Annotated in this window: 55 protein-coding genes, 1 pseudogene and 2 riboswitches (2 of these 58 cut by a window edge); of the genes and pseudogenes, 24 read left to right on the top strand and 32 right to left on the bottom strand. The window is 66.3% G+C overall.

Going from position 1 to position 56686, the window contains the following annotated elements; translation table 11 throughout:
• On the top strand, positions 1-618 hold the 3' portion of the coding sequence (locus tag K3A84_RS17985) for a DUF2493 domain-containing protein (protein ID WP_225010871.1). Its footprint begins 411 nt before the window's first position; only the last 618 of its 1029 coding nucleotides appear in the window; its start codon lies beyond the left edge, outside the window; its stop codon occupies positions 616-618.
• 135 nt (positions 619-753) lie between these two features.
• Here the strand turns inward: K3A84_RS17985 and K3A84_RS17990 are convergent, their stop codons facing one another.
• On the bottom strand, positions 754-1947 hold the full coding sequence (locus tag K3A84_RS17990; protein ID WP_225010872.1) for a DUF1173 domain-containing protein: 1194 nt from the start codon (positions 1945-1947) through the stop codon (positions 754-756).
• A gap of 321 nt (positions 1948-2268) precedes the next feature.
• Between K3A84_RS17990 and K3A84_RS17995 the strand changes: the two genes are divergently transcribed.
• The 5 genes from K3A84_RS17995 to K3A84_RS18015 all read left to right on the top strand — a co-directional run bounded on the left by K3A84_RS17995 (position 2269) and on the right by K3A84_RS18015 (position 5893).
• Entirely contained in the window at positions 2269-2421 is a 153-nt protein-coding gene (locus tag K3A84_RS17995) for a hypothetical protein (protein ID WP_225010873.1), read from the top strand.
• 253 nt (positions 2422-2674) lie between these two features.
• Entirely contained in the window at positions 2675-3934 is a 1260-nt protein-coding gene (locus tag K3A84_RS18000) for a tyrosine-type recombinase/integrase (RefSeq protein WP_225010874.1), read from the top strand.
• Positions 3931-5121, top strand: coding sequence for a site-specific integrase (locus K3A84_RS18005; protein WP_225010875.1), 1191 nt, complete (start codon positions 3931-3933; stop codon positions 5119-5121). The genes K3A84_RS18000 and K3A84_RS18005 overlap by 4 nt, the downstream gene beginning before the upstream one ends.
• A gap of 69 nt (positions 5122-5190) precedes the next feature.
• Complete coding sequence (locus K3A84_RS18010; protein WP_225010876.1) at positions 5191-5583, top strand: type II toxin-antitoxin system RelE/ParE family toxin; 393 nt, start codon at positions 5191-5193, stop codon at positions 5581-5583.
• Positions 5576-5893 carry a helix-turn-helix domain-containing protein gene (locus tag K3A84_RS18015; RefSeq protein ID WP_169495208.1) on the top strand — a complete coding sequence of 106 codons (318 nt, stop codon included), beginning with the start codon at positions 5576-5578 and terminating at the stop codon, positions 5891-5893. The genes K3A84_RS18010 and K3A84_RS18015 overlap by 8 nt, the downstream gene beginning before the upstream one ends.
• A 261-nt stretch (positions 5894-6154) precedes the next feature.
• On the opposite strand, the gene K3A84_RS18020 is transcribed toward K3A84_RS18015, so the two are convergent.
• From K3A84_RS18020 to K3A84_RS18045, 6 genes are all read right to left on the bottom strand, one after another.
• Positions 6155-6529, bottom strand: coding sequence for a copper-binding protein (locus tag K3A84_RS18020; RefSeq protein WP_225010877.1), 375 nt, complete (start codon positions 6527-6529; stop codon positions 6155-6157).
• Positions 6526-9660, bottom strand: a complete 3135-nt coding sequence (locus K3A84_RS18025) for an efflux RND transporter permease subunit (RefSeq protein WP_225010878.1) — start codon at positions 9658-9660, stop codon at positions 6526-6528. Before K3A84_RS18025 ends, K3A84_RS18020 begins: the two co-directional genes overlap by 4 nt.
• A gap of 73 nt (positions 9661-9733) precedes the next feature.
• Positions 9734-10891, bottom strand: a complete 1158-nt coding sequence (locus tag K3A84_RS18030) for an efflux RND transporter periplasmic adaptor subunit (RefSeq protein ID WP_225010879.1) — start codon at positions 10889-10891, stop codon at positions 9734-9736.
• Positions 10888-12129, bottom strand: a complete 1242-nt coding sequence (locus K3A84_RS18035) for a TolC family protein (protein WP_404823182.1) — start codon at positions 12127-12129, stop codon at positions 10888-10890. Before K3A84_RS18035 ends, K3A84_RS18030 begins: the two co-directional genes overlap by 4 nt.
• Positions 12130-12267: 138 nt before the next feature.
• Complete coding sequence (locus K3A84_RS18040; protein WP_225010880.1) at positions 12268-12534, bottom strand: hypothetical protein; 267 nt, start codon at positions 12532-12534, stop codon at positions 12268-12270.
• A gap of 70 nt (positions 12535-12604) precedes the next feature.
• A complete protein-coding gene (locus K3A84_RS18045) occupies positions 12605-12976 on the bottom strand; it encodes a hypothetical protein (protein ID WP_225010881.1) in 372 nt (123 codons plus the stop codon).
• 762 nt (positions 12977-13738) lie between these two features.
• On the opposite strand from K3A84_RS18045, the gene ligD reads away from it, so the two are divergent.
• Positions 13739-13906 carry a non-homologous end-joining DNA ligase LigD gene (gene ligD / locus K3A84_RS18050; RefSeq protein WP_225010882.1) on the top strand — a complete coding sequence of 56 codons (168 nt, stop codon included), beginning with the start codon at positions 13739-13741 and terminating at the stop codon, positions 13904-13906.
• 6 nt (positions 13907-13912) lie between these two features.
• Complete coding sequence (locus K3A84_RS18055) at positions 13913-14107, top strand: hypothetical protein (RefSeq protein ID WP_225010883.1); 195 nt, start codon at positions 13913-13915, stop codon at positions 14105-14107.
• A 31-nt stretch (positions 14108-14138) separates the two neighbouring features.
• Here K3A84_RS18055 and K3A84_RS18060 read toward each other — a convergent pair whose 3' ends face one another.
• From K3A84_RS18060 to cbiE, 17 genes are all read right to left on the bottom strand, one after another.
• Positions 14139-14921 (bottom strand): DUF2182 domain-containing protein, encoded by a 783-nt coding sequence (locus K3A84_RS18060; RefSeq protein WP_225010884.1) that lies wholly within the window; start codon positions 14919-14921, stop codon positions 14139-14141.
• A 2-nt stretch (positions 14922-14923) separates the two neighbouring features.
• Entirely contained in the window at positions 14924-15556 is a 633-nt protein-coding gene (locus K3A84_RS18065; protein ID WP_225010885.1) for a DUF1326 domain-containing protein, read from the bottom strand.
• A 170-nt stretch (positions 15557-15726) separates the two neighbouring features.
• Positions 15727-16233, bottom strand: coding sequence for a bifunctional adenosylcobinamide kinase/adenosylcobinamide-phosphate guanylyltransferase (gene cobU / locus K3A84_RS18070; protein WP_225010886.1), 507 nt, complete (start codon positions 16231-16233; stop codon positions 15727-15729).
• Positions 16226-17689 carry a cobyric acid synthase gene (locus tag K3A84_RS18075; RefSeq protein WP_225010887.1) on the bottom strand — a complete coding sequence of 488 codons (1464 nt, stop codon included), beginning with the start codon at positions 17687-17689 and terminating at the stop codon, positions 16226-16228. The genes cobU and K3A84_RS18075 overlap by 8 nt, the downstream gene beginning before the upstream one ends.
• The gene (cbiB, locus tag K3A84_RS18080; RefSeq protein WP_225010888.1) at positions 17689-18630 is read right to left on the bottom strand and encodes an adenosylcobinamide-phosphate synthase CbiB; all 942 of its coding nucleotides are present in this window, start codon (positions 18628-18630) and stop codon (positions 17689-17691) included. Before cbiB ends, K3A84_RS18075 begins: the two co-directional genes overlap by 1 nt.
• Complete coding sequence (locus tag K3A84_RS18085) at positions 18623-19606, bottom strand: threonine-phosphate decarboxylase (protein ID WP_225010889.1); 984 nt, start codon at positions 19604-19606, stop codon at positions 18623-18625. Before K3A84_RS18085 ends, cbiB begins: the two co-directional genes overlap by 8 nt.
• Positions 19603-20319: an adenosylcobinamide-GDP ribazoletransferase gene (gene cobS / locus K3A84_RS18090; RefSeq protein WP_225010890.1), complete on the bottom strand. Its 717-nt coding sequence runs from the start codon at positions 20317-20319 to the stop codon at positions 19603-19605. Before cobS ends, K3A84_RS18085 begins: the two co-directional genes overlap by 4 nt.
• Positions 20316-20882: a histidine phosphatase family protein gene (locus K3A84_RS18095; RefSeq protein ID WP_225010891.1), complete on the bottom strand. Its 567-nt coding sequence runs from the start codon at positions 20880-20882 to the stop codon at positions 20316-20318. Before K3A84_RS18095 ends, cobS begins: the two co-directional genes overlap by 4 nt.
• Positions 20879-21895 (bottom strand): nicotinate-nucleotide--dimethylbenzimidazole phosphoribosyltransferase, encoded by a 1017-nt coding sequence (gene cobT, locus K3A84_RS18100; RefSeq protein ID WP_225010892.1) that lies wholly within the window; start codon positions 21893-21895, stop codon positions 20879-20881. Before cobT ends, K3A84_RS18095 begins: the two co-directional genes overlap by 4 nt.
• Entirely contained in the window at positions 21892-22299 is a 408-nt protein-coding gene (locus K3A84_RS18105; RefSeq protein WP_225010893.1) for a DUF1636 domain-containing protein, read from the bottom strand. The genes cobT and K3A84_RS18105 overlap by 4 nt, the downstream gene beginning before the upstream one ends.
• A 25-nt stretch (positions 22300-22324) precedes the next feature.
• Positions 22325-22966 (bottom strand): 5,6-dimethylbenzimidazole synthase, encoded by a 642-nt coding sequence (gene bluB, locus K3A84_RS18110; protein WP_404823183.1) that lies wholly within the window; start codon positions 22964-22966, stop codon positions 22325-22327.
• 2 nt (positions 22967-22968) lie between these two features.
• Positions 22969-23598 (bottom strand): cob(I)yrinic acid a,c-diamide adenosyltransferase, encoded by a 630-nt coding sequence (gene cobO, locus K3A84_RS18115; RefSeq protein WP_225010895.1) that lies wholly within the window; start codon positions 23596-23598, stop codon positions 22969-22971.
• Positions 23585-24352 carry a precorrin-6A synthase (deacetylating) gene (gene cobF / locus K3A84_RS18120; protein WP_169495190.1) on the bottom strand — a complete coding sequence of 256 codons (768 nt, stop codon included), beginning with the start codon at positions 24350-24352 and terminating at the stop codon, positions 23585-23587. Before cobF ends, cobO begins: the two co-directional genes overlap by 14 nt.
• Positions 24349-25677, bottom strand: coding sequence for a cobyrinate a,c-diamide synthase (locus K3A84_RS18125; protein WP_225010896.1), 1329 nt, complete (start codon positions 25675-25677; stop codon positions 24349-24351). Before K3A84_RS18125 ends, cobF begins: the two co-directional genes overlap by 4 nt.
• The gene (gene cobM, locus K3A84_RS18130; protein ID WP_225010897.1) at positions 25674-26459 is read right to left on the bottom strand and encodes a precorrin-4 C(11)-methyltransferase; all 786 of its coding nucleotides are present in this window, start codon (positions 26457-26459) and stop codon (positions 25674-25676) included. Before cobM ends, K3A84_RS18125 begins: the two co-directional genes overlap by 4 nt.
• A complete protein-coding gene (locus K3A84_RS18135) occupies positions 26456-26821 on the bottom strand; it encodes a cobalamin biosynthesis protein (RefSeq protein WP_225010955.1) in 366 nt (121 codons plus the stop codon). Before K3A84_RS18135 ends, cobM begins: the two co-directional genes overlap by 4 nt.
• Positions 26818-28026 carry a precorrin-6y C5,15-methyltransferase (decarboxylating) subunit CbiE gene (gene cbiE / locus K3A84_RS18140; protein WP_225010898.1) on the bottom strand — a complete coding sequence of 403 codons (1209 nt, stop codon included), beginning with the start codon at positions 28024-28026 and terminating at the stop codon, positions 26818-26820. Before cbiE ends, K3A84_RS18135 begins: the two co-directional genes overlap by 4 nt.
• Here cbiE and K3A84_RS18145 point away from each other — a divergent pair.
• Positions 28025-28786, top strand: coding sequence for a cobalt-precorrin-6A reductase (locus K3A84_RS18145; RefSeq protein ID WP_225010899.1), 762 nt, complete (start codon positions 28025-28027; stop codon positions 28784-28786). The genes cbiE and K3A84_RS18145 overlap by 2 nt on opposite strands.
• Here K3A84_RS18145 and cobJ read toward each other — a convergent pair.
• The 8 genes from cobJ to K3A84_RS18185 all read right to left on the bottom strand — a co-directional run bounded on the left by cobJ (position 28750) and on the right by K3A84_RS18185 (position 39898).
• On the bottom strand, positions 28750-29526 hold the full coding sequence (gene cobJ / locus K3A84_RS18150; protein ID WP_225010900.1) for a precorrin-3B C(17)-methyltransferase: 777 nt from the start codon (positions 29524-29526) through the stop codon (positions 28750-28752). The genes K3A84_RS18145 and cobJ overlap by 37 nt on opposite strands.
• A complete protein-coding gene (cobI, locus tag K3A84_RS18155) occupies positions 29523-30248 on the bottom strand; it encodes a precorrin-2 C(20)-methyltransferase (RefSeq protein WP_206069742.1) in 726 nt (241 codons plus the stop codon). Before cobI ends, cobJ begins: the two co-directional genes overlap by 4 nt.
• Before the next feature lie 8 nt (positions 30249-30256).
• Complete coding sequence (locus K3A84_RS18160) at positions 30257-30886, bottom strand: precorrin-8X methylmutase (RefSeq protein ID WP_225010901.1); 630 nt, start codon at positions 30884-30886, stop codon at positions 30257-30259.
• Positions 30886-32016, bottom strand: a complete 1131-nt coding sequence (locus K3A84_RS18165; RefSeq protein ID WP_225010902.1) for a cobalamin biosynthesis protein CobG — start codon at positions 32014-32016, stop codon at positions 30886-30888. The genes K3A84_RS18160 and K3A84_RS18165 overlap by 1 nt, the downstream gene beginning before the upstream one ends.
• Positions 32013-35294 (bottom strand): cobaltochelatase subunit CobN, encoded by a 3282-nt coding sequence (gene cobN / locus K3A84_RS18170; protein ID WP_225010903.1) that lies wholly within the window; start codon positions 35292-35294, stop codon positions 32013-32015. The genes K3A84_RS18165 and cobN overlap by 4 nt, the downstream gene beginning before the upstream one ends.
• Before the next feature lie 10 nt (positions 35295-35304).
• On the bottom strand, positions 35305-36342 hold the full coding sequence (gene cobW, locus K3A84_RS18175; protein WP_169495180.1) for a cobalamin biosynthesis protein CobW: 1038 nt from the start codon (positions 36340-36342) through the stop codon (positions 35305-35307).
• Between the two features lie 184 nt (positions 36343-36526).
• A riboswitch (cobalamin riboswitch) is annotated at positions 36527-36752 on the bottom strand.
• Between the two features lie 69 nt (positions 36753-36821).
• Positions 36822-37886, bottom strand: coding sequence for a HoxN/HupN/NixA family nickel/cobalt transporter (locus K3A84_RS18180; protein WP_225010904.1), 1065 nt, complete (start codon positions 37884-37886; stop codon positions 36822-36824).
• Positions 37886-39898 carry a TonB-dependent receptor gene (locus K3A84_RS18185; RefSeq protein WP_404823181.1) on the bottom strand — a complete coding sequence of 671 codons (2013 nt, stop codon included), beginning with the start codon at positions 39896-39898 and terminating at the stop codon, positions 37886-37888. Before K3A84_RS18185 ends, K3A84_RS18180 begins: the two co-directional genes overlap by 1 nt.
• Before the next feature lie 136 nt (positions 39899-40034).
• Positions 40035-40276: riboswitch (cobalamin riboswitch) on the bottom strand.
• Positions 40277-40869: 593 nt separating this feature from the next.
• Between K3A84_RS18185 and K3A84_RS18190 the strand changes: the two genes are divergently transcribed.
• The 15 genes and pseudogenes from K3A84_RS18190 to K3A84_RS20685 all read left to right on the top strand — a co-directional run.
• On the top strand, positions 40870-42258 hold the full coding sequence (locus tag K3A84_RS18190) for a porin (protein ID WP_225010905.1): 1389 nt from the start codon (positions 40870-40872) through the stop codon (positions 42256-42258).
• An 83-nt stretch (positions 42259-42341) separates the two neighbouring features.
• On the top strand, positions 42342-43193 hold the full coding sequence (locus K3A84_RS18195; protein ID WP_225010906.1) for a DUF6662 family protein: 852 nt from the start codon (positions 42342-42344) through the stop codon (positions 43191-43193).
• Between the two features lie 11 nt (positions 43194-43204).
• The gene (locus K3A84_RS18200; RefSeq protein ID WP_225010907.1) at positions 43205-43756 is read left to right on the top strand and encodes an FMN-binding protein; all 552 of its coding nucleotides are present in this window, start codon (positions 43205-43207) and stop codon (positions 43754-43756) included.
• Between the two features lie 14 nt (positions 43757-43770).
• On the top strand, positions 43771-44601 hold the full coding sequence (locus K3A84_RS18205; protein ID WP_225010908.1) for an FAD:protein FMN transferase: 831 nt from the start codon (positions 43771-43773) through the stop codon (positions 44599-44601).
• Positions 44601-45050 (top strand): hypothetical protein, encoded by a 450-nt coding sequence (locus K3A84_RS18210; protein WP_225010909.1) that lies wholly within the window; start codon positions 44601-44603, stop codon positions 45048-45050. The genes K3A84_RS18205 and K3A84_RS18210 overlap by 1 nt, the downstream gene beginning before the upstream one ends.
• Positions 45051-45141: 91 nt before the next feature.
• Positions 45142-46053: a HEPN domain-containing protein gene (locus tag K3A84_RS18215; protein ID WP_225010910.1), complete on the top strand. Its 912-nt coding sequence runs from the start codon at positions 45142-45144 to the stop codon at positions 46051-46053.
• 288 nt (positions 46054-46341) lie between these two features.
• A complete protein-coding gene (locus K3A84_RS18220; protein ID WP_225010911.1) occupies positions 46342-46755 on the top strand; it encodes a single-stranded DNA-binding protein in 414 nt (137 codons plus the stop codon).
• A gap of 564 nt (positions 46756-47319) precedes the next feature.
• Entirely contained in the window at positions 47320-47610 is a 291-nt protein-coding gene (locus K3A84_RS18225) for a ribbon-helix-helix protein, CopG family (protein ID WP_169494907.1), read from the top strand.
• The gene (locus K3A84_RS18230) at positions 47603-49990 is read left to right on the top strand and encodes a type IV secretion system DNA-binding domain-containing protein (protein WP_225010912.1); all 2388 of its coding nucleotides are present in this window, start codon (positions 47603-47605) and stop codon (positions 49988-49990) included. The genes K3A84_RS18225 and K3A84_RS18230 overlap by 8 nt, the downstream gene beginning before the upstream one ends.
• 4 nt (positions 49991-49994) lie before the next feature.
• Positions 49995-52973 carry a MobF family relaxase gene (gene mobF, locus K3A84_RS18235; protein ID WP_225010913.1) on the top strand — a complete coding sequence of 993 codons (2979 nt, stop codon included), beginning with the start codon at positions 49995-49997 and terminating at the stop codon, positions 52971-52973.
• A 337-nt stretch (positions 52974-53310) separates the two neighbouring features.
• A complete protein-coding gene (locus K3A84_RS18240) occupies positions 53311-53904 on the top strand; it encodes a hypothetical protein (protein WP_225010914.1) in 594 nt (197 codons plus the stop codon).
• A gap of 72 nt (positions 53905-53976) precedes the next feature.
• Positions 53977-54588, top strand: a complete 612-nt coding sequence (locus K3A84_RS18245; RefSeq protein WP_225010915.1) for a MucR family transcriptional regulator — start codon at positions 53977-53979, stop codon at positions 54586-54588.
• Positions 54589-54776: 188 nt separating this feature from the next.
• Positions 54777-55121 (top strand): antitoxin Xre/MbcA/ParS toxin-binding domain-containing protein, encoded by a 345-nt coding sequence (locus K3A84_RS18250; protein ID WP_225010916.1) that lies wholly within the window; start codon positions 54777-54779, stop codon positions 55119-55121.
• Positions 55122-55139: 18 nt separating this feature from the next.
• Positions 55140-55682, top strand: coding sequence for an RES family NAD+ phosphorylase (locus K3A84_RS18255; protein WP_225010917.1), 543 nt, complete (start codon positions 55140-55142; stop codon positions 55680-55682).
• Positions 55683-55884: 202 nt separating this feature from the next.
• Positions 55885-56686, top strand: a pseudogene (locus tag K3A84_RS20685) (IS30 family transposase) (it continues 172 nt past the right edge of the window).

A 56686-nucleotide genomic window follows, 5' to 3' on the forward strand; every position in this document is an offset into this window, starting at 1 on the left:
GAGAGCTGCCGCGAGGCAATGGAGTGCATGCGCGACCACGCCGGGCAAGTGTTCCACGTCGAAACCGGACGGCCTTTCTCGACCACGCGGGGATCGCGGGTCAGCTCGGCCACGACCGCGAGCCAGATCGAGGCCCGCGATTTCCTGGCAGCGCGCGCAGCCAAGCGTCGCGAGGCGCATGCGCCGACCGGTCCCGTCGTGATCTTCTCAGGTGGCGACACCTGGCATGACCACGAACTGCTCTACAAGGCGCTCGACGATACTTTCGCGCGCATTCCGAGCATGATCCTTGCGACCACCGCCCAACACCGGGGATGCGACCAGATCGCCCACGCCTGGGCGGCTTCGCGCGGCGTTGCGACCGTGCGCTTCACGCTCAATCGCGCGATGGGCAAGCGCGCAGGGTTCGCCCGCAACGAGCAGATGATGAACCTCAAGCCTGTCCACGCGGTCATCTGCGAGGGATCGGGGCTTCAGGCCAACCTTCTGACCAAGGTGCGCGAGGCGGGCGTTCCCTACCATGCCTTCGCCGCGAGCCACCAGCAGCCAGCCTTTCCCGAAGGTGCGCCTGCCGTGAACGGGCAGCGGCGGTTTGCGCGACGCGGTGCCGCCTTCTGAGCTTGCCCCAAGGAGGGCGCTGCACCCCGCGGCGTCCTCCAGTTTTCTCATTTCTTGTTCTGGCGGCAAGGCACGCGGGCGTAGTGGGGCCCTGGCCCCACATGCCGCGCGCCTGGTCGGGACAAGCAAGAGCGATCAGGACCGGGGCGCAGGCGGCGGCAGGGCGTCACCTGGTTGCCAGACCACATGGCGCACCCCCGGCGTCATCATCAGCGCGGCGAGCGCGTCGTCGTAGGCGGGATCGGGCACGTTGCGCACGAGGTGGACCGCAGTCGCATCGAGCCCGGTATCCTTGAGCGCGATGCTGGCGATCGGTTGGTCAGGCCCAAGGTTGACCCTCAGCCCCTTCACGAACCGACGCCCCTCCCCAACGGCCCTGCTCACCAGCGCGCGTTCGTCGAGGCTTTCGTAGGGCATCCACTCGCGCGTCAGCGGCATGACCGCGATTTCGAAAAGCTGGGGCAGGCCCGAGGCGCCGATCGAGAAGGTGGCGCTCATCACCAGGTGTCCGCCGCCACCATCCGAGAGCCACAGCTCTTCCTCGACCGCGAACCGCTTGTGGAAGCGGCGCGCCATGTCCTCGTCCATCAGGAACGGCCAGTCGGGCAGGTGGCGCACCACGATCTTCTCGCCGAAACGCGCTGGCTCGATCGCCTTGATCTCGCCGATCACGACCATGATGGCTTCGCTCGAGGCATGCGCCATCGCGAGGTCCGACCGGCGACGCCCGGCGATGTTCTCCTTCTGCTCGAGTTGGAAGGTCTCGGGCACGAACAGCACGGGCGCCAGGCTTTCACCGCGCGCCCTGCAGGCAAGCCCGGCATGGAGCAGCGCGCGCCGGACCACGAACCAGTTGCGCTTGCCCCCCATGCGCGGATGCCAGTGCGTCAGTTCGGCCTTGTCCCACAGGAAATGCAGCAGCCCTTGCATCGTCAGGCGCAGGCCATTGGTCCTGACCGCAGGCTTGTCGTTGGTGAAAGCCGAAGGCGCCGCGCGCGCCGGCCCGCGCGACAGTGGAAACGCGAACTTGAGTTCGGTCTCGCCGCTGTCCTCGTGCTCTACCACGGCTGAGCCTCTGACCTGGCCGAGCCCTGTCAGGAAATCGGGCGCCTCGTAGTGGTTGCAGGCCGAGGCGTGGCGCGGCCCCGTGCCGGGCCAGCGCGCCAGCACGTATCCACCCTGTCGGTGCGCGATGTAGAGCGGCAGCTTGTGATCGCGCCGGCACAGGCAGATCGCGCGTTCGCGCTGGCCGTGCGCCTGCGCGAGCAAGCCGGCAAGACTCGGATCGTCCTCGGCGATCTCGCGCTCCAGCAGATGATAGTGCTGCATGTCTGGCCCTCCGGCGCTTGCGAACAACGACAGCGTCGGAACCGGGCATCGTGCAACGCGCAGGCAGCGACACCATCCCGCTGCCATCATAAGGGGGCAGGGGCGGCCCCTGCAAGGACACACAAACACAACAGGTCGCCATAGCCGTCCCATGATGGTGGCGGTGCGCGGCCTCCCTCAAGGATGAGCGGTACCCCCAATTTTTCCTGACGGAAAAATCGGCACCCCCGCTCCCCGCTGCGCGGCGGCTTCGCCGTCCTTGACCGAGACCACGCACCACCACCGTCCGCCTGCCCGTCGATACCGACGAAGGAGGCCACGATGACCAATCCCACTAACCAACACGACGATCTCGACGGCATCATCGCCAGCCTCGAACAGGCATGGCTGGCACAGGCACAGAGCACGGCCGAAGCATCGCTTGCCACCGACGGGCAGGCCGGGACGGCGGAAGGCGAATGGTGGGGCGACTAGCCCCACCCCATCCTTTTTCTCATGCTCCCGGAGACAAGCAGGGTGTCAGACCGCACGCCAGCAACCATCGCCCTCTCGCCTGCTCCATACATGATCTGGCCTCCAACATTCACCGGGATCATGCCCTGGCCCCCACCGGTAGACCCGAGCACCCATGCCCTGCGATCAAGCCCCTCCACATCCCCCGACGTCGCTCAAATCTGGCGATTGAGGGGCACACCGTACACGGAAAACCGTGGAGTAACAGTGCTATATGTTTGATAATTCAGAAACCGTCGAGCCGTCAAGCAGCTTTAATCTAGCCCTTCCAGATGGCCATTTGGTCACCGCGAATCAGGCCGTGGAACGGGTATCAGCAGTGCCTGAAAACCGCTGCAGACTGACCGGCCATATCGCCCGGAGAAAGGCTCCAGCCCGCCACACCACGTTCTGGGATACTGACGTTCCAGGCTTCGGTCTCCGGTGTCGTGCAAGCGGCACCAAAACCTGGATCGTCAAGTACCGGGAGCGCCGGATGATGCGTGTTCGGACGCTAGGTAGCCCGCAGACGGTGAAGGTCGAGGCCGCGAGGCGGGAAGCGCGCCGGGTTCTTGCCGAAGCCTTGCTGGCGGGGCTGCCAACGCGTCCGGTTGCGACCGCTGCCGACGCGATGACTTTCGCCGCCTTCGCCCCGGAGTTCCTCGCATGCTCGGCTCGTCACTGGAAGCCGGCCACCTTGGTCCGCAACCGGCGTGCGATCGAGCGTGATCTGATCCCATTCTTTGGCGAGATGCGGCTGTCCGAGATCGAGCGAACCGATATCGCCCGGTGGCGCGACAGCATGGCTTCGCGCTCGGGGAACTTCAATCGCGCGGTCCCGGTCCTTTCGGCGCTGATGAATGAAGCCGAAGTTTTTGGCCACCGCCGCCGAGGCTCCAATCCCTGTCGCGGCATCGCCCGCTACAAGCGCAAGCAACCCCAACGTTACCTCAGCCCGGCCGAGTACCGCGCCTTGGGCGCGGCGATCAAGAACGCGGAAGGGGAGATGCCGCGAGCGGTGCCGATTATCCGGTTGCTCATCTATACGGGCGCGCGGCTGAGCGAAATCGCAACGCTGAACTGGGAATGGGTGAAGCCGCCGCGACTGTTTCTGCCTGACAGCAAGACCGGCCCCAAGGTTATCTACCTCAATGCTCCGGCACGCGCGGTTCTCGCCAAACTCGATACGGGGCAGGGCAAGGGACTGGTGTTTCCCGCGCCGCGTGATCCCGCCAAGTCCTTTGACCCGACATCCCACTGGCACCAGTTGCGCGCCCGCGCTGGTCTTGCCGATGTGCGTCTGCACGACTTGCGTCACAGCTTTGCGTCGATGGCAATCCGCGACGGGATCTCGCTGACGTTGATCGGGCGCCTGCTCGGTCATGCGTTGCCGGAGACGACCGAGCGGTATGCCCATCTCGCTGACGATACTGTGCTGGAGGCGGCGCAGCGCGTTTCGGGCGCGATTGCTGCGAAGTTGGGGCTGGTCGCATGAACGCCCGCAGTCTTGCCGGCCTCGTGGCCGAGGAACTCGCTACCATCGGCATCGAGCCGAGTGCCGATCCTTCCGAAACCGACCGCGTACGCCGGACAGAATGGTCGGCGCGCTGGCCCGGCTTTGGGGTGCGTCATTATCGCAGTGGCAGGCGCGTGTACGTCGTTCAGACCCGGATGACGGGCAAGGTGCGCACGGTCACTATTGGGGATGCGCGTGTCGTTACGCGCGCTCAGGCTGCCGATGTTGCCCGGCGGGTGTTGCTACGTGCTGAGGTTGGCGAGAATCCAGCGGAGGCGCGTGCCAAGGTTAGAGCAAGCCCGACGTACGATGCCTTTCTGGACGAGTACTGGTCGAAGGCGGAGCCGACCTGGAAGGCAAGCACGCGCGCGCGCAATCGCTATTACCGGTGCCACCTGGACCGGGCCTTCCGTCGGCGTTTTCTCGATGAGATAATGCCAGCTGACATCAAACGATGGTTCGCTCAGATGACCGCCAACGTCGGACCGGCCGCGGCCAACCGGACCTTCGAACTGCTGCGATCGATGTTTAACAAGGCGGAGGCATGGGGCGTTCTCGCCGAATGCTCTAACCCCTGCACGGGTGTGAAAGCGAACAAGCTGAAGCGACACCAGTGTGTCCTGTCCGAACAGGAATTGAACCGCTTCGGCGAGGCACTTGCCGAAATAGAGGACTCCGACCCGATGGCAGTCGCTGCCATTCGCGTACTGGCGCTGACCGGCTGCCGGAAAAGCGAAATCTGTGACCTTGCATGGAGCGAGGTGAGGGGGCGGCGCTTGCTGTTGCATGATGCGAAGACCGGACCTCGGACGGCCTGGCTCGGTGAGGCTGCGCAGGCGGTTCTGGCGAGGCTGCCACGCCATACCGATCTGGACCATGTGTTCTGGCGCGGCGATGCTCGCCTCACGATTTCCCGGTTGGACCAGTGCTATTATCGCGCTCGGGCCAGGGCGGGGCTTGCCCATGTCCGCTTGCATGACCTGCGACATAGTTTCGCGAGCCATGCGGCCTCCATGTCGGAGACTTTGCCCATGATCTCCAGGCTGCTGGGGCACACGAGCGTCAAGATGACGGCGCGATACGCCCATCTCGATGATGCCTGCGTTGTTGATGCGGCAGAGAGGCTGGGCGAACTGCTGCGCAAGGCGACCGAGGAGGGCTTGTGATCATCGATTTGAGATCATTGTGCCCTTCGTTGAAGGGTCACACTAAGTGTGATATATGGTGGTTTGACAATGACCGGTGAGCAGAAAGCCCGGATCTACAAGAATCGCTGGTTTGCCAAGTATGCGAGCCGGGAAGGGATTAGCGACGCGGCGCTCATTGTGGCCGTCGATCAGGTTAACCGGGGCCTGGTCGATGCCGACTTGGGCGGCGGCCTTATAAAGCAGCGCGTCGCGCGCGAAGGCGGAGGCAAGTCTGGCGGTTATCGCACGCTGGTCTTCTTTCGCCATGAGGAGAGGGCCGTGTTCGCTTTTGGTTTCGCCAAAAGCAGCAAGGCCAATCTCAATGCGGTCGAACTGCGGACCTACAAGCAGGCCGCCAGGATCGTGCTCGGGCTGACACAGGCGCAGGTCGATACCGAGGTGCGAGAAGGTAGATTGTTCGAGGTGAATGACGATGCCTAAATCCTATAAGAGCGAGGCGCTGGCCGCCGTTCACGAAATGATGGAAGGCCTCCATGAGGCCGGAGCTATCGATAAACAGACTCTTCGTGAATTCGACGAGGCCTGCATTGCCCCTGTAATACCGTTCCAGCCCGAAGAAATCAGGGCAATCCGGGAGGCGCAGCACGTCTCGCAGCCTGTTTTCGCACGTTACCTCAATGTGTCGAAGAATCTCGTTTCTGACTGGGAGCGGGGCAAGAAGAAGCCTGGTGGACCTGCTCTGCGGCTACTTTCCATTGTTCAGCGCAAAGGGCTTGAAGCTGTGGCCTGACAGCAAAGGCGGTGGCGACTAATTTAGGCATGGACGTTGGCGTAGTGTTTAGGATCTGCGGCAGTCGAACCGAGAAAATCTCGGCGCCGACAGGCGCACTTCCGCTTCGTCGGCGATAATATAATGGATGCCCTTACGGTTTCTGAGAGGTTCAGGTTGATTGGACTGCACGTTGTTGTGCTGGGGCGAGGGTGTGGTCGGACCGATAACTCGCTACCAATCTCGACCACGCCTTTTTCTTCAACCTTCGCTCAATAAAGATCAGGAGCCAAATTTCTGGATCATCGTGATGGCACCAAGTTTGCCATCCCAATCGATCTCGAATCTCACTTTGTCGCCGATCTTCAATCCCGAAATTTGCTCCGGCTTTGCCGAGAAGCTCATGGTCATCGCGGGCCATTTGAGTGCGGCGATTTCGTGGTGATCGAGCGTTACCGTGCCTTTGGCGGCGTCAATTGCCGCGACGGTGCCGGTACTCGCCCCATGCATCATCGGCCCGGCCATTGGCATGCCCGTCATGCTGCCGGTGTTGGTGGGGGCGGTTTCCGCAGGCTTCGTAGCTTCGGCTTCCTTCTTGCAGGCAGAAAGCAATGCCATCAGTGCCAGGCTGGTCGCAATCATCAGGGACTTCTTCACTGTACTTCTCCTTCAGGTTGAACTTGGGAATGGGATCTGCGGCGCATCAGCAAATAGGCAGCAGGGATGATCAGCATTGAAAGCAGCGGTGCGGTCAGCATACCGCCGATCATCGGCGCCGCGATCCGGCTCATCACTTCCGAGCCGGTGCCGCCGCCCACCAGCACCGGGAACAGGCCAGCAAGGATCACCGCCACCGTCATTGCCTTGGGCCGAACGCGCAGCAGTGCGCCTTCCCGAACAGCGGCGGCGACATCGCCGTCTTCTCGCCCTTCCAAGGCCTGTTTGAGGTAGATCAGCATGACCACGCCGAACTCTGCCGCGACGCCGGCCAACGCGATGAACCCGACCGCGCTTGCCACCGACTGGTTGTAACCAAGCAGGTAGAGCAGCCATAGCCCGCCGGTGAGCGCGAACGGCAGCGTGCCCATGATCAGCAGCGCCTCGTCCCAGCGCCGGAAGGTCAGGTAAAGCAGTGCGAAGATGATCGCGAGCGTCACCGGGATGACCAGCTTCATCCTCTCCTTGGCACGGACGAAGAACTCGTACTGACCAGTGTAGGAGACGCTGACGCCCGGCGGAAGTTGGACCTTGCTGGCAATAGTCTGCTGGATGTCGTCAACCAGCGTCTGCATATCGCGGTCGCGGCCATCGACATAGATCCAGGTCACCGGGCGACCGTTTTCACTCCTGAGCATCGGTGGACCGTCGCTGATCCGGACAGAAGCGACGGTGCCGAGCGTGATCTGCTGGCCAGACGGTGTCAGCACCGGCAGAGCTGCAAGCTTGTCCGGACTGTCGCGCAACTCGCGCGGGTAGCGCAAGTTGATCGGGTAGCGCGCGAGGCCCTCGACCGTCTGGCCGATATTCTCGCCGCCGATCGCGCCGGCAACCACCGCCTGGACGTCGGCCACATTCAATCCGTAGCGGTCGGCTGAGGCGCGGTCGATATCGACATCGACGTAGCGCCCGCCGGTCAGCCGTTCGGCCAGCGCCGAGGTGACGCCGGGCACGGTCCGTACGACCTGCTCGATCTGCGTGGCGGTACGGTCGATCTCCGCAAGGTTCGAGCCCGCGACCTTGATCCCAACCGGACTCTTGACCCCCGTTGCCAGCATGTCGATGCGGTTGCGGATTGGCGGGATCCAAAAATTGGCGAGACCAGGCACCTTCACCCGCGCGTCCAATTCATCGACCAGCTTTTCAGGCGTCATCCCGGGGCGCCACTGGTCGCGAGGTTTGAAATGAATGGTCGTCTCGAACATTTCCAATGGCGCGGGATCGGTCGCGCTATCGGCGCGGCCCGCCTTGCCGAACACGCTTGCGACCTCGGGCACAGACTTGATCAACCGATCGGTCTGCTGAAGCAGGCGCCCCGCTTCTGCCGCCGACAAGCCGGGCAGCGCCGAGGGCATGTAGAGCAGGTCGCCCTCGTTCATTTGCGGCAGGAACTCGCCGCCGACCTTTGCCATCGGCCAGAGTGTAGTGGCGAATAGCAGCACGGCGATCAGCAACGTCCGCTTGGGCCGCTCCAGCACCCAGTCAATTGCCGGGCGATAGGCCCGTACCAACCAGCGGTTGAGCGGGTTGGCCTCCTCGCTAGGGATTTTTCCCTTGATCAGCAGCCCCATCAACACCGGGATCAGCGTGATCGAAAGGAATGCGGCCGCCGCCATCGCGTAGGTCTTGGTGAAGGCGAGCGGTGCAAACAGCCGGCCCTCCTGTCCCTGCAGCGTGAAGATCGGAAGGAACGAAAAGGTAATGATCAGCAGGCTCAGGAACAGCGCCGGGCCGACTTCAGCGGCCGCATTTGTCACGATCCGCCAGCGAGTCGAGCGATCGGGCTCGGTGTCAGGATTGTCGTTATGCCAACGTTCGAGATACTTGTGGGCGTTCTCGATCATCACCACCGCTGCATCGACCATCGCGCCGATAGCGATGGCAATGCCGCCCAAGGAGAGGATATTGGCGTTGAGGCCCTGCAGGCGCATGACGATGAAGGCGATCAGGATGCCGAGCGGCAAGGTCAGGATCGCGACCATCGCCGAGCGCGCGTGCCAAAGGAACAGCGCACAAACGGCTGCTACGATGACGAACTCCTCGATCAGCTTGTGGTTCAGATTCTGGACCGCGTGATCGATCAAACCCGAACGGTCGTAGGTTGGGACAATCTCAACACCGGGCGGCAGGCTCTTCTTGAGTACCTCGAGCTTGGCCCTGACACCCTCGATCACCGCGCGAGCGTTTTGGCCCTGGCGCATGATGATGACGCCGCCTGCGACTTCACCTTCGCCGTTCAATTCTGCGATGCCGCGTCGCATCTCAGGACCGACCTGTACCGTGGCGACATCGCCAAGCGTCACCGGAATGCCGCTTGCCGCGGTGCGCAGCGGCACAGCACGGAAGTCGTCGAGGGTTTTCAGGTAACCGCTGGCGCGCACGGTATATTCGGCGCCCGCCATCTCCACGCTGGCGCCGCCGGTCTCCTGGTTGGCACGCTTCAGAGCTGCCCCAACTTGATCAGTAGTGACGCCGTAGGCGGCGAGCTTCTGCGGATCGACGATAACCTGATACTGCTTGACCATGCCGCCGATGCTGGCGACCTCGGCAACGCCGGGCACCGTCTTCAATTCAAAGCGCAGGAACCAGTCCTGGAGAGATCGGAGCTGCGCCAGATCGTGCCCACCGGCCTGGTCGACCAGCGCATATTCGTAAATCCACCCCACCCCGGTCGCGTCGGGACCGAGCGAGGCTTTCGCGCCTTCGGGCAGACGGCTCTGCACCTGGCTCAGATATTCGAGCACGCGGCTGCGCGCCCAGTAGAGGTCCGTGCTGTCGTCGAACAGCACATAGACGAAGCTGTCACCGACAAAGGAATATCCGCGCACCACCCGCGCACCGGGAACCGAGAGCATGGTTGAAGTGATGGGATAGGTGACCTGGTTCTCGACGATCTGCGGCGCCTGGCCCGGCCAGCTCGTGCGGATGATCACCTGCACGTCTGACAGATCTGGCAGCGCATCGATCGGTGTAGTCCTGACCGCCACCACCCCGATCGCGGTCAACACCAGCGCCGCCGCAATCACCTGGTTGCGCGCTCTGACTGAGGCACGGATGATGGAGGCGATCACTTGCTGCCCTCCAAAGGCCGCGCCGGAATGCCCGTCAGGCTCGCTTCGGAATCGAGCAGGAACTGGCCGGAAGCTACGACCTTTTCACCGGGAGCCAATCCCGCGATGATCTCGGTCTTCCGCCGCCCTCTGTCCCCACACGAACCTCAGCCGGTCGATAGCGACCATCGGCGAGCGCCAGCATCACCAGGATGCGCGCACCGGTACGGATCACCGCCTCGCTCGGCACCAGCAGCGCCTGGCGTTGATCGCCGCCGAGCGAAACGCTGGCAAACATGCCGGGCTTGAGGCGTCCGCCACGGTTGGCGAGTTCAATGCGGATAGTCAGGGTGCGGCTGTCCGCCTGCGCGGTGGGTAGGATCGCGACCACGCGGCCCGTGAAAGTCTCACCCGGAAATGCGGATAGCGTCGCCTTCGCGCTCTGGCCGATCTTGATCATGCCTGCCTGCACTTCCGGCACGGCGGCATTGAGCCAGACCGTGCCGATGCCGGTCACCTGCGCAAGCGTCTGGCCCTGCGCCAACGTCACCCCTTGCTGGGCATCGAGCGACTGGATCACCCCCGCGATCGGCGAGGTGATCGTGATCGTGCCACTGGTTAGGCCCGACCGCTCGACGTGCGCAATCAGGCCGTCCGACATGCCGAGCAGTCGCAAGCGTTGCCTTGCGGCCGCGGTAAGGTCGGGCCTGCCGAGCCGTTTGACCGCGAGAAACTCACCCTGCGCGCCGCCCCATTCGGGCAGCTGGATGTCGGCAATCGGTGCGCCCGCGCCGATCACATCGCCCGGCGCGCGGCTATAGACGTGGGTGACGAACCCGCCAGAACGCGCCTGGATGATTGCGACATTGCGCTGGTTGAAGTCGATGGTCCCGGCGACCGATAGCGCCGATGGCAGACTGCCAACCTCGGCCGCGACGACCCGCAGCCCCAGGTTCTGTCGCGCAGCGGGATCGATGCTGATCCCAGGCGTTGCGCCCGTGGCAGAGGTTTCATCCGCGTATTTGGGCTGGGTCTTCATCCCCATCGACGAGAGCGAATTGGGATTGTCGTAGTGCTCGGCCGGCACCATCGGATCGTACCAGTAGAGGATCTTGCGCGCCGCTGGCGTCGATCCAGCTTCCCTCGTGGCTTCCCCGCGCTGGCCAATCCAATAACCGCCTCCACCCGCGACCAGTGCGATTGCCAATGCTCCGGCGCCCCAGCGCACGGCGTGTCTCGCGTCCATGCTCATGGCCGCATCTCCCCATATGTGAAATTGATCCGGATGGCGTCGCGTGCGACGTCGTCCTCGCGCGACAGCGCATCGACCTCGGCTTCGGCCAGCGCCAGCGTCGAGAGCAGCGCACTGCCGAGGTCGAGCTTGCCCGCAGCGTAGCTCGCCATGTCGAGTTCGGCACGGCGTTTGGCGAGCGGCACCAGGGTATTACGCGCATTCATCAGCCGCTGGTGGTGCATGACATGATCGGCAAGATCACCATCGAGCGCGGCGACGATCTGTTGTTCTCCCCCCGTGCGCATCAGCCGCGCCCGTTCGGCTTCGCTCGCTCGCGCGGCGATCCTGGGGTCCTGCCGTCGTTTGGAGAAGAACGGCAAATCGATGCTGATGCCGACTGATACCATGTCGCCATAGGCGGGATCGCGGCGGCCGTAGGAGGTGCTGACCCGCCAATCGGGCCGCTTGTCGGCGCGGGCGAGTTCGGTTTCCGCATCCGCCGCGCCGACACCCGCATCCAGTGCCTGCAAGGTCGGAAGTGAAGCAAGCCCGGCAATCAATCGGGCGCGATCGACTTCAAGGATAGGCGGGTCGCCCGAGACGTCGGCCAAGGGATCGCCGGTAAAGCGCGCCAGTCTCGCCTGCGCCTTGGCGACATCGGCCGTGAGCTCGCTACGCCTGTCCGCAACGGCGCCACGCAGCTGGTCGGGTTCAAGCGCCGCACTGGGCCGCGCCGCGCCGGAGGCGAGCCTTGCCGAAACGGTAGCTTGGAGTTCGCCGAGGCTTTGATCCAGAACCTGCAACCGGGCGAGACGCCGCTTGGCATAATAGAGATCGACCCAGGCAAGCGCGGTCTCAAGCCGGAGGTTCTGTGCTTCAACGGCAAGGTCGGCCTCGGCCACGCCAATGCCAGCCTGTGCGCGGGACCGTTGGGCACGGCGCTTGGCGGGATTGGGGAACGGCTGTTCGATCCCGATCCGTGCCATCGTCATGCTCTCGCGGGTGAAGCTGAAGGCGGGCGGTCCCGAGACGGGGAAATTGTCGATGCCGACCGATAGGGTTGGATCGGGAAGCCGACCGGCGGCGACTGCAGCCGAGCGCGTGGCATCGACGCCGGCCATGCCTGCCTTGAGCGAGGGCGCTTTATTCGTAGCGTGCCGGAGCGCGGCATCGAACGTCAGCGGCTCGGCCAGCGCTGCGCACGGGATCGCCGCGAGCAGCGGCGTGAGAACCATCAAGCGCACAATCAATCGCATGGAAATCTCCTGATCGGGAGAGCCATGGCCAATGCCGAAACGGTAAGCTGGGCGAACGGGCGCCGGCGAAGGGGGCATACTCCGCTGGCGCCACGCGCCCGGCCGTGTTTGTTATCGGCTGTCGGCCAGGCAATCGCCTTAACCGACCGACTGCGCTCCAGCCTTGCCGGGCATGTCCATCATGCAGGCGGCATGGTCGGCCGTCATCATGGCGCAGTCGCAATTGGCCTCGGTGGTTTCAGCGTCCTTGACCCAGACGCGGGTGCGCGAAGGCACGGTCGACTTCGGGCCGAAAGAGGGTCCATTCCGCCATTCCCAATGGCCGCCGACATTGTCATGGGCCGAGGCGATGGATGCGGTAGCGAGCCCCGCCGCGATAGCAGCGAGCGTGAGAATCGTCTTCATGTGAAAGATCCTTGGTTGAACTGTGAGGAGGCATGCGCGAACGAAATGCTCGCAGGTGCGCCGCTAGTGTTCAGCCAAGGTGCGCGGGTGGTTCGGGCTCCGGCCCTGTATTGCGTCCAACCAGCGCGGTCACCGATGTGAGCGGCGGTGCCAGGTCGCGGAATTCCAAAGGTTTACCAAGCGTGACCGATGGAATCAGTGCCATCGGAATAGCGCACCCCATCTTGGCGATGCAGTCCGGCGTCATTCCCTTACACGGCTTTTCAGGCTGCGGGGCCTGCTTGGCGAGACCCATCATTTCAGCACAGTCCGCGCTCATATTAGACGCGACCACCGTTTGCTCGGCTTTCGCCACCGGGATCACGTGCGCAAACGCAGCTTCCTGACTCAAGAGGCCCAGCAGTGCTCCCATCATAAGCAGCAAGGAATACCAACGCTTCACATGCCCCCTTTCGGCTTGCGCTTGGCGACTGTCAATTCCTCTGGTGTGTGCACTGGCTGCGCCCAATTCAACGTGATGGTCCCGTATTTCCACGCTACCACTACGCCGACGTGCAACTTTTGATTGCCTGTCGAAGTGGAGTTCCGAATGGCTTCCGCCTCTGACTGACCGATTAGGTCCGGGGGCGGCGAACCGCTCCCTTGATATTCTCAAGGCGGCGTTCAACAAGGCCGAAGCATGGGGGTACCGGGCAGAGAATTCAAATCCCTACCGATCCATTTGGCATAACCGTCGCGTGCATCGCAAGCGCTTCCTTTCCGGCGAAGAACTTGCGCGTCTGGGCGTACTCGTGCCAGAGAGGAGACAGAGTGATGATCCAATGAAGCGTACGTATGCGTCGGCGATCACCCTGCTGCCTCTGACAGGTTGCCGAACGGGAGAGATTCCGGGGCTCCAATGGGCGGACCTGCGCGGGCTTCGTCTGCACCTGCGAGACAGCAAGACGGCGCCCCGGACTGTGTGGCTGGGGCAGGAGGCGCGCGATGTGATCGATGGATTGCCTCGCAAGGGAGCGAACCCATACATGTTCTGGAACTGGCGCTTTCGCCGACCCATAGGAACGCTTCGCATCGCGTTTCGCCCTTTGCCGGTCTCGCGCGCCCGTGCCGATCACGGAAATGGACGGCCAGGTTGAGGATTACGCACACATATTGGATGCCGAGGGCCTGCTCGCCTGCGTTCGAATCGGCACCATCGAATTCCATGCCTCGGGTAGTCGGGTGCGACGATGTCGAAGCGCCCGATCGGATAATCGTCGATCTGGAGCCCCACGAACAGCTGAACTGGGCCGATGTATGCGCCGCCGCGCGGCACTTGCTCGACCGGCTGGCCGACCTCGGTCATTTCAGCTTCGCGATGCTGTCGGGCTAGAAGGGAATGCATGTGGTGGTGCCGCTGACGCCGGGGCATTCCTGGCAGGCGCACAAGGATTTCGCGCATTGCTTCGCCGAGGCGCTGGCGATCGAGGAACACCCGTTTCCCATACGGGACATCGATCCGCTGCAACGCTGCGCCAGCGACAAGGCGCTGGCAGGGTGGGGCTTTGCCAGCCAGCGGCTGCCGGACCTTTGAACCGCAGCGATGCTCGCGACGCTGTGCCTTCTCAGGGCCACAGCATCAGTCCGCCGCCGAGAAGGCAGGCCAGTCCGACGATGACCGAAATCACCCGGTCGAGCGGAAGCAGCTTCTCGGATGCGACGATGATCGTCAGCAGCGCGACCCACACCACGTTCATGACGCCCGCGACGAACAGCAGCGCCATGAGCAGCCAGCAGCAGCCGACGCATATCGCTCCGTGAAGCGCCCCCATGCGCAACGCGCCGAAGGTGCCGTCGCGATAGTGGCGGCTCAGGAATCCGGCGGGATTTTGACAGTGGCGCAGGCAAGCCGATTTGAGCGGGCTGAGCTGATACGCCCCTGCCGCGATCAGGATCATTCCGGAAAGCCGGGTACTCTGCGAAGCCATCGTCAGCGGGGCAATCAGGGCCCAGCGCGTAAGCCAGAACTGCATCAGGGTGGCGATGGCCGAAAACAGGCCCCATGCCAGCAGATAGCCGCACAGGAATCCTGCGACGGCAGGCGTGCGTCCTTGCGGGACGTTGCGCGCGACCCGTTCGTACAGGAGGATCGTCGGGGCAGCAGATGGCAGCATCATCGCCACCATCATCGTCCACCACATCGAAAAGACGATCGCCAGCCGATCGATCGACCACGAGGCGGATGGTTCCATCACCATGCCGCCCATCGTGGCCTCGTCAGGGGGCGCGCCGGGCCCCATGGCGGCACCGCCCAGAATCCATGCCCAGGCCGCCGCGATCAATATGCCCAGCGCGACAATGGTGATGATCCGGGGGCGTGCCAGTATCGCGTTGACCCCGGTGGACATCGTCAACTCCTCACGACGCCATGGCTGTCGAGGTGCAAGTGGGCGAATTGCCCGTAGCTGGCCGCGTGTTCCAGCTGCATCGGGCTGAACGACCGACTGGAACCCGACCCGATCTCGGCCACTTCGTATTCGAAGCCATCCGGCAGGCGAATCTGCGCCCGGACTTCCGCACCGTTGACCGGACTGCGGATGGGCTCCCCATCCATCTCGAGGTGGCCGGGTACGCGCAGCCGCCCGCGGCGGCCTTCCACGTCGACATCGAAGGCAATCGGCACGAAGCCGGGTTCGTGCATGGTCTCGATGGTGGACGCGAAGACGGCAAAGACCGTGGCGAAGGGATCGGTGTCGCCGCCGGTCATGATCGTGAGCAAGGCATCGCGCTGTGCCGGCCCTGCACGTTCATCGACAAAGGCGGCACATTCGCCCTTGCCCTCGTGGATCGGTCCGGGCCAGCGGAACACCGCTGCGATGTTCAGCCCCGAAAGGTCCGTCTCTCCATGGTGGCCTTCGTCAATCGCCATGCCGAACACGGCCTGGCAGCCGCCTTTGTCAGGCAAGCCGCCGAACTGGCAGTTGCAGCCGTATTCGCAGTTGCAGTTGGCGAATTCCCTGCCGCGCAGTTTCCAGTAGGTCATGGTACCGCCTCCGCCGTAGTGCGGGTCTACCCTCCCTCCTGCCAGTTACGGCAGGTTGCCAAGTTATAGCAGCAAACCCCGGTCATGTCAGCGTTCAAGCGGGGCCAACGGGGATGGTTGATGGGCGTTGTCGTGCCTTGCTGTAACGCTGAGTTCCGGGGTCGGTTGCTCTACTTGAACCTCAGGTTCAGGCCCGCTGCGACGAACTGCACCTCGTCCGCACAGGCGGCGACCCTTTGGTTTACCTGGCCCGCTTCGTCACGAAACCGGCGTGCGAGCGCATTTTCGGGTACGATGCCCAGGCCGACTTCGTTGCTGACCAGAATGATGTGCCCCCGGGCATTGGCGATCGCGGCCGTCAGGTGGGCGGTGGCTGCGGGGATGTCGCGATCCGACAACAGCAGGTTCGAGACCCACAGGGTGAGGCAATCGACGAGCAGCGCCGTGCCGGGCGCGTCGTGGGCCTCGATCGTTTCGGGCAGTGCGATGGGGCTCTCGATTGTCGACCATGCGCCGCCGCGATCGTGCTGGTGGAGGCGGATGCGCTCGCGCATTTCATCATCCCAGGCTTCTGCCGTGGCAATGTAGGCGAGCGAAAGCCCGGTCGCTTCGGCGCGGGCCTGAGCATAGCGGCTCTTGCCCGAACGCGCGCCACCAAGAACGAACAGGCTAGGCAAGCGGGGCCTCCTGCGCGAGCTTGAGCAGCGTGTCGACGTCGAGGTGGGTTTCGAGATCGTTGGCGATGGCATCGAGCGCGGCATCGACGCTGGCGGTATGGTCCGTGCGGTCCGAGTGGACGCCGAGCATGGCAAGCAGTGCCGCGCGCAGCCCGGTGCTGGCCAGCGCGCCGTGGACATAACTGCCCATCACCCGACCATCCGCGCTGACCGCGCCGTCGGCGCGTGCGCCGTCGAGCAGCGCGAAGGGGCGTTGGCCATCTGGCCCGCTGGTCTCGCCCATGTGCATCTCGAAGCCGTCGAAGGCCTGTTCCAGCGCGGTGCCGTGGACGCGGCGCAGGGCCTTGTCGGGTGTCAGCACGGTCTCCACGTCGAGCAGTCCGAGGCCGTCGATCTCGCGCTGCGGTCCTTCTATGCCGTGCGGGTCGTGGATGCGGCGGCCCAGCATCTGGAAGCCGCCGCAAATGCCCAAGATGCGCCCGCCGCGGCGGTGATGGGCAAGGATGTCGATGTCCCAGCCCTGTTCGCGCAGGGCGGCCATGTCGGCGATGGTGGCCTTCGAGCCGGGCAGCACGATCAGCGCGCAATCGGCGGGGATCGGCTGGCCGGGCGGCACCATGACCAGACTGACGCCGCTTTCGGCCTTGAGCGGATCGAGATCGTCGAAGTTGGCGATACGCGGCAGGATCGGACAGGCGACCCTGATCGTACCCGCCCCGTCGCGGGCATGGCGTTCCAGCAGCACGGCGTCTTCGCTCGGCAGGCGCGCGCTGGCGGCCAGCCAGGGGACCACGCCATGGCCGCGCCAGCCCGACAGCGCCTCGATCTGGCGGTAGCCGTCTTCGAACAGCGCGGGATCGCCGCGGAACTTGTTGATGATGAAGCCGTGGATCATGGCGGCGTCGGCCGGGTCGATCACCGCGCGGGTGCCGACGATCGCCGCGATCACGCCGCCCCGGTCGATATCTCCCACCAGCACCACCGGCACGTTGGCGGCGCGGGCGAAGCCCATGTTGGCGATATCGCCCGCGCGCAGGTTGATCTCTGCGGGTGAGCCTGCGCCTTCGACCACGACAACATCGCATTGCGCGCGCAGCCGCTGCCAGCTTTCCAGCAAATCGGGCAGCAAGGTGCCGCGCGCGGCGCGGAAATTGCCCCCGCCCAGCGTGCCGCGCACCCGCCCGTGCACCACCAGTTGCGAGGTGTGGTCGGCCTGCGGCTTGAGCAGGACCGGGTTCATGTCGGTGTGCGGCTCCACCCGGCAGGCCATGGCCTGCAAGGCCTGCGCCCGGCCGATCTCTCCACCATCGACGGTGACGGCGGCATTGTTCGACATGTTCTGCGGCTTGAACGGGCACACCCGCAGGCCGCGATTGGCAAAGGCGCGGCACAGCCCCGCGACCAGCACCGACTTGCCAACGTCCGATCCCGTGCCTTGCAGCATCAGCGCACCCATCACCATCCTCCCAGGGTCAGAGCGGCGGCCATCGCGCTCAGTAGCAGGCACGACCGGACATGAACCGCCAGCGCGCGTCGCACGTCGGCGGCCGTGGCATCGGCGCGGCCCTCGCCGATCCACGCCTTGGCATGGATCAGCCCGTCGTACGAGACCGGTCCGGCCAGGCGCAGGTGCAGCACCCCGGCCATGGCGGCTTCGGTCCAGCCGGCATTGGGAGAGGCATGGCGGGCATGATCGCGCCACATCGTCGCCCAGCCGCCACGGCCCACCAGGCAGATCACCACCGCGCCGATCCGTGCGGGCAACAGGTTCAGCGCATCGTCGGTCCGCGCCGCGGCCCAGCCGAAGGCGCGCCAGCGTTCCTCGCGGTGGCCGATCAGGCTGTCGGCGGTATTGATCGCCTTGTAGATCCAGATGCCGGGCAGGCCGCCCACGATCAGCCAGAACAGCGGTGCGGCAATGCCATCGCAGAAGCTCTCGGCCAGGCTTTCGATCGCGGCACGGGCGAGCGCAGGGGCATCGAGGTCGCGCGTGTCGCGCCCGCAGATCATCGAGACCGCATGTCGGGCCGCCGCCATGTCGCCCACGTCGAGCGCGGCGGCGACGGGCCGGACATGGTCGTAGAGGCTGCGCTGCGCCAGCGCGGGCCAGGCCAGCATGGCCACCGCGATCCACGACCAGGGGCCAAGCGCATCGGTGCAGAGCGCTTGCAGCACCAACGCGATGCCGCCCGGCACTGCGATCAGGACGAGCACCGTCAGCACGCCCAGCAGGCGTCGGACCGGCTCGCCCAGCGCGGGGCGGTTCCAGCGCCGTTCGCATCCATCGATGATCCGCGCGAACGCGCCCACCGGATGGCCCAGCCTGCGATAGAGCGCTTCGGGCCAGCCCAGCGCGCCATCGAGCGCGAGCGCGAGAAGGGCGACGGGCTCAGCCATGATCGGGCAGGGCGGCGATGAAGCGGGCAAGGGCATCGCGGCTACCCGGAAGGCCCAGGCGCAACCAGCGCGGGTGCCCTTCGAACGGGCGAGTCAGGATGGCGTGGCGGGCAAGGTGCTCGAACAGCGCGCCACCATCGTCGCATTCGATCAGGCGGAACAGCGGGCAGGCACCTTTCACCGCGTAGCCACGCGCCACGAGGCCCGCGTCAAGTTCGGCCGCTTCGTCAACGAGGCGAACGCGCATCGCCTCGATCCAGGTGCGGTCGCGATAGGCGTCGGTGCCGATGGCGATGGCGGCGGCCGAAACCGGCCAGGCGCCCAGTCTGGCACGCAGCCGGGCAATCAATTCGCGCGGGGCCAGGACGAAGCCGAGGCGCAGGCCGGCCAGCCCGAAGAACTTGCCGAACGAGCGGAAGATGACGAGGCGGCGGCCGTCGTCCACCATGTCGGCCAGCGAGTGTCCGGGGTGGCCATCGGCGAAGGCTTCGTCGAGCATAAGCCAGCCGGATTCGCCCCGTCGAGCAAGGACATCCAGCAACGCGGCGCGGTTCAGCAGGAGGCCATCGGGGTTGTTCGGGTTGGCGAGGATCAGGGTCGATCCATCGGCCTGTTCCAGCGCGTCCATCCCGATGGGCGAACTGCCGGCCATCATCTCTGTATGGGTGCGATAGGTGGCGGTGAGGTGGTGCCCGGTGCCGTTCAGCAGCGCGCCGGCAAGGCGCAGGCCCACTTCGGTGCCGGGGACCGCGCAGACATGATCGGCATGGCAACCGAAGTGCGCCGCGGCCGCCTGTTCCATCGCCCGCAGGGCCTGCTCGTCGGGCAGGCCGCGCCAGTCGACGGGCGTGCTGTCGGCCTGAGGCCAGGGGTGGGGGTTTATTCCGGTGGACAGGTCCAGCCAGTCGTCCTGCCCGTAGTGCGCGCGTGCGGCCGAAAGGCCGCCGCCGTGCCAGGTCCAGCGAGTGGGCGTCATGACCACGCCTCCAGGCAGAGGGCCAGCAGCAGGGCGGTTTCCACCAGTTCGATCCCTGCGCCGTGGCCATCGCCCGATATCCCGCCGATGTGCCGTGCGATCCAGCGGCCCCACAGCGCGGTGGCGGGGATCGCTGTCAGCAGCACCGGAAAGAACCACGCCGTGGCCAGCAGCGCCAAGGCCCACAGGTCGAGGTCGATCGGCCGGATGGCACCGCGAAAGCGGGCGCCGAGCCCATCGTGCAGGGGGGCGATCCAGCGCGTCCAGAACAAGGGCGCGATGCGTGCGGCGAAGGGCACCAACGCCAGCGCGGCGATCTGGTGGCGGTCGATCAACGCGTGCAGCAGCACCAGCTTGGCCAGCATCTGCAGGACGATGGCGGTCACGCCGAAACTGCCGACATGGGGATCGGACAGCACCGCCAGCAGCCGCGCTCGATCCTTGTGCGCCGCGCCGCTGGCGTCCGCGATATCGCCCAGTCCATCAAGGTGAAGCGCGCCCGTCACCAGCAGCCATGCGGCCAGCGCCGTCAGCGCGCCGGTCCAGCTGTCGATGTGCGCACCGACCCAGCCTGCGCCCGCGACCAGGGCGCCCACGATCAGGCCCACGGCCGGGAACCACCGCATCGACGCGGCAAAGGCTTCGTCCGAGGCGGCGAACGATGGCGCGGGCAGACGGGTCAGAAACTGCACCGCGATGCACAGGCCCTTCATGGCCAAAGCCCCACGATCTGTGCGGTGCGCGGCGCGCCGGGCCAGATCCGCAGGCTGACCACGCAGGCATAGGGCAGGTCGAAGGCCCACAACTGCTGCTGGCCAAAGCCGAACAGGCAGGCCAGCGCAGCGCGGATCGCGCCGCCATGGGTAACGACCAGCGTATCGCGGTCGATGCCACCGAGCGCCGCGTCGATCCTCGCCGTCAGCGCGCTCCAGCGCTCGCCGCCGGGGGGGGGATTGGCGTCGGGATCGGCCCAGAACTGGGCGAGCGCCGCGCTGTCCACCTCGGCGCTGGCCAGCCCATCCCATGCGCCGAAATCCAGCTCGCGCCAGCGTGGGTCGGGCGTGACGGCCAGATTGCGCGGGGCCGCGATGGCCTCTGCCGCATGCGCGCAGCGGACGAGATCGGAGGAGACCACGGCGGCAAAGGGCAGGTCCGCGACCTGTTGCACGCAGGCGGCAAGGCCTTCCGGTGTGGTCGGCGCGTCGGTGTGGCCCAGCAGCCGTCCCGGCGCGTGCGGTGCGCCGTGGCGCATCAAATGGACGTGGAATGCGTTCACAGGCTGCCTGCCACCCCAGCTTCGGCAAAGGTCGCCATCTGCGCATGGGCGGCCAGCGCGGCGCGGATCACCGGCACGGCCAGCGCCGCGCCGCTGCCTTCGCCCAGCCGCAGGCCGAGATTCAGCAGCGGCGCAAGGCCAAGGCGGTTGAGCAGGCGCACATGGCCCGGCTCTGCCGAACAGTGGCCTGCGATGCAGTGGTCGGCGATGGCCGGGACCGCCGCGGCGAGTGGTGCAATGGCGGCGCAGGTGATGAAACCGTCGAGCACCACCGGAATGCGCAACTGACGTGCCTTCACCACGGCCCCCGCGATTGCCGCGATCTCGCGCCCGCCCAGTCGCCGCAGCGTTTCGAACGGCGTGTGCGGTGCGTCGGCATGGTGGCCAAGCGCGCGTTCGATCACCGCGATCTTGCGCGCGATGCCAGCGCTGTCGACGCCGGTGCCGGGGCCAGTCCATTCGGCCACGCTGCCGCCAAGGCTGCGCGCGCAGAGCGCAGCGGCGGCCGTGGTATTGCCGATGCCCATTTCGCCGACGATCAGGATCTGGAGATCGGGCGTTACCACCTCGGCCCCCGACGAGAGCGCGGCGAGGCATTCGTCCGCATCCATGGCGGTTGCGATCGTGAAATCGGCGGTCGGGCGATCAAGCTCCAGCGCAACGATCTTCAGGTCCAGCCCGGCGGCCCGGGCCAGCGCGTTGATCGCGGCACCCCCAGCGCTGAAATTGGCGACCATCGATGCCGTCACGCTGGCGGGAAAGGCGCTGACGCCGTGGATGGTGAAACCGTGGTTGCCCGCAAAGATCGCGGCGCGACCGCGTGTCAGCGTCGGGCAGGCGGTGCCCTGCCAGCCGGCCATGAACACAGCGATATCCTCCAGCCGCCCCAGCGAGCCGGGCGGCTTGGTCAGTTCGCCTTGCCGTGCGCGCGCGGCGGCGATGGCGGACGTATCGGCGGCAGGCAGCGCGCCAAGCGCCGCCTCGAACGCCGCGATGGAGGAAAAGTCGGTCATTCCGCCACGAACCCCGGTGGGGGCGTGCGGCAGATGAAGTGCCCCTTCACGCCCTGCGGCCACTGCTTGAACGGCACGCGACCATGTTCGCTCGCCGCGTGGTGGACCGCATAGTCGAGGATGGCCGTGGCGGCGTCCTCATCGGGCGTGAAGCGACCCAGGACATAGCCGACCTTGCCCGGCGCACGCACGTGGACCGAGCAGAACTCGGCGCAGGAGAACAGGCAGGGCATTTCCTGCACCGCGATCCCGGCATAGCGCGCGTCGCCCTGTTGCACCGCGCGCAGGGCGGCGACCAGCTGCGCGCCGCCGCGTTGGCCGTCGACGTCGGTCTGCGATTCCTTCGAATGGCGGCAGGTGTTGCAGGCCACGATGGCCGGGCCATCCTCGGCTGGGATCAGCATCGCATTGCGCTCCTTTGGGGAAAGTTCATCGTTCGAACACGCGGTCGGCCAGCGGCTCGCGCGATTGCCAGCCGCGCTGTTCGAGTTCGGGCATATCGGAAGGTTCTGCAGGATAGCCGATGCACAGCAGCGCGATCAGCGACCACTGGGGCGGCACATCGAGCATGGCCGTCACCGTCTGCGGATCGAGAATCGAAACCCAGCCAAGGCCGATGCCGCGAAGGCGCGCGGCCAGCCACAGCGTCTGGATCGCAGCGACGCAGGAATAGCGCAGCATTTCCGGCATCGACGCAATGCCGAGCCGGTGACCCGCCAGCGCCTGTTCATCGCAGAACACCGCTATCAGCTCGGGCGCTTCGCGGATGCCATGCAGCTTGAGTGCGGTGTAATCGTCGTACCGCGGCTGTCCGGCATAGGTCCGGGCGGCCAGCGCGTTCTGTTCGTCGACATGGGCGGCCAGCGCCTCGCGCAGGGCAGGGGTTCGCAGGCGCACGAAGCGCCAGGGCTGTGCATTGCCGACCGAGGGGGCCAGCGCCGCCTGCGTCAGCAGTTCGGCCATGTCCTGTTCGGCGACCGGCTGCGTCGCGAAGTGGCGCACATCGCGCCGCCAGCGCAACAGCGCGTCGAAGCGCTGCGCGAACTCGGCATCGAACAGGGGCGGCGGCAGGATCAAAACTCGATGCCTGCCTGCGCCTTCACGCCCGACCGGAACGGGTGCTTTACCATCGTCATCTCGGTGACGAGGTCGGCAGCTTCCATCAGCGCATCGGGCGCATTGCGGCCGGTGACGATCACGTGCTTCATCTCGGCCTTGGCGGTCAGCACCTCCAGCACTTCGTCGAGCGGCAGGTAATCGTAGCGGAGCACGATGTTCAGCTCGTCGGCCAGCACCATGTGGTAGGCCGGGTCCGCGATCATGCGCTTCACTTCGTCCCACGCGGCGCGGGCAGAGGCGATGTCGCGCGAACGGTCCTGCGTGTTCCAGGTGAAGCCTTCGCCCATCGGCCGGAACTCCACGTTGTCGGGAAAGGCGTCGAACACCGCCTTTTCGCCGGTGACCATCGCCCCTTTCACGAACTGGACGACGCCAACCTTCATGCCGTGGCCGATGGCGCGCACCACCATGCCCAGCGCGGCGCTGGTCTTGCCCTTGCCCTTGCCGGTGTGGACGATCAGCAGGCCCTTTTCGCGGGTCTTGTTGGCCATGATCGTTTCGCGCGCGGCCTGCTTCTTGCGCATCTTGTCGGCGTGGCGGGCGTCGCCGGCCGCGGCCTGCGGTGCGGCATCAACGGTTTCCATCGGCCTGTTCCTTTCGCATCAGATAGACGTCCATGATCCAGCCGTGCCGGGCGCGCAGCGCGGCCCGGCGCGTGGCGATACGCGGTGCGGCTTCGGCCAGCGATCCGTGCTCCAGCGCCTCGTGCGCCATGCCGAGGTAGGCCCCCCACCAGATCGAGATACCTTCGGGGTTCAGCACCTCGAAGGCGCACCCGCTGTCGAGCATGACCACGATCGTGTCCGCATCGGCGGGCCAGCCGTGGGCGCGAAGCGCGCGGCCGGTCGTCACGGTAACAGGGCCGGCCAGCGGGTTCAGCGGGATGGCATGGGCCGCCGTCAGGGCCTGGATGCTGGTGATGCCGGGCACGACCCGGACGGCCACGTCCATGCCGGCGCGCGTCAGCCGCCCGGCAATGCGCAGCGTGCTGTCGTAGAGCGAAGGATCGCCCCACACCAACAGCGCGACCCGGCCGCCCTGCGGCAGATGCAGCCCGATCTGGTCGCGCCAGACGGACGCGATGGCGTCGTGCCATGCGTTGACGGCTTGCGCGTAATCCCCTTCCGCATCGCGGACCGGCATATCGAACTCGGCGATCTGGACCGGACGCGCGAGGACCGCTGCGCAGATCGTGCGGCGCAAGTCGGCCAGATCGGACTTTGCGCTGCCTTTGCGCGGCAGCAGGATCAGGTCAGCCTCGTTCAGCACGCGGCTGGCCTGCGCGGTCAGGTGGTCGGGATTACCGGTGCCGATGCCGATCAGGTCGAGCCGGATCATGCGGCACCACCGGCACCGCATGGCGCGATCATGTGGAAGAAGGTTCCCGTGACATGGCCGCGCCGCGATCCGGTCTCCGCAACCGCATCGCCGTTGGCATCGGTCACGCGGGCCAGCGGTTCGTCGCGCTGCGCCACGATGGTGGAATAGTGGAACTCGTGCCCGCGCAGGGCACTGCCTGTAGGAATGCCCGCGATGGGGGCCAGCAGCGTGGCATGGCGATAGCCGAGGTGCATCCGGCGCTGGGCATGGCTGGTTTCCAGCCCCAGCAGGCCCGCCATACGATGTCGCGTGCCCGCCTTGTCGACCAGCGCCTCGCCCAGCACCATGTAGCCGCCGCATTCGCCATGGACGGGCCGCGTCTCGGCATGGCGGCGCAGGCCCGAGAGGAACGTGGAGGCCGCCGCGATCGCCCCGGCGTGCAGCTCGGGATAGCCGCCGGGCAACCACACCAGGTCCGCGTCGGTGGGCGGCGCCTGATCGGCCAGCGGGGAGAACGGCAGGATCTGCGCTCCGGCACGCCGCCAGCCTTCCAGAAGGTGCGGATAGAGGAACGAAAACGCGGCGTCCCGGGCGATGGCGATCCGCTGCGCAGGGGGGGCGGGCATCGGACCCGGCTCCGATGCGGCGGCGGGGGCCGCCCGGGCTGCATCGCGGATGGCGGCCAGATCTGCGTGTTTGCGCAGGAACGCGGCATATTCGGCCACCGCCCGCTCAAGGTCGGGATGCTCCATTGCCTGCACCAGGCCCAGATGGCGTTCGGGCAGGGCAAGGTCACCGCGCCGGGGCAGGGCCCCCAGCACCGGCATGCCGATCGCTTCCAGTCCCTTGCGCACAAGGCTTTCATGGCGCGGGCTGGCCACGCGGTTGAGGATGACCCCGGCAATCTGCAAGCGCGGATCGAAGTCGCGGAAGCCGAGCGCGGTGGCAGCGGCCGACTGCGCCTGCCCCGACGCATCGAGCACCAGCACCACCGGCCAGCCCATGCGCCGGGCAAGATCGGCGCTGGCGCCATTGCCGCTCGCGCCCGGCAGCGCCACCCCGTCGAACAGGCCCATCGACCCTTCAGCCAGGATCATGTCCGCGCCCGTCGCCTGCGTGGCGATGGCGGCGATCAGCGCCGGTCCCATCGCCCAGCTATCGAGGTTGAACGACGCGCGGCCGCAGGCGGCGCGGTGGAACGCGGGATCGATGTAGTCCGGCCCGCTCTTGAACGGCTGCACGGCAAGGCCATCCTCCACCAGCGCGCGCAACAGGCCGAGCATGACCGTGGTCTTGCCCGTGCCCGAAGCGGGCGCCGCAACCAGCAGGCCGGGAACGTTCATTCGGTCACGCCCATGAACCGCGAGGCTGCATCCTGCGGGCGGAACCGCCGGTCATAGCCGCGCGCGTATAGGCTGCTTTCGCCAAAGCCTTCGGCGGCCAGAACGCGGCCGACGAGGATCAGCGCCGTGCGTTCCATGCTGCCGGCGACGGCCTTTTCCACCGTGCCAAGCGTGGCGCGCACCACGCGTTCGTCGGGCCAGCTTGCGCGCCATACCACCGCAACCGGACAGTCCGCGCCATAGGCAGGGGTCAGATCGGCAACCACGGTGGCGAGGTTGTGGATCGAGAGGTGGATCGCCAGCGTCGCGCCGGTAACGGCGAAGTTGGCGAGGCTCTCTTGCGCGGGCATCGTGCTGGCGCGGCCGGGGGTGCGCGTCAGCACCAGCGACTGGCCCAGTTCGGGCAGCGTCAGTTCCGCTTCCAGCGTCGCGGCGGCGGCGGCGAAGGCCGGGACGCCGGGGGTGACGGTGAAAGGAATGTCGATAGCCCGCAGGCGGCGCAACTGTTCGCCCATCGCCGACCACACCGACAGATCACCCGAATGCAGCCGTGCCACGTCGTGCCCGGCGGCATGGGCGTCGGCGATCTCCGCGATGATCTCGTCCAGCGCCATCGGCGCGGTGTTCACGATCCGCGCGCCTGGCGGACAATGCGCCAGCACTGCGGTCGGAACCAGCGATCCTGCATAGAGACACACCGGGCTTGCCGCGATCAGGTCGCGGCCGCGCAGGGTGAGAAGGTCGGACGCGCCGGGGCCGGCGCCGATGAAGTGGACGGTCATGCGGAAAGTCCTTGGGCTATGGCGCATACGGCCATGCGGTCTGGGGAAATCTGGCGGGAGCACAGCAGTCGGGCGCGCGCGCCTGCGGCGGCGAGCGCGGCGGCTTCGGCCACGCTGCCGGTTCTGCGCGCCTTGCGGCTGGCGGAGGACCGGGTAGCCGTGGGGATGGCGCACAGCCGTTCCGCCTCCACCGCCAGCAGCGGCAGGCGCAAGGCTTCGGCCAGTGGCCGCAAGGCGGGGGCCTTGTCGCCGGCGGTGGCGAGGTGGGTCACATCGGGCAGGCCGGACTGGGCGAGCGCCAGCGCCGCGCGCAGCGATTCAATCGTCGCGCCCGAACGGAAGCCAAAGCCGGCCACGATCACAGCGTGACGCTCCACTGCACCACCGGATAGCGCGCCTTCCAGCCATGGCGGCGACCGATCGGCGCGGCGTCGGCCAGTTCCACCCGCAGCAGGCTGCCGCCCTTTGCGCCGTGCCAGTGGGCCAGCACCGCTTCGGATTCCAGCGTCACGGCATTGGCGACCAGCCGGGTTCCACCGGGCAGGCGCGCCCATAGCGCGTCGAGCAGCGCTGGCGACAGACCGCCGCCGATGAACACCGCATCGGGCGCGGGACCATCGGGAAGGCGCTCGGGCGCGCGCGCTTCGATCACGCGCAGCCGGTCCACGCCCAGCGCTGCCGCATTGGCGCGGGCGCGGGCGGCGCGCTCGGGATCGGCCTCCATCGCGATGGCCGCGTTGGCAGGATGCGACAGCAGCCATTCGATCCCGATCGAGCCGGATCCCGCGCCGATGTCCCACAGCGTTTCACCCGCGCGCGGAGCCAGCGCCGACAGCGTCAGCGTGCGGATCGGGCGCTTGGTGATCTGGCCATCGGAGGCGAACAGTTCGTCGGGCAGGCCCGAAGTCACGGGCAAGACTTGTCCTTCGCCCGCGGTCGCGATCCCCACGGCCACGGGATGCGCCACATCACGCAATGGCGGCGCATCGGCGCGGACGTGGCGCACCCGCGCGCGCGGTCCGCCCAGCGCTTCCATCACGTGCAGCGTCGAAGCGCCGAAGCCAAGGTCGGCGAGGTAGACGGCCAGATCGGCCACCGCCGCGCCATCGCGCAGAAGGGCGATGATCTGGCGGCCAGGAGCAAGGTGTGGGCGCAGCCGCTGCAGCGGCGCGGCGTGCAGGCCCAGGCACATGCTGTCCTGCAAGGCCCAGCCCAGCTCGGCGGCGGCCAGCGCAAAGGTCGATGGCGCGGCGTGTGCCTTCCATTCGTGGCGCTCGAGATGCTTCACGACGCTGCTTCCCCCGCCGAACCAGAACGGGTCGCCCGAAACCAGCATGACCACGCGACGTCCGCGATGGGCCAGCAGGCGGGCGATTCCATCGGCGAAAGGCGCTGGCCATTCGATGGTCGGACACGTAAGCGCGGGCAGCAGCGACAGGTGGCGCGGAGGCCCCATCACCAGTTCGGCGTCGGCCAGCGCCGCGCGGCTGGCGGCGGACAGGCCATCAAGGCCGTCTTCGCCGATGCCAACGATCGTCAACCAGCCAGCAGGAACCGGATCAGCCATGCCAAACGTCCTTGTTCTGGGTGGCACCACCGAAGCCAGCGCGCTCGCCCGCATTCTGGCCGCGCAGGGCATCGCCGCTACGCTCAGCTATGCTGGCCGCACCGAAAACCCGCGCGCGCAACCGGTGCCGGTGCGTGTCGGCGGGTTCGGCGGCGTGGACGGGCTTGCCGATCACTTGCGCCAAACGGGCGTGACCCATCTGGTCGACGCGACCCACCCGTTCGCCGCGACGATGAGCGTCAACGCCCTCGCGGCGGCCCGGCGCGCCAACGTGGCGCACATCGCGCTGACGCGCCCGGCGTGGCAGCCGGTGGAGGGGGATTGCTGGCGCAACGTGGCCGACATCGACGCCGCCGTGGCCGCGCTTTCGGGCCCCGGCAGGCGCGTCCTGCTGGCGCTGGGGCGGATGCATGTCGCTGCCTTCGCCGCCCAGCCACAGCACCACTACCTGCTGCGCTTCGTGGATGCGCCGGAACAGACGCCGCCGCTGCCGCATCATGCGCTGGTGGTCGATCGTGGTCCGTTCACCGTCGCGGGCGATCGTGCCTTGCTGCAGCATCACGCCATCGACCTTGTCGTCAGCAAGAACGCGGGCGGCGCGGGCGCCGAAGCGAAACTCGTCGCCGCGCGCGAGCTGGGGTTGCCGGTGCTGATGATCGACCGCCCCCCCGTTCCCCAGCGGCACGAGGTCCATCGCCCGGAAGATGTGCTGGCGTGGCTGGGTCACGCCGCAGCCTCGGGCACGGAGCGGGGCGTATAGAGCACCGACCCACCGGGGCGCGCGATTGTCCGTGTGCGGCTGGACCCGACGATAACCATCGTGCGCATGTCGGCCATGGCGGGTTCGGCCTTGTCGAGCGGCACGATGCGCAGCTCCTCGTCGGGCGTGGACACCGCGCGCGCGAACAGCACCGGGCGATCGTCAGCGCAGGCCTCCTGCAACACGGCCAGCGCGCGTGCGAAGCCTTCGGGCCGCGATTTCGAGCGCGGGTTGTAGAACGCCATGGCGAAGTCGGCCTCGGCGGCCAGCCGCAGGCGCTTTTCGATCAGTGCCCACGGCTTCAGGTTGTCCGACAGGTTGATCGCGCAGAAATCGTGCCCCAGCGGCGCGCCGGCGCGGGCGCTGGCGGCCAGCATGGCGGTGATCCCCGGCAACACGCGGATGTCCACGTTCAGCCATTCGGGCGCGCCGGCTTCCAGCGCTTCGAACACGGCGGCAGCCATGGCGAAGACGCCGGGATCGCCTGACGATACCACCACAACCTTGCGGCCCTGCGCGGCAAGGTTCAGGGCCAAAGCCGCGCGGTCCAGCTCCACGCGGTTGTCCGATGGGTGGCGCACCAGCCCTTCGCGCGCGGCCACGCGTGCCACGTAGGGGACATAGCCGATCACGTCGGTCGCCTCTGCCAGCGCCGCGGTGACTTCGGGCGTGATCAGCCCTTCGTCACCCGGTCCCAGCCCGGCGACGGCCAGCCAGCCGGTATCTGCGCCGTCGCTCATGGACGACGCCCCTGTCCGTGGATCAGCAGGATCGAAAAGTAGGGCGTGACGTCGGTGGCCTGCGCCAGCGGCGTGACGCGCTGGGTCGGCATGGCGGCATATTCGACCAGCCATGCGGCCTGTTCGCGTCCTGCCGCCGCCACTGCCCGGCGCAGCTTGGGCAGGTTGCGGCCGATCTTCATCACCACCAGCGCATCGGTATCGCGGATGCGGCGGACGAGTTCCGCTTCGGGCAGGGTCGCCATCGCCACCGTCAGCACGTCGTCGCCCCAGGTGATCGGCATTCCGGTGGCGTTCCACGCGCCTGCCATGCCCGTGATGCCGGGCACGACCTCGACCGGCGCGATGTCTGCCAGTCGCGAATGCAGGTGCATGAACGAGCCGTAGAAGAACGGGTCGCCCTCACACAGCACCACGATGTCCTCGCCCGCGCTCGCCAGCTGCGCCAGCCGCTCGGTGCATTCGGCATAGAACGCCGAAAGGCATTCGTTGTAGCGCGGATCGGACACGGGAATTTCGGTCGTTACCGGGTATTCCATCGCGATCTCGACGGCGTCGTCGCGCAACAGCCCTTCGGCGATGCGGCGCGCCTGGCCGGGGCGTCCGGCCTTGCGGAAATAGGCGATATGGCGGGTTCCCCGCACCAGTCGGTCGGCGCGCACACTCAACAGGTCGGGCGCACCGGGGCCGAGGCCGACGCCGTGGATGGTTCCCATCTGCATGGAGGCGCTCATTCCGCGTGGCTCGCCAGCGCGTTGATGGCGGCCACGGTGATCGCGCTTCCGCCGAGACGGCCCTCCACGATGCAGCACGGAACGGGCTGCGCTTCCCACAATGCGGCCTTGGATTCCACCGCGCCGACAAAGCCGACCGGACAGCCGATGATCGCGGCGGGGCGCGGGCAATCGGGGTCTTCCATCATGTTCAGCAGGTGGAACAGCGCCGTTGGCGCATTGCCGATGGCGACCACGGCCCCGGCCAGATGCGGACGCCACAGTTCCAGCGCGGCGGCGGACCGGGTGTTGGCCATGGCTTGTGCCAGCGGGGGCACCTGCGGATCATGCAGCGTGCACAGCACCGCGTTGTCGGCCGGCAGGCGCGGCCGGGTGATCCCTTCGGACACCATGCGCGCATCGCACAGGATCGGCGCGCCTGCGGCCAGCGCGGCGCGCGCCGCGTCGGCAAAGCCGGGCGAAAAGCGGATGTCCCGCGCCAGATCCACCATGCCTGCGGCGTGGATCATCCGCACCGCGACCGGCTCCTCCGAAGCGGAAAAGCGGGTCAGGTCTGCTTCTGCGCGGATGGTGGCGAACGATTGGCGATAGATCGCCGCGCCACAGGTTTCATAGGCATGGGGCATCAGGCGACTCCAAAATGCGCAAGAACCGTGCAGGGTTCGAGATCGGTTCGTTCGGCGGCGGAACCGGCGCGGGCTTCGCGCGCCAGATCGAACCGGCCATCGCGGCCGGTGAGCATGAAGGCGGTCGCGTGCGTGCAGGCACAGCCCTTGGCGCAGCCCGAAACGTGCAGCGAACCGGCGACGGCAGGCGCCAGCCGCCGCGCGAGATCGCGCGTGGCAACGCTGGCCTGCGCGCAGAACGGCGCGCCGGGGCAGGCATGCGCGCGCAGCACCGGATCGGCCGGATCGTCGATCAGGCCGGGGATGCCGCCTTGTCGCGCACCTTCGATCACCAGCATGCGCCAGGGCGTCACGCGCAGGCCGGTGGCGGCCGGATCGGCCAGCGCTTGCGCCAGCACCGCCGCTTCCACCTGACCGAACGGTGCGCCCAGCGCCATGCCCAGTCGGACCGGGCCGGGCGTGATCGGAGCCTGGGGAGGCGCCGGCGGGATCGCGCCCGTGGCCCAATCGGGCAAGGGGGCGGCGTGTCTTTCCATGCGCCCGGACCGTGCTCCGCCGCTCGTGTCGAACCAGTGCGCCAGCGCGACAAGCATCGCGGCCTCGTCGCCAGCGGAAACGGCCACGCCGGTCTCGTGCCCTGCCGCGCGCAGGATCAGCCCGCCGCCCGCGCCCCGCTCGATGCGGAAGTCGCCTGCCTCGTCCAGCATCGCAGGGGCGGTCCCGGCGTCGATCACGAAGCCGACCTTTCCGGGCAATTCGGGCAATCGGTCGAGTTTCGCGGCAAGATCGCAGGCGATGCGGTGGCTGTCGTCGCCGTCGGTCCAGTCGGGCGCCATCAGGACGTTGCGCCGCCGTTCCATCTGCGCATCGGCATCGACCAGTTCCAACGCCATCAGCTCGGCCACCAGCGCGCGCCAGCCGGCTTGGTCGACTCCGCGAATCTGGAGATTGGCCCGGCGCGACACGTCGATGATGCCGTTGCCGAACCTGTCTGCCAGCGCGCACAGCGCCAACGCCTGATCGCGCGCCAGTCGCGCCAGTCGGGGCTTGATGCGCACCAGCAGGCCGTCACCCGTTGCCATCGGGCGCCAGGCATCGGGGCACCAGCCCTTGACCACGAAGCCGCTCATGCGCCGTCCTCCGCTCCGGCGGACAACGGCAGGCTGGCCAGAATGGAATTGCGCCGCGTGGACCACAGCCCGGCGGCGTGAAGCGCGGCGAAGCGCGCTTCCATCGCCGCCAGCGCCGCGGGGTTCTCGCGCTTGAGGAAGGCGCACACGTCGTCCTGCCCCAGCGTGGCGTCGTGGTAGAGGTCGAACAGGTGCGGGGGCACGCTGCCCGAAAGATGGGCGAAGGCGGCCAGGTGATCGAGCGTGGCCGCCAGTTCGGCGCCCCCCCGAAAGCCGTGGCGCATCATCCCCGCGATCCAGCCGGGATGGGCGGCGCGCGCGCGCATCACGCGGGCGATTTCCTCGGTCAGGGCGCGGGCGACGGGTCGCGCGGGATCGCGGGTGTCCAGGTGATAGAGTGCCGCGCCGCCGCCGGTCACGGCCTGCGCGGCGGCAAACCCCGCTTCGTGCGCGGCGTAGTCCGCTGCCAGAAGCAGGTCCGTTTCCGCCAGATCCTGGACATGGACGAACGCGTCGGCCCGCGCCACGCGCTGGCGCAGGCCTTCGCCGTCGCGGCGTGGGTCCGGAGCGTCGAGCGCATGGTCCGAGGCGGCCAGCCATGCCTCGCCCGCCGCCTGGCGCGCTGCTTCGGTATAGACTTCCGCCGCCGCGCCCATGCCCAGCCCATAGCGACCCGGCTGCGGGCCATAGACGCGGGGCATCGCCTGCGTGTTGGCGAGCGGGTTCCATTCAGGATCCTCGTCGCGTTCGCACAGCGCGCGTACGGCCTGCCCGAACAGCACCGGCAATGTGGGGAAGGCGTCACGAAACAGGCCGGACACCCGCAATGTCACGTCGATGCGCGGCCGGTCGAGCATGGCGAGGGGGAGTATCTCGATCCCGGTCACGCGCTCCGATGCGGGATCCCACATCGGTTTCGCGCCCAGCAGGTGCAGCGCCATGGCGAATTCCTCGCCGGCGGTCCGCATCGTGGCCGAACCCCACAGGTCCACCACTAGGCCGCGAGGATAGTCGCCGTGGTCCTGCAAGTGCCGGCGCACCAGTTCCTCGGCCAGTACCACGCCCTGCGCATGGGCAGAGCGCGACGGCACCGCGCGCGGATCGATGGCGTAGAGGTTGCGACCCGTCGGCAGCACGTCGGTCCGCCCGCGATGAGGCGAGCCGGCAGGCCCGGCGGGAACGCGGCGCCCCGCCAGCGCGGCCAGAAGGCCCGCCCGCTCCGCCGCGCCCTGTTCGCCCCGTCCGAACACGTGGAGGCCATCGCCGAACTGGCTTTCCTTCACGTCGCACACGAACCGGTCGATGCGGGTAATCGCTTCCACCAGCGAGGTGGCCGTGTCGAGGCCGAGTTCCGCCTCCAGCCCCAGCGCCCGTGCCTCGTCGCGGATCGTGCCTTGCAGCCGGTCGCGCCGGGCAGGGTCCAGGCCGCCGGCATTGGAGAACTCGTCGAGCAGCGTCTCGATCCGCGCCAGCCCCGCGCCGTGCGCGGTGGGGGTCAGCGGTGGTGGAGCGTGGCCCAGCGTGACAGCGCCGATGCGTCGCTTGGCTTGCGCGGCTTCGCCCGGATCGTTGACGATGAAGGGGTAGATCACCGGCAGTCCTGCCGTCAGCGCTTCGGGCCAGCAGCCGTCCGACAGCGCCACGGCCTTGCCCGGCAGCCATTCCAGCGTGCCATGCGCGCCGACGTGAACCATCGCGTCGATGCCTTGCGCCCGCAGCCACAGGTAGAACGCGACATAGCCGTGACGCGGGCAGAGGCCGACGTCGTGATAGGTGCCGTCGCGGTCGGCCACGGCCCCGCGTTCGGGTTGCAGCGCCACCAGCGCGTTGCCGACAGTCACGGCCGAAAAGAGGAACGCGCCTTCGACGACCACGGGATCGTCTTCCGGTTCGCCCCAGCTTTCCCGCAGTGCGGTGCGCAAGGCTTCGGGCAGCATGGCCAGCGCATCGCGGTAGGCGGCGAGCGGCCAGTGCAGGCTTTCGTTCGCCAGCGCGGCGACGAGATCGGGCACGGCACCGGTGATGAAGCCTGCTTCCGCCATGTCGCTCAGGATCGCTTCGGCAGAGGCGAGCGCATCCAGCCCCACGGCGTGCGCCATCTGATGGGGCTTGCCCGGGTAGGTCGATAGCACAAGCGCCGCGCGCCGTTCTGCCGCAGGCTTGCCTGCCAGGGCGATCCATCCCGCCACGCGCCCCACGATCCCCGCGATCCGCTCGCCATCGGCGCTGTGGCGGTTCTGGGCAAAGCCCAGTGCCGGATCGTGCAGGGTCGCTTCCTTGAAGCTGGCGACGCCAGCAAACACGCGCCCGTCTATTTCCGGCAACACCACGTGCATCGCAAGGTCCGCAGGTGAAAGCCCGCGAGAAGCGGCGGTCCACCCCGCGCGTGATCCGGTCGCAAGCGCCACCTGGAAAACCGGGGCGCCCGCAGCGTCGAGTGGGCTGTGGCCCTGTTCATCGCGCGCCGAAAAGGCGGTGGCGTTGACGATCGCGGCAGGGGCCAGCGCGCGTACCCAGCCATCGACCTGCGCGCGCGCCTGCGGCTCCTTGAGCGAAGGCACGAACAGCGACAGCGTGGAAAGGCCGGCCTTTTCGAAGCCCCTGTGCAGCGCCACGAACGGATCGAGATCGTGTGCGGCGAGATACGACCGGTAGAACACGATCAGCACCAGCGGGCGCGCGGCATCAAGCGTCGTCGCCAGCGGGTCGCACAGGCCCCGATCGGGATGCCAGCCACCCGCCACGGGAAAGGCGGCGCAGCTGTCCATCGTCGACACGGCGAGCCCCGCAGCATCGGCCAGCAAGGACAGCGTGGCCTGTGCGGCCTCTGCGCCGCCCATTTCACACAACCGGTCCAGTTCGCGCAGGGTTGCGACGGGAACCGTCGATGCCGCATCCAGCCGTCGATCGGGTCGTCCGTCGCCCGGCAGCACCGCCAGCGCGATCCCGCGCGAGCGCGCCAGCGCTTCGACCTGCTGCAGGCCGTAGCTCCAGTAAGGGGTGCCGCCGATCAGCCTGATCAGGATGCCCTTGGTGCCGCTCAGCGTGCGCTCGACATACGTGTCGACCGACAAGGGGTGCGTCAGCGCGCCCAGGTTGGCGAGGCGCAGCGTCGGGAATGCCGGGTCCGCCAACCGCGCCCGATGCCAGCCGCCCGCGAACGCGCCAAGGTCGCTGTCGGAGAACGACAGCACCACCAGATCCGCAGGCTCCTGCCCCAGATCCTGCGGGATGGAGGTTTCCTCCATCCCGTGCGTTTCGCGGAAGATGATGTGCATCGCGCGGGGCTCAGCGGATGAGAACGGCCTCGATGGCGGCCACGTCCACATGGTCGCGCTCGGCGATCGCGACCAGCGTGGTGCGACGGGTTTCATCCGCGCGCCAGGGGCGATCGTACTGATGTCGCACGCGCGACCCCACCGCTTGCACCAGCAGTCGCATCGGCTTGCCCGTCACGGCGGCATGACCCTTCACGCGCAAGATGCGGTGATCGCGCGCCAGCGTTTCGATCCGGGCGACGAGGTCGGCCGGGTCGGAAATCTCGCCCAGCGTGACCACGGTGCTGTCGAAATCGTCGTGCTCGTGATCGTCCTCGCCGTCGTGGTGCGAGGGGCGCGCGTCGATGTCATCTTCGGCGGCGGCATCGAGGCCGAGGATCACGCGCGGATCGACCACACCGTCGACCAGCTCGATCACCGGCACGGGGCGGGGGGCCTCTGCAGCGATCACCGCGCGCGCGGCAGCGACGCCCTCCGGCCCTGCCAGGTCCACCTTGGTCAGCAGGACCATGTCGGCGCAGGCGAGCTGGTCCTCGAACACTTCGGACAGCGGGGTTTCGTGATCGATGCCCGGATCGGCCGCGCGCTGCGCGTCCAGCGCCGCCACATCGGGCGCGAACCGCCCCTCGGCCACGGCTTCCGCATCGGCCAGCGCCAGCACGCCGTCGACCGTGATCCGGCTGCGGATCGCGGGCCAGTCGAAGGCCTTGAGCAGCGGCTTGGGCAAGGCCAGCCCCGATGTCTCGATCAGGATGTGATCGGGACGCGGATCGAGCGCGAGCAGCTTTTCCACGGTGGGGATGAAATCGTCCGCCACGGTGCAGCAGATGCATCCATTGGCCAGTTCGACGATGTTTTCGGCCGGGCAATCGGGAATGGCGCACGACTGGAGGATATCGCCGTCCACGCCCAGCGTGCCGAATTCGTTGACCACCACGGCCAACCTGCGCCCCCCGGCATTGCGGATCAGGTGGCTGATGAGCGTGGTCTTCCCCGCGCCGAGAAAGCCGGTGACGATGGTGACGGGCACCTTCGAAAGATCGGACACGTACAACTCTCCCGCGCGCCAGAGCGAGACAGGGCGGGGCTTGCCGGACAGGTCCGGTCGGTGCGCGACGACGGGCGGGCGCGACGAAGCGCCCGTGACCACGCAACCCGTGCAGCCCCAGCCACACAGCTTCGTCGCTCAGACGGAGAGTTACCGTGCCGTGACCATCCCCTGGACCAAGGCAAGAGCGACCGGTGCGCCGGCAGGTCTCCTGGCTCGCGGGTCACAGCTTGATGCACGCCTTCCCAGACCGGCGCGTGCGCCGTCCAGTGGCTGCCCCTCGAAGGAGGCCAGTGCATCGCGCTATCCGCTTACAGTTGCAGGGACAGCCGCGGATTTGGGAAGGTTCGCTTCCCGCACCGCATTCCCGATTAAGCCCGTTTCCGGGCACCGGCGCGATCATGTGAAGGCCAAGCCAAGGCCATGCCTTCATGGGGCGATCTAGCGGGGTATCGCGGCCGATGCAATCACCTCGCAAGCTAAGGCGTCGTCGAAACCTCTATTTCGTCCAGCCGCTTCCAGCGATAGATGGCGAAGCTGGCCACCCAGCAGGCCACGAACAGGGCGATGATGGCAAAGCCAAGGCTGTTGAAATGCGTGCCCAGATCGGCGGCGAAGCTCCATGGCCAGCCGGTCAGCGCAAACCTGCTGCCGATCAGCGCAACCGTTTCGATGCCGCCGATCACGATCGCGACCGCTGCGGAAATCAGCGTGATGGTGATGTTGTAGTACAGCTTGCGGATCGGCTTCACGAACGCCCACTCATAGGCGCCGAGCATGACCACGCCATCGACCGTGTCGATCAGCGCCATGCCGGCGGCGAACAGCGCGGGCAGCACCAGGATGGTCGCAATGGAAAGGCCGTTGGCCGCCTGGCTGGCCGACATGCCAAGGATGGCGACTTCGGTCGCGGTATCGAACCCCAGCCCGAACAGGAACCCCAGCGGGGCCATGTGCCATGGCTTTGCCACCAGCCGGAACAGGCGCCCGAACACGCGCGACAGCACGCCGCGCGATCCGGTCAGGATGTCCAGATCCTCCTCGACGTAGGTTCCCCCGGCGCGGACGTGCCGGAACGTCCGCCAGACCGAGCGCAGGATCACGAGGTTCATCGCCGCGATGGTGAACAGGAACAGGGCAGAGGCCGATGTCGCGATCAGCGCGCCGATGTCCTTGAAGGCGCTGAACTGCGCCAATGCGGTCGTGGTCAGCGCAATGGTGGTCGATGCCACGGCGATGATCGCGGAGTGCCCGATGGCGAACCAGAACCCGACCGAGATCGGGCGCTGGCCCTGCTGCATCAGCTTGCGGGTGACGTTGTCGATGGCGGCGATGTGGTCGGCGTCGACCGCATGGCGCAGGCCCAGCCCCCAGGCCAGCAGCGCCGTGCCGAGCATCAGCGGCTGTGCATGAAACAGGCTGAACGCCCACATCCACGCCAGCAGGTTGGCGCCGACCAGCCCGGCAAACAGCCAGCCGATCCTGCGGCGAAGGGAAGGGGTGGAAGCCGGAGCGCGGTCGCGCGGCTTGAGAAGCGCGGCCATCAGAAGTTGACCTTTGCGCCAAAGCGCAGCGTTCGCGGTTCCACCACGCGGCTCAATCGACCGGCCGCAGGGCCATCGGCATCAAAGGCCGGGATATAGGATTCGTAGTAGTAGGCGATGTCCTTGTCCTTGCTGGCCAGCACGTTCAGCACTTCGCCGTAAAGCTCGATGCGTTTGCCGGTCCATGCGGCGCGGGCATTGACCACCGTGCTGCCGCGATCGCGGATGCTGTTGTCCTCGATCAGCGGCGAAGGCCCGAGGTGGCGGACCCGTACACTGGCCTTCCAGGGGTCAAGGATCACGGCCACGCTTGCCGACGCGGCGCCTTCAAAGGCATTGGGGATGTGGTCGCCGTTGTCGTAGCGCGCATGGCTGATGGTGTAGTTGCCATCCAGCGCAAGCCATGGAAGCGCCCGCCAGAAGGCCGTGGCCTCATACCCTTTGCGGCGGCTGGCCCCCGACGGTTCCACCGCGTTGGAATCGCCGACGAAGCGGAGTTCGCTGTCCACGCCCAGCCACCAACGGGTCAGTGTCAGCGTTACGCCGGAAAACTGCGCCCGCGCGCCCAGTTCGCGACCCGATCCGCGTACCAGCGCCGGAACCGGCGTTGTCGCGTTGACGGTGCCGCGCACGTCGTTGGAGTGAAAGCCACGCCCCCAGTTGCCATAGACTTCCAGATGCGGTGTCACGGCCCAGGACACAGACGCCTTGGGCGAGACCAGGAATGCCGATCCATCCCCCTGGCCCAGCGCCGCCGCGGCGGCATCGCGCGCCTTGATGGAATAGCGGTAGTAGTCGCCACGCAGGCCGCCCGTCAGGCGCAGTCCGGCCATCGGTGCCCAGGTCGCTTCGCCATAGAGCGCGGTCGACAGTTCCTTGACCCGGTAGTGGCCCAGCGATGCCAGGAACCGCCGGTCGACCGTCCGGTTCACGCCGACGTTGCCGATCGCATCGTACCGGCTCTCGATGCCGGTCGACAGCGTCAGCGCGGGGCCGATCGACCAGTTCTTCTGTGCGGTAAGCCCCATGATCCAGCGCTGGTCGAATTGCGCGATCTGCGCGCTGGTCCCGTCGGGATCGGCATAAGTCGGGTTGGAGAACATCGACCAGTCGTAGAACTGGGCATAGGCGTTGGCGTGCCATGTCGGCTGCTGCACCGCAATGTTGCCGATCAGGCGCGTGGTCTCGCCCCGCGCGGATGGATCGGGCGAGCAGAACACGTCGGGGCAGAGCGGTGTGCCGATGATGCGCTCGGGGATTTGCTCGGTCGGCCGCCATGTGGCGCGATAGGCGTGCAGCGATGCTTCCAGCGTTCCCTTGCCTGCCGGCGCTCGATACTTGGCGAAGCCGGCATAGTGGCGCAGCCGCTCGGGCTCCTGCCATGGTCCGTCATAGATCTTGGCCTGTCCCACCAGCGTCAGGTCGCCTGCGCCCAGATGGTGCATGGTTCCGCCCGCCGCCAGCCTGCGCCAGCCATACGAACCGCTTTCAAGCGAGGCCCAAGGCCGATCGTACCCGTCAACGGTAGCCATGTACGCGGCTCCGGCCAGCGCCAGATCGCCGCCATCGGCGCGATAGGGGCCTTTGCGGAAGTCCTCGCGGGCGATGACTTCGGGGATCAGGCCATTGAGATCGAGGTAGCCTTGCCCGTGCCCGTGCGTGCGAAAGTTCATCTGCACGCCGTCGATATAGGTGGTGAAGTCCGATCCGTGGTCGAGGTTGAAGCCGCGCAGGAAGTACTGGTTGGCCTTGCCGCTGCCGGAATGCTGCGCAGCGACCATGCCGGGCACGGCCTCCAGCAGTTCGGCCACGCGCAGCAGCGGGCGCACGAGCAGGTCGGCCCCGCCGACGCTGCCTTCGCTTGCGGCATGGGCGGTGCCGATCTTGGTTTCGCCGCGTCCGAACACGACGATGCCGGCGGCTGCCGCGTCGTCTTCGGCTGCGTTGGCAGGGCATGGCGTGGTGCAGAGGGACAGCGCCAGCGCGCTGGCGGGAAGAATGGGCTTGATCACGATACGAAGTGCTCCGGCATCTTGCGACTGAACCGGACGCCCGCGCGCGCGACGTTGCCGTCGCCCGACGAGTGCCGGTGGTTGAACGTCGCTCAGACGGAGTTCACCGTGCCTTGGCCATCCCCTGGGCCAGGGCAAGAGCGACCAGACGCCGGCAGGTCTCCTGGCTCGCGGGTCATCGCTTGATGCATGCCTTCCCAGGCCTCGCATGGTTCTGCGTCCGGCCCAGTGGCTACTTCCCCGTGATTCCAGGGGAAGCGGTTGCATCGCGCTCGCCGCTTACAGTTGCAGGGACAGCCTCGGCTTCGGACCGGCACGAAGCCGATCCTCACCGCGTTCCCGTTTAAGCCCTTTCGGGCACCGGCGCGATCATTTGTGCCTGCGGAATGTCGCCGCAGGCAGGGGGTGTCTAGTTGAAATGATAAGCGATGCAAGCCCGCATCGCCTGCCTGCGCGCGCGCTCGCGCTGCCCGTGCGCTGTCACGAACGGCTGCGGTCGTATGCGCCCTTGGAGCGCGTTGTCCGCATTTAGTGAACGTTTGCTACAGCCGCGCGCGATGAAAAAAGGCTTATCTTTCTATGTTTTTGCCACTCCATGGAGTCCCCTTCAGTCCGTGGCGGTTGATTGGGCGCGCCAGACCGTTTGGCCTTGCTGGCAGCCTGGGATGCCGCGGTGTCGCCTGGCTAAGGATGAATGATGTTGAGCCGATTGTGGGGGACGGCGTCCAGAAATCTAGGGGCTGCTCACTCTGGCCCGGCCAACGGGTCATGGCCTGATCGTAAGAACGCAATCGGAGTCGCAAATTTCTGCGTTCCGGAAGTCACGGATGAGCCTGCGCGCGCCAGGCCGCAGGGTTGGATTGCGTGATCCGGGGTTGGCGGCATTAGACACATTTAGATACGATTCAGCAACAAGATATTGCGAACGATTATCAATCTCGTTAGGAGGGCGGGACTCGAAGGGGGATTGAATGAAGAAGATCGCAGCACTGCTCGCGGCGACATGCCTGGCGACCGCCACGCCTGCGATCGCCGCAGACGTTTCGCTCGAAGCGCAGGTCGCGCAGCTCAAGGCGCAAGTGGCAGCACAGAACGAGCTGCTGGCATCGCAGGCCGCGCGCCTCGAACAGATCGAGGCGCGGTTGCGGGCGGCATCCGAACCCGCGCAGTCGCTCGCTGTTGCGGCGCCCCCGGTGGTCGATCAGGGCACGACGCCAGCCTCCGCGCCGACGCAGGCGCTGGCGGTCAATGCCGGCAGGGCCGGATCGGGCGCAGCCTTTGGCTCCGACACGACGATCGGCGGCTATGGCGAGATCACCTACAACGGTTACCTCAAGGACAGCAGCCGCAACCAGGCCGACCTCAAGCGGCTTGTGTTATTCGTCGGCCACCGCTTCAGCGACAAGTTGAGCTTCACCAGCGAGATCGAGGTGGAACACGCGGTCGCCAGCGCCGGGGACGAGGGCGAGGTCGCCATCGAGCAGGCCTATCTCGACTATGCGATCAATTCGTCGCTGAACCTCAAGGCCGGCCTGTTCCTGATGCCGTTCGGCTTCCTCAACCGCAGTCACGAGCCGCCGGTGTTCTATGGCGTCGAACGCAACGAGGTCGAGACGCGGATCATCCCGTCGACATGGCGCGAAGGCGGCGTGAGCCTCTATGGCAGCACGCCGTTCGGGCTGAACTACGACGTGGGCGTGACGACCGGCTTCGATATCGCCAAGCTCGACGATGCGGGCGCGCCGCTTGCCGGATCGCACCAGGAATTGCAGCTGGCCAAGGCGTCGAACCTGTCGTTTTACGGCTCGCTGGAATATCAGGGCGTGCCCGGCCTGCTTGTCGGCGGGGCAGTGTTCAGCGGCAATGCCACGCACAACAACGCCGATTTCAAGGCGGACAACGCCCTGCCAGACTTCTCCGGGATCACGTCGCGCATCACCTTGTGGGACGTGCATGGCCGCTGGCAGCACAAGGGCTTTGACTTCCAGGCGCTTTATGCGCGCGGGACGGTCAGCCGCGCCGCCGCGCTCGATGGCGTGGTCGCCGCCTACAACGCGGCCAACGGCACCGTTCTGACGCTGGCGCCTTCGGCCTTCTACGGCTGGTACGCGCAAGGTGCGTACAGCATCGCGCTGGGCGGCGAGGCGACGCTCGACCCGTTCGTGCGCTACGAGAAGTTCGACACGCAGGCCGTGCTGCCGCTGGGCCTGTTGTCCGATCCCGTAAACCGCGACCGGGTGCTGACGACGGGTCTGTCGTTCCACCCGCTGCGCTCGGTGGTGGTCAAGGTAGATTATCAGAAATTCTTCCAAAACAAGGACAACAACCGGTTCAATTTGGGCCTTGGCTACATGTTCTGATCTGAAGGTTTTTCCCGATGCACAATATTGATGGACGGTCCTGCCGCGGCTTGCGGACGGGAATGCTGGCTGGTGCCTGCGCAATGCTGCTGCCTACGGCGGCTTATGCCGACGAGAACCTCTTCGGCTATAACACCGGCGCGGAGACGCTACCCAAGGGATCCGGTGAAATCTACGTGTTCAACACGCTGCGCACCGACAAGGGCCAGGGGACATACAAGGCGCTCGATACCGAAATCGAAGGGGAATACGGCGTCACCGACCGGATCACGCTGTCAGCGGCGGCGAGCTTCCTCACTATCGACACGCACGGCCTGCTGATCGATGGCTATCTGCCGGCGGCGATCGACAAGGGCCCGCGCTTTTCGGGCATCGAGGCCAAGGCCAAGTTCAACGTGCTGAGCCCGGCGCTCGACAACTTCGGGCTGGCGGTCATCACCTCGGCCGAGGTCAAGAAGCTCGATCCGCACAGTGGGCAGGACAAGACCGAATATGAAGGCAAGGTCGTTCTCGCCGCGCAGAAGTATTTCCGGCAAGGGCAGATCGTGTGGGTCGCCAACCTGGGGCTGAAGGCCGGGCACGAAACCCGCAAGGCGATCGCCAACCTGCCGGACGGCTTCGACTGGCCGACCACGCCGGAAATGGAAATCGAACTGTCGGCGGGCACGGGCCTGACGTACCGCGTGGCGCCCAACTGGTTTGTCGGCGCGGAAACGCAATATACCTCGGAATACGAGACCGAGGTCGGGCAGGAGCGCTGGTCGCTGTTCGCGGGGCCGACAATCCATTATGGCGGGCAGAAGTTCTGGGCGACAGCGACATGGTTTCCGCAGCTCAAGGGCGGGGGCGAGCGCTATCCGGGGCAGACTGGCAACCTGCACCTGATCGAAAAGACCAAGACCGAGTTCCGGCTGAAGCTGGGCATGAATTTCTGAGGAGTCGCATCGTGTCACATCGCAACTGGCCCGTGCTGGCCGCGCTTCCCGTCCTGGCGGTCGTTGCGGCCCCCGCATGGGCCGCCGACTATCTGACCGTCGAGCAGGCCCAGCACGCGCTCATCCCGCAAGCGCAGGCGTTCACCGCCATTCCGCTGACGCTGACCCCGGCCCAGATGACACGAATCCGGCAGATGTCGGGCACGCCGCAGCGCACCGCGCAGCCCAGGGTGTGGCGCGCGCAGCGCGGCGCGGCGATGCTCGGCTGGATCATCGTGGACGAGGTGATCGGCAAGCACGAATTCATCACTTATGCGACCGGAATTTCGCCCGATGGCCACGTGCTCGGCGTCGAGATCCTGAGCTATCGGGAATCCAAGGGCGGGCAAGTGCGCGACCCGCGCTGGCGCGACAGGTTCCGGGGCAAGACGCTGGCCGATCCGTTCCGGCTCAATCAGGACATCCCCAACATCTCCGGGGCAACCCTGTCGAGCCGCAATGTGACCGACGGGGTCAAGCGCCTGCTGGCGATCCACGCTGTGGCGCTGGCCCACGCGGGCTGATTGCTGCGCCGCGCATGATGACCCGCTGCCGCCCGCTGCTGGGTACGTTCGTCGAGATCACGACCCCGGAGGGGCACGTATCGGCGGTGGACGCGGCCTTTGCGGCCATCGCACATGTGCACGCGCGCATGTCGTTCCATCGGGACGACAGCGATCTGGCGCTGCTGCGGAAGGCCAGCGCGGGCGATGTGGTACGCCTCGATGCCGAGACGGTCCGGGTGCTGCGCCTCGCGCTGGACCTGCACGGACAAAGCGGTGGCCTGTTCGATGTGGCGGTGGCGGGCCCGGCGCTTGTCCGCAGCGGGTTCCTGCCGCGCTGCGACATCGCGCGACTTTCCGACTATCGCGGCACCAGCGCCGACCTTGCCATCCTTGATGACCAGCACGTGCGCGTGGAAAAGTGCGTACTGGTCGATCTGGGCGGCATCGCCAAGGGCCATGCCGTGGACCTTGCCGTGGATGTCCTGCAAGGCATGGGCGTGCCCGAAGGGCTGGTGAACGCAGGTGGCGATCTGCGCGCGTTTGGCGATCGGGATTGGCCGGTGGCGCTGCGCGATGCTGACGATATTGCGCGCATTTCGGTGGCCGCGCGCCATTGCGCCATCGCCAGCTCGGCCAATCTCCTCAACCGCCGTCGCCATCGCGGGCAGCCGCAGTCGCCGCATATCGGCGTGCAGGGGCGTTCCGTGCTGTGCGACGAGCGTGTCACCGTGGTCGCGCCCCTGTGCGCCATCGCCGACGCCATGACCAAGGTCGCCATGGCCGATATGCCCCTCGCGCAGCGCCTTCTGACCACCTGCGGCGGCCATGTCCTGCAAACGCCACACCACGAAAGTCATACCTGATGGTTCATCGTCGATCGGCCAAACTGGCGTCCTGGCAGATCTGGCTGCTCGCGCTCAGCGGCATGGGCCTCTGGCTGTCGGGCTGCGGGTGGCTGCTGCTGCACTATTATGGCCAGAAGCAGGGAGAGTTCGGGCCCGAGATGAACCCCGTCGAACCGTGGATGATGAAGGCGCACGGGCTGTTCCTCATCCCGGCGCTGCTGGGCATCGGCGGGATGTTCATTGCTCACATTCCCAAGGGCTGGGCACACCGGCATCAGCGGATCGCCGGGGTCGCGCTGTGTGTTGTTCTCGCCGCGCTGATCGCGAGCGGGTACATGCTGTACTACGTCGGCGACGAAGACTTGCGGGCCTGGACCAGCCTTGCGCACTGGACGATCGGCCTCGGCCTGCCGGTGGTCTTCCTTTGGCATTACCTCAACGGCCTCCGCGCGCGTCGCCGGATCTGACGAAGAGTTTTAGTCGTCGACCAATCACCCTCAGGGTGCAGCAGTCACTTTGCCCTTGGCAGCGACGTCGAAACCGGCGATTCTAGATGTCATGCAATCCGGTCGCAACCATCTTCCCGAAGGCAAGCGGCGCGAACTCGCGCACGTGGTCGATACCGTACGCGCCGGCTTTGCCGCAGCGATCGCGCATAGGACGCAGCCGCGCTATCGGATGGGCAAGCTGCTCAAGATCGTTCTGTTTGGGTCCTATGCTCGCGGAGACTGGGTGGAAGATCCGGTGGGGCGCTACTTTTCCGATTATGACCTGCTTGTGGTCGTGAACCATGACGATCTCACCGACATTGCCGAGTTCTGGGAAGCCACCGAGAACCGGCTGCTGGCCGACCTGTCTGCTGGCACGGTCCTGCGCACGCCGGTCAGCCTCATTTACCACAGCCTCGATGACGTAAATGAGAAGCTCCGGCTTGGCCGGTACTTTTTCATGGACATCCTCAAGGATGGCATTGTCCTGTTCGAGGAACCGGGTTTCTCCTTTGCAGAGCCGCTCCCGCTGTCGCGCGAGCAGGCGCTGCGGGAGACGCAGGACTACTTTGATGACTGGTTCAAGAGCGCTACGAACTTCGAGACTTTAGCGAAAAGCGCGCAAACAAACGGCATGCCCAAGGAGGCGGCGTTCCTCTTTCACCAAGCGGTCGAGCGGTTCTACCACTGTCTCTTCCTCGTTCGCACGCTCTGGTCACCCAAATCTCACAATCTCAACCGCCTCAGGGATATGGCCGAGGAACTTGAGCCAACATTGAAGGATGTCTGGCCGCGAACAGGGCGCTTCGAGAAGCGATGCTATGCCCTGCTGCGCGATGCCTATGTGAAGGCAAGGTATGCGCCATCGTACCGCATTACGGCGGACGAACTCGCTTGGATCGCCGGGAGGGTGCAGGTGCTTCAGGCACTGGTGGAGAGCGCCTGCGAGGCACGCATCGAGGATCTTGTCAGAGCAGCCTGACGTGACGTCCGGTTCTTCACGGCGGCCGGTTGCGACCGCTTGCCCGTGTCCAAAGAACATCCCCTTCCGAGACTGAAACACGCCCCTGTCCGAAGCCGGAGAGGACACGCAACCCGCGCCGATGCGTACCGTGTTGCCGCGCCTTGCGCGGCTGCCCGCACCACTCCTTCCGGCGGGGTTTCCCTGCGCTGCGCTCCGGTGCGGTCCCCTCCGCCCCCGGACCTTTCGGGGCTCAGTCGAAGGGATGGTCCCTTGGACACTCAGCAGAGCAACGACAAGGAAATCCCTATGAAGAACACCGTCATCCTCGCAGGCTTCGTCGGCAGCAATCCGGAAGTCCGCACCACCCAGAATGGGGCTTCGATCACCAGCCTCTCCATCGCCACCACTCGCAGCTTCAAGGATGTCGAAGGTCATCGCCAGACCGAGACCGAATGGCATCGGATCACCTGCTTCAACGGCGTCGGCAAGTCAGTGGCAGAGCACGTTACCAAGGGCGCCCTGGTCATGGTCACGGGCCGCATCCACTACACCCGCTGGACAGACAAGAACGGACAGTTCCGCTACGGCTGCGAGATCATCGCCGAGCAGGTCGACTTCCTCGCCAAGGCGAAGGAGAAAGCAGCAGGCGATGCCGAACTCCCGCTGGAGGAAACCGCGGAACCGGCTCCTGCCAGGTCCACCCGGCGGCGCTCGAAGTAGCGCCGCTTCGATCACCATACCGATCCCAAACCGGCCCCGGCGGACCCATCCGCAGGGGCCTTTTTTCTGTCTAGTTTCCCCCCCTCCAGATCGCGTTGAAGCGACGTTGGCAGCGCCTTTTGAAGACGCTGACTCTCTTGGTAATTTGCCCCCTCGAGATGGCTATTTGGTAGCCAGGACGGAACAAAGCCGGAAAATCTGCTTCCGGCCTACTCGCCTTTCAACGCCCTCCGGGCTATAGGTGCTGCCGGAAAGCCCCGGTTTTCTGGCATTTCCGTCAAGAATCGCAACCCCCGTGCACAGGCCCTCTGAAGCTGTTTTGGAAGGCACACCGTACACGGCGGGGCCGTCGTCAAAGAACGGCAGAAATCCGCCATTTTGCCGCCCTTTGCCTTTGCTGCAGCCCGCTGCAGTTCACCGGCTTCTCTCGCAAGGTGCTGAATTTACGCCATTTCCGGCTGCTGTCGGCTGCAGCCCGATTTCGGTTCGACAGCATCTCGGCAGCGGCGTAGGATCGGCGCTGCGATTACCGAAACCACGTTCCCTCAAGGCAAGGGAACGCTGGTGAAGACCTTCAGGGATGTGGGCGTCTCGCTCGCGCAGGACCAGTTCGCACGGATCGACGCGCTGGCTTCAGGCCTTGGCATGTCGCGCTCGGCCATCATCCGCCAGCTGATCGATGTGGGGCTCCCGTTCGTCGAGGCCGGGCACGGCGTCAACGTCACGCGCCTCATCGCAATCATTGAAAGTACGCAGGCCGCGACCGACCGGTTGCTCACCCTGGCCGACCCCGAATTCGCCGAGCGGCTGCCCGCGCTCACTATCGAGCGGCTCAAGGCCTACCACGATGCGTGAGCGCGGCATCCGCTTCGATGGCCGCCCTGCCACGGTCCAGCACCACTCGGCGCGGGGGCGGGTGATCCGCAACGCCGGCCACTTCACGCGCGGCTCGCAGCTGCTGACGCACGAAGTGCTGATGACCTGGCAGGGGGTGAAGCTGCCGCTGGTGATCGGCTTCTTCGCCTTCACGATCCTCGCCTCGCTGATCCTGACCTTCCACATGGAGGACCACGAGATCCAGCTCGTGCTGATGAAGCTCTATGCGCTCGCCTGGGACATGGTCGATTTTGACCCCACCCACGTGATCAATCTGACTCTGCCCTCGGACCACGTCATTCGGGTGCCGATGGGGGCAGTCCCCTACAACAGTGCGGTCCGCATCGCCTGGGCCAAGGCCATGCACTGTGCGTTCGCCGCCGCGATCGGCGCGGCGTTCCTCACGATCCCGCTCTCGATCTGGTTCGTCGATGTGTCGCGTCGGCGCGGGATCGAGATCCTCAAAGAACGCCACGAGCGCGGCGCTATGCTGGTCGAGCGGTCCGTCCTCCTGCGCGAAATCGCCGCGCACAACCATGCCGAGCTGGCGCGCGAGCTTGCCCGGATCGATCCACGCCTTGATGCCGCACGGGTTGCGACGACCTCGCCAGCGCGGCGGCTCGCCATGGGTGTGCCCGCACCCTACGACATGGCCGGTGTTCCATTCCCCTGGCGGCTCGAGCAGAGCCACGCGATGTTGATCGGCACGACCGGTGCGGGCAAGACGACGCAGTTGCGCTCGATCGTCGCGCAGGCGCGCGAGCGGGGGCACCGCTGTGTGATTTTCGATCTGACCGGCGCTTTCGTCGAGAGCTTCTACGATCCTTCGCGCGACCACATCCTCAATCCGATGGACGAGCGTTGCCCGCCCTGGACGATCTTCAACGACTGCGCGAACTATGCCGACTTCACTGCCGCTGCCGCCGCGCTCATCCCGAGCGATGGCGGCAATGCCGAACCCTTCTGGGCGATGGCCGCGCGCACCCTGTTCGTCGAGATGTGCGTGAAGCTCGCAGAAGCCGGCCTCACCTCCAACGGCGCCATCGCCCATCACCTGATGCACGCCGATCTGTCCGCCGTGCACCGGATGCTCGAGAATACCATCGCCGATCCCCTGACCGCCACCCAAGCCGCGCGCATGGCGGAATCGATCCGGGCGGTGTTCAACACAAATGCACAGGTCATCCGCTTCCTGCCCGATCCGGTCGAAGGCGGGTTGGCGCCGTTCTCGATCAACGCGTGGATGCGCGCGGAAGCGCGCGATGGCGGGATCCTCTTCATCACCTCGACCCATACCGACCTCACACTCAATCGCGCGCTGCTGACGCTGTGGATGGACATGGCGGTCAACGCGCTGATGCGGCTCGAGCGCACCCGCGACTTGCGCACCTGGTTCCTGTTCGACGAGGTCCATGCGCTCCACCGCCTGCCCGCAATCGAGCATGGCCTACAGACCGCGCGCGCCTTTGGCGGTGCGTTTGTGTTGGGCATGCACAGTTTCGACAAGCTTGCAGAAACCTACGGCGAGCAGGGCGCCATCAACCTCGCCGCATTGGCGCGGACCAAACTGATCCTCTCGACCGCCGACATGGAAACCGCGCGGGTATGCGCCGAGTTCATCGGCAACCGCGAAGTCCGCGAGATGGATGAGGCCTATTCCTACGGCTACAACAACACCCGCGATGCCTCGACCCTGACGCCGCGTACCGAGGTCAAGCCGCTCGTCATTCCCGACGACATCATGAATCTCCCTGCGCTCTACGGTTTCCTCAAGTTTCCCGACGGGTTCCCGGCCACGCGCATCCGCCTTGCCTGGCGCGACTATCCGGCCGTGGCCGAGCCCTGGCGACGACGCGCCAGCCTGAGGCCCGCGCCTTTTGTGCCGCCGGGCGGCAGCGCCGCGCCTGCGGAAGGGGAGGGCGGCGTCGAACCCGTGCCTGCGCGGACTGGAGCGGAGTTGCGTGCAGTGGCGGGGCAGATCGTGCCCGAGGAACGCGCCCGTCTGACCGATGACCTGTTCACCGCGGCCGACCGGCGCGAGGTGACCGCGGGCGAGCGCGAAACCGATACGCGCGCTGCCGGCGAACCGGATAACCCAAGCCAGCCAGAAGCGGGCCTCGCCGGACTCATCGGCAACATGCGTTCGCAAAGCACGGGGGAGCCGCGCCTTGCCGACAGCGCGCGCGATGCCGCGATCGGCAGGCGAGCCGGGATCGCAGCGTCCCGCAAGGTGCCCGAGCAGCTCGCGGCGCGCGAGGAACAGCTGGGTTTCGACTACACCGACCGCCACGCGCGGCGGGGGCACGACGCGTCCGAGGTGGGCCTCGGCAGCGACGACGGTCCGGGCATCGGGGACTGACGCGATGTTGTCGGTGGCTCCGGTGCGATCGGCGGGCGGGGCGGCGAGTTATTTCGCGAAGGACGATTACTACACCGGCGAACACGCTTCGGAGATGAGCGAATGGGGCGGGGAGGGGGCTGCCGCGCTGGGCCTTGACGGCGAGGTCGGCAAGGCCACCTTCGAGACCCTGCTCAACGGCGCACTCCCCGATGGCGCCGTGGTCAATGCGCACGAGCATCGCCGGGCCGGCATCGACCTGACCTTCTCGATGCCCAAGTCAGCAAGCGTGCTGGCTTACGTCGCGGGCGACGAACGTCTGCTCGCCGCCCATCGCCTCGCGGTGCGTCAGACCATGGCCTGGGCGGAAAAGAAGTTCGCCGAAGCGCGCAGCTACGATCGCAATCGCAGTGGCGAGGCCGTGCGCACGGGCAACCTCGTCTATGCCATGTTCCAGCACGACACGAGCCGCAAGCTCGATCCCCAGGCGCACATCCACGTGGTCATCGCCGCGATCACGCGCACTGCGGCCGGGCAATGGCGCGCGCTATGGAATGGCGAGCTATGGAAGAACAGCGCTGCGATCGGCAGCGCCTATCACGCGGCGCTGCGCACCGAGATCGAGAAGCTCGGTTACGAGACGCGCATTACCGGCAAGCACGGCCAGTTCGAAATCGAGGGCGTGCCCAAGGCCGTGATCGATGCTTTCAGCCAGCGCCGACAGGACATTCTCGCCAAGGCGGCCGAACTCGGGCGCGGCGCAGACGAAACCCGTATCCTTCGCGAAATCACCCGGCGCACGCGCGACGACAAGATCAACCTTGAAGACCGCGAGGCACTGCGGGGCCTGTGGCGCGATCGCGCGGCAGAGCTGGGGTTCGTCGGTACCTCGCTTGTGGCGGCGGCGCGCGAGCGCTCCGCTGCCAAGCCGGGCAGGGAAGGGCTGATCGGCACCCTGCGGCAGGCGGGCGACATCCTGCGATCCGTGCGCGATGCGGTCGGCACATACCTGCTGCCCGACGATCCGCTGGCCACCAACGGTCTTGCCCGCCTCAAGCTGTCGCCGCAGGCTTTTCGCAGCGAACTCGCCGTGGCTTCGGCATTGCGGATCATGGGCCAGCGCGAGGCGGCCTTTGCCATTGGCGAGCTTGCCAGCACGTCGCTCAACCTCGGAATCAAGGGGGTGACCATCGAGCGGGTCGAAGCGCGGATCGGTCAGCTTCTGGGCAGCGGCGCCCTCATCCCGGGTGTTTCCGATCGCGCAGATGGCGCGGTGACGCATGTGACCACGCCCGCTCATCTTGCCGCCGAGCGCAAGCTCCTCGACGGCATCGATGCCGGGCGGGGGCAGGGCGCTGTCGTTGTCTCGGCCGATCGGGCTGTCGAACGTCTCCAGCATGTCGCAGGCGACCATCCATTGAGTGCCGAGCAACTGGCTGCCGGCGTTCTTGCCTTGTCCAGCTCGGACCGGTTCGTGGTGATCCAGGGCGTTGCCGGTGCCGGCAAGACCACGCTGATCCGCAGCATCGCGGCGGTGGCGGGGGAGCATGGGCGCAGCGTGCTTGGTCTCGCCATGGCCAACAAGATGGTCGACATGTTGCGCGAGGAGGGGGGAATTGCCGCCGAGACCGTCGCGGCGTTTGTCCATGCGCATCGCTCTGCGACCGGGCAGGGCGCCGGGTCAGGGCTCGAGGCATCGCGCGACGCCCTGTCCGGCAAGATCCTCGTACTCGATGAGGCCTCGCTCGTTTCGACCGAGGCCATGAACGACCTTGTCCTCGTCGCCAATCGGATGGGTGTTGAGCGCATGGTGATGATCGGGGATCGCAAGCAGTTGCAGCCGATCGATGCCGGCAAGGCTTTCAGTCTTGTCCAATCGCACGGCCCCGCCATCGCACACCTCGAGGAAAGCCTGCGTCAGCGCACCGATGCGATGAAAGCTGTTGCGGGTCTTGCGCGGGCAGGGGCGTTTCGGGAGGCGTTCGAGGTGTTGGGCGACTGCGTGACCAGTGCCGGTGTCGAATATCGGGCGGTAGCGGCACAACGCTGGTTGGCGCTGTCGCCGGAAGATCGGGAGCGCACCGCGCTCTATGCGTCGGGCCGGGAAACCCGGTCCGAACTCAATGCGCTGGTGCAGGCCGGCTTACGCGCCGAGGGCGTTCTCGCCGGGGAAGGGTTGGAGCTGACCACGCTCCAGAAGGTCAATGTGACCCACGAGGAACTGCGCATGGCGCAAACCTACCGCAAGGGGCAGGTCGTTGAGGTATTTCGCAGAGATCGCCCGGCAGGGCTCGAAGCGGGCCGGTACGAGGTGCACTCGGCCAACGCCAAGGGCATGGTGACTTTGCGGGACGGGGCAGGGGGGCGTGTCCGTTTTTCGCCGGGCGAAATCGAGGCCGGTGACCACCGCGATGCCTTGGCGCTCTATGAGACCGAGAAAGTGCGGATCCATGAAGGTGACCGGATCCGTTGGAGTGCCAACGACAAGGATCGGGCGCTGTTCAATTCGGCTCAGGCGCGTGTGCTGGGCATTGATGCCGAGGGCGTGCGCATCGAGAACGCGCGCGGAGAAAGCTTTACGTTGCGTCGTGACGATCCGATGCTCGAACGGCTTGGTTTGGCTTATGCCATCAACATGCACCAGGCGCAGGGCATGACCTCGGACAAGGGCATCGGGGTCACGCATTCATCCGAACGCATGCTGTCGAACCAGCGTCTGACCTATGTCATGGCAACGCGCGTGCGCGACAATCTTGAGATCGTGACGAACGACAGGGATGCATTGCTCAGGACCATCGAAGGCAATCGGGGTGACAAGGCCAGCGCGCTGGAAGCGGTGGGGGAGAAAGTTGTCGATCCGCCTCCGACCACTGTCCGATCAGCTGCCCGCTTTTCGTCCGCGACATCAGCCGGTCTCGATCCTGCTTCCTTGCGCGCAGAGCCCGAGAAGCACCGGGGAATGCAGGCGCGGGTGCCTGAAAAGCGGTTGGATTTGGGGCTCTAGGGAACGCTGGTTTGCCAAGTCAAAAAATGGCGGTGTCACACCTCCGAGATTGATGGGGAGATCACTTGATTCCAGTCGGTTGATTGCGAGCGGTAGAGATATGCCGCCTGTGACACTTCACCCTTGGACAAAGTGACACTTTTCAGGGCAAAGCAGGTGCCGGTTGCCCATAGGCTGCCCCGTTTGCTTTGGCTTGCGGGAGATATGCTCCTTGGAACAGCGCCAATGAGTCTCGTTTCGCGAAGGCCGCTCGGGCGAAGTGTCACGCACGACAAACGACATGCGCGGTACGGGAAGGGGATTCACAGGATTCACCTTTTGTGCTCAATACTGATCCATGGAGAACGAGCCACAGATCACCGATTTCGGGGACATCTATGCGGTCCTGGTCGCAGCGTCGAACCGGCCGCGTTACGCCTTCATGGTCCTTCAGCTTGTCGCCGATCTCGCGGACAGGCGAGGGCAGGCGGGCCCCTTTGTGATGAGGGCAGGGGCACCCGTCCTGTTGCGCGACTGGTTGTGCACCAAGCTGCTGCCAATGACCGAGCAGCCCGCGCGCCGCGCCGCCCTACGGGCGCGCGTAACGGCAGGACTCCTTGCGGAACTGACTGGCGATGCGGCACGCGATGCCGTCCGGATCGACGCAGCTGTCGAAGAGCAGGTCCAGGCCGTCGGGCGCGCCAATATCAGCCGGGCGATTTCCGACCTCGTGCGTGCCGGCCTGATGACGCGGCACTATGCAGGCTATGCAACGAACCACAAGAACCGTGGAGGAGGGCGCCATGCGGTCTACGGGATCAAACCGCACGTACTGGGCTTGCTGCGCAAGCCTGCGCCGGTGCGACGACCGTCCGCCGTGCATACAAACCCGCAAGGCGAGTTGTTCGCTGTCCGAAGAACCAGGGCCGCACCGCATGGTACCGCCCTTTAGGCGCGGTCGATATGGTGCCAGAGATACTTATCGCCTAGACAACATCACGCGCTTCCATGGAAAGGATCTCCCTTGGCTGAAACCCAAACGCTGCTCGATCACGTCGCCGACATTGTCATCGCGCACGTCAGCAACAATGCGGTTTCGGCACATGATCTGCCGGGGTTGATCCACGCCGTCCATGCCTCGCTCGCCCGCCTCGGCCAAGCAACAGAGGTCGTGGACGAAGAGCGCAAGCCGGCTGTGTCGGTACGCGCCTCAGTCAAGCCGGATGCGATCGCCTGCCTCGAATGCGGCGCAAAGCTCAAGGTGCTCAAGCGCCATCTTGGCAGCGACCATGGGCTGACGCCGGCCGAGTATCGGGCGCGCTGGAGCCTGCCTGCGAGCTACCCGATGGTTGCGCCCGACTACGCCGCGCGGCGCAAGGAACTGGCGCTGAGCATTGGTCTGGGCCGCAAGCCGTTGGGCGCACCCGCACAGGTGGCCGAACCGGTCCAGGACGCGCCTTCGAAGCTTGCACCGGCCAGGAAGGCCCCCGTCAAGCGCAAGCCTGCAAGCGGGGCGCCCGCTGACGAGGCGGCGGTCAAGCGGAAGGCGCCGCGCAAGAAGCTCAAAGTGGCATTTGGCGCGGTCGATGTGCCGCAGGTGGACGCCTTGGTTGCCGGCGCTGAACCGGAAGGTTGAGTGCAGCAGAGGCTTTCCTTGCATAGCGGCACGCATCGCGGAGGCGTCATGCTCCGGCCATCCTGGGCACTGCTGCTGCGCTGCAACGTGCCATCGTAACGCCGTCAGCTTGACAAGGCATCGCTTGCGCCACACATTATGACCAGAATTAAGGGCATTTGGTGAGGCAAATGGCGAGCGCGGCATTTTTGAGCGAAATCACCGGCGAGAAGGGCGTCTCGCCCGACAGGCTGTCGGCAGCCTTGCATATCACCAAGTCTGAGCTGGCGCTTGCGGCCGGATTGTCGCGCGATGCGGTCTCCAAGGCTGCCCGCAGCCAGAGCGTGGTCACTCAGGCGCGGCTGCGCGAGGTGAGCGAGATCATCAACCGTGTCATCCCTTGGGCAGGCAGCGAACTGGCCGCCTATGCCTGGTATCGCTCGCAGCCGCTGCCCTCGTTCGGCGATGCCACGGCCGAAGAGCTGGTTCGCCAGGGCCTCGGCGAGAAGGTGCGCGCCTATCTTGGCCGGATCGCCGCTGGTGGGTTTGCCTGATCGCCAGGCACCCTCAGGGTGACGTTGTCCTTCAGCCGGTTCGACGGTCTCGTCTATCGCGCGCATCACCCGGCTTGGGCCTTTGACCCGGAGTCCGGCGAAGGCGCCAGGATCCATGGCGGCCGCTTCAACCGCGTCGGCACCGCGTGCTTCTATGCGGCGCTGAGCCTCGAAACCGCCTGGCTCGAGGCGCAGCAGGGCTTCGCGTTCAAGGCGCAGCCGCTCACCATCTGCAGCTATAGCGCCGAGTTATCCGACGTGCTCGACCTGACCGATGCTGGTGTGCGCGAGGCAGCGCGGGTGACGCTGGCACAGCTCGGGTGCGCGTGGGAGCGTCTGGCCGGTGATCGCAAGGCGGTTCCGACTTGGGAGCTCGCGGACCGGTTGATCGCGCTAGGGTGTGCCGGTGTGATCGTGCCGAGCTTCGCGTCGCGCGCGACGGTCGACGATCGCAACCTCGTGCTGTGGTCGTGGAGCCGTGTGCCGCCGCATCGTATCGAGGGGATAGACGACGAGCAGCGTTTGCCGCGCGATCAGTCGTCCTGGCGCGATCCATCATAGTCTCGTGGTTGTGCGCCGGTTTTCGTCGCAGTGGACCCACGGGACATGGGTCTTGGCGGAGCTTAATTTAACATAAGGATTATTATCAATCTGGACGATTGTAGGCGGGTGGATTCTATCTGGGAGTGCGAATTTCGAGGATTTCTGGGACTTTGACAGCCTCTCTCGGAAGGATGCCCCATGTCGCGAAGCTACCACACAACTGGATCTGGATGTGCGTGAACTGATCTTTCGCTTTCGCGATGCGCGGCGGCCGGTCCGGGAGATCGCAGCGCGCCTTGGGCGGCACGTTTCGACGATTTATCGCGAGTTGAAGCGGAACTTCTTCTACGATGAAGACGCATGGTTTCGCGGCTATTTCCCAAGGGTGGCGCACCGAAAGGCGCGATCGCGCCGAATGCGCGGTGGGAAGATCGCGCGCAACATGGTCCTGGCCGCCAGTATCACCGATGGCCTGCGCCTGGCGTGGTCGCCCCAGCAGATTGCGGGCTATGCTCGGGCCTGCGGCAGTCACGCCAAGGTCTGCCACGAAACGATCTACCAGTACGTCTACAGCCCTGAAGGCCGCCGGTTGGGTCTGTGGCAGCACTTGCCACGGGCGCGCAAAAATCGCCTTCGGCGCTATGCGCGCAAGCCTCGCGGTCTGACATTCCCTTGGCCAATACCATTGCCGAACGGCCTGCAGAGGTCGCATCACGCGCCAGTTTCGGGCACTGGGAAGGTGATCTGGTCGCCTTCCGGAAGGAATTTGGCAAAGCGAACCTGACGTCTCTTGTCGAGCGGCGCAGCCGCTACATGCTGCTCATCCGCAACCCGAGCCGGCATTCCAGTGGCGTCATGGCTGGGATCGAACACTGCCTGCGTCCCCTTCCCCCAGCTTTGCGACAGACGATCACTTTCGACCGCGGCACCGAGTTTTCAGGCTTCAGAATGCTCAAGAACAGGCTCGGGGTTGATGCCTATTTCTGCAAGCCGTCAGCGCCCTGGCAGAAAGGCAACGTCGA

Source organism: Novosphingobium percolationis, assembly GCF_020179425.1.
In the GTDB taxonomy this organism is placed as follows: domain Bacteria; phylum Pseudomonadota; class Alphaproteobacteria; order Sphingomonadales; family Sphingomonadaceae; genus Novosphingobium; species Novosphingobium percolationis.

Bases quoted from the DNA above. Each gene is read 5' to 3' on its own strand.
- K3A84_RS18085 (WP_225010889.1), bottom strand. From the start codon at position 19,606: ATGACGCCCACTCGCTGGACCTGGCACGGCGGCGGCCTTTCGGCCGCA.
- cbiB (WP_225010888.1), bottom strand. From the start codon at position 18,630: ATGGCTGAGCCCGTCGCCCTTCTCGCGCTCGCGCTCGATGGCGCGCTG.
- K3A84_RS18165 (WP_225010902.1), bottom strand. From the start codon at position 32,016: ATGAGCGGCTTCGTGGTCAAGGGCTGGTGCCCCGATGCCTGGCGCCCG.
- K3A84_RS17995 (WP_225010873.1), top strand. From the start codon at position 2,269: ATGACCAATCCCACTAACCAACACGACGATCTCGACGGCATCATCGCC.
- K3A84_RS18190 (WP_225010905.1), top strand. From the start codon at position 40,870: ATGAAGAAGATCGCAGCACTGCTCGCGGCGACATGCCTGGCGACCGCC.
- ligD (WP_225010882.1), top strand. From the start codon at position 13,739: ATGCCTCGGGTAGTCGGGTGCGACGATGTCGAAGCGCCCGATCGGATA.
- cobS (WP_225010890.1), bottom strand. From the start codon at position 20,319: ATGAAGGGCCTGTGCATCGCGGTGCAGTTTCTGACCCGTCTGCCCGCG.
- K3A84_RS18075 (WP_225010887.1), bottom strand. From the start codon at position 17,689: ATGGGTGCGCTGATGCTGCAAGGCACGGGATCGGACGTTGGCAAGTCG.
- K3A84_RS18215 (WP_225010910.1), top strand. From the start codon at position 45,142: ATGCAATCCGGTCGCAACCATCTTCCCGAAGGCAAGCGGCGCGAACTC.
- K3A84_RS18230 (WP_225010912.1), top strand. From the start codon at position 47,603: ATGCGTGAGCGCGGCATCCGCTTCGATGGCCGCCCTGCCACGGTCCAG.
- K3A84_RS18210 (WP_225010909.1), top strand. From the start codon at position 44,601: ATGGTTCATCGTCGATCGGCCAAACTGGCGTCCTGGCAGATCTGGCTG.
- K3A84_RS18195 (WP_225010906.1), top strand. From the start codon at position 42,342: ATGCTGCTGCCTACGGCGGCTTATGCCGACGAGAACCTCTTCGGCTAT.
- K3A84_RS18010 (WP_225010876.1), top strand. From the start codon at position 5,191: ATGACCGGTGAGCAGAAAGCCCGGATCTACAAGAATCGCTGGTTTGCC.
- K3A84_RS17990 (WP_225010872.1), bottom strand. From the start codon at position 1,947: ATGCAGCACTATCATCTGCTGGAGCGCGAGATCGCCGAGGACGATCCG.
- cobM (WP_225010897.1), bottom strand. From the start codon at position 26,459: ATGACCGTCCACTTCATCGGCGCCGGCCCCGGCGCGTCCGACCTTCTC.
- K3A84_RS18205 (WP_225010908.1), top strand. From the start codon at position 43,771: ATGATGACCCGCTGCCGCCCGCTGCTGGGTACGTTCGTCGAGATCACG.
- K3A84_RS18040 (WP_225010880.1), bottom strand. From the start codon at position 12,534: ATGAAGACGATTCTCACGCTCGCTGCTATCGCGGCGGGGCTCGCTACC.
- cobI (WP_206069742.1), bottom strand. From the start codon at position 30,248: ATGCAGATGGGAACCATCCACGGCGTCGGCCTCGGCCCCGGTGCGCCC.
- cobJ (WP_225010900.1), bottom strand. From the start codon at position 29,526: ATGAGCGACGGCGCAGATACCGGCTGGCTGGCCGTCGCCGGGCTGGGA.
- mobF (WP_225010913.1), top strand. From the start codon at position 49,995: ATGTTGTCGGTGGCTCCGGTGCGATCGGCGGGCGGGGCGGCGAGTTAT.
- K3A84_RS18065 (WP_225010885.1), bottom strand. From the start codon at position 15,556: ATGACCTACTGGAAACTGCGCGGCAGGGAATTCGCCAACTGCAACTGC.
- K3A84_RS18030 (WP_225010879.1), bottom strand. From the start codon at position 10,891: ATGAGCATGGACGCGAGACACGCCGTGCGCTGGGGCGCCGGAGCATTG.
- K3A84_RS18180 (WP_225010904.1), bottom strand. From the start codon at position 37,886: ATGGCCGCGCTTCTCAAGCCGCGCGACCGCGCTCCGGCTTCCACCCCT.
- K3A84_RS18005 (WP_225010875.1), top strand. From the start codon at position 3,931: ATGAACGCCCGCAGTCTTGCCGGCCTCGTGGCCGAGGAACTCGCTACC.
- K3A84_RS18060 (WP_225010884.1), bottom strand. From the start codon at position 14,921: ATGTCCACCGGGGTCAACGCGATACTGGCACGCCCCCGGATCATCACC.
- K3A84_RS18125 (WP_225010896.1), bottom strand. From the start codon at position 25,677: ATGAACGTTCCCGGCCTGCTGGTTGCGGCGCCCGCTTCGGGCACGGGC.
- K3A84_RS18105 (WP_225010893.1), bottom strand. From the start codon at position 22,299: ATGCTGATCCCAGCCGAGGATGGCCCGGCCATCGTGGCCTGCAACACC.
- K3A84_RS18160 (WP_225010901.1), bottom strand. From the start codon at position 30,886: ATGCCCCATGCCTATGAAACCTGTGGCGCGGCGATCTATCGCCAATCG.
- cobF (WP_169495190.1), bottom strand. From the start codon at position 24,352: ATGATCCGGCTCGACCTGATCGGCATCGGCACCGGTAATCCCGACCAC.
- cobN (WP_225010903.1), bottom strand. From the start codon at position 35,294: ATGCACATCATCTTCCGCGAAACGCACGGGATGGAGGAAACCTCCATC.
- K3A84_RS18015 (WP_169495208.1), top strand. From the start codon at position 5,576: ATGCCTAAATCCTATAAGAGCGAGGCGCTGGCCGCCGTTCACGAAATG.
- K3A84_RS18145 (WP_225010899.1), top strand. From the start codon at position 28,025: ATGCCAAACGTCCTTGTTCTGGGTGGCACCACCGAAGCCAGCGCGCTC.
- K3A84_RS18035 (WP_404823182.1), bottom strand. From the start codon at position 12,129: ATGCGATTGATTGTGCGCTTGATGGTTCTCACGCCGCTGCTCGCGGCG.
- cobO (WP_225010895.1), bottom strand. From the start codon at position 23,598: ATGGAAACCGTTGATGCCGCACCGCAGGCCGCGGCCGGCGACGCCCGC.
- K3A84_RS18240 (WP_225010914.1), top strand. From the start codon at position 53,311: ATGGAGAACGAGCCACAGATCACCGATTTCGGGGACATCTATGCGGTC.
- K3A84_RS18220 (WP_225010911.1), top strand. From the start codon at position 46,342: ATGAAGAACACCGTCATCCTCGCAGGCTTCGTCGGCAGCAATCCGGAA.
- K3A84_RS18055 (WP_225010883.1), top strand. From the start codon at position 13,913: ATGCATGTGGTGGTGCCGCTGACGCCGGGGCATTCCTGGCAGGCGCAC.
- K3A84_RS18000 (WP_225010874.1), top strand. From the start codon at position 2,675: ATGTTTGATAATTCAGAAACCGTCGAGCCGTCAAGCAGCTTTAATCTA.
- cobT (WP_225010892.1), bottom strand. From the start codon at position 21,895: ATGACCGACTTTTCCTCCATCGCGGCGTTCGAGGCGGCGCTTGGCGCG.
- cbiE (WP_225010898.1), bottom strand. From the start codon at position 28,026: ATGGCTGATCCGGTTCCTGCTGGCTGGTTGACGATCGTTGGCATCGGC.